Annotated in this window: 48 protein-coding genes and 1 other annotated feature (2 of these 49 running past the window's edge); of the genes, 7 read left to right on the top strand and 41 right to left on the bottom strand. The window is 47.2% G+C overall.

Annotated features, from left to right (window positions below):
• The 4 genes from NSQ38_RS14340 to NSQ38_RS14325 form a co-directional block, all read right to left on the bottom strand.
• Positions 1-1,182: the 5' portion of an NfeD family protein gene (locus NSQ38_RS14340; protein ID WP_339790537.1), read on the bottom strand. It extends 141 nt beyond the left edge of the window; the window shows 1,182 of its 1,323 coding nt (coding positions 1-1,182); its start codon is at positions 1,180-1,182; the stop codon falls past the left edge of the window.
• Positions 1,183-1,464: 282 nt separating this feature from the next.
• Positions 1,465-1,908, bottom strand: coding sequence for a GatB/YqeY domain-containing protein (locus tag NSQ38_RS14335; protein WP_017687237.1), 444 nt, complete (start codon positions 1,906-1,908; stop codon positions 1,465-1,467).
• A 15-nt stretch (positions 1,909-1,923) separates the two neighbouring features.
• Positions 1,924-2,097, bottom strand: a complete 174-nt coding sequence (gene rpsU / locus NSQ38_RS14330; RefSeq protein WP_005547957.1) for a 30S ribosomal protein S21 — start codon at positions 2,095-2,097, stop codon at positions 1,924-1,926.
• A gap of 232 nt (positions 2,098-2,329) precedes the next feature.
• Positions 2,330-2,689, bottom strand: coding sequence for a histidine triad nucleotide-binding protein (locus NSQ38_RS14325; protein ID WP_024628477.1), 360 nt, complete (start codon positions 2,687-2,689; stop codon positions 2,330-2,332).
• 247 nt (positions 2,690-2,936) lie between these two features.
• Between NSQ38_RS14325 and NSQ38_RS14320 the strand changes: the two genes are divergently transcribed.
• Positions 2,937-3,860, top strand: coding sequence for a cysteine synthase family protein (locus NSQ38_RS14320; RefSeq protein WP_339790162.1), 924 nt, complete (start codon positions 2,937-2,939; stop codon positions 3,858-3,860).
• A 1-nt stretch (position 3,861) separates the two neighbouring features.
• Positions 3,862-4,995, top strand: a complete 1,134-nt coding sequence (locus tag NSQ38_RS14315; RefSeq protein WP_339790159.1) for a bifunctional cystathionine gamma-lyase/homocysteine desulfhydrase — start codon at positions 3,862-3,864, stop codon at positions 4,993-4,995.
• A 782-nt stretch (positions 4,996-5,777) separates the two neighbouring features.
• On the opposite strand, the gene NSQ38_RS14310 is transcribed toward NSQ38_RS14315, so the two are convergent.
• The 6 genes from NSQ38_RS14310 to NSQ38_RS14285 form a co-directional block, all read right to left on the bottom strand.
• A complete protein-coding gene (locus NSQ38_RS14310) occupies positions 5,778-6,122 on the bottom strand; it encodes a hypothetical protein (RefSeq protein ID WP_036674796.1) in 345 nt (114 codons plus the stop codon).
• Positions 6,123-6,711: 589 nt separating this feature from the next.
• Positions 6,712-10,131: an SMC family ATPase gene (locus NSQ38_RS14305; RefSeq protein ID WP_339790156.1), complete on the bottom strand. Its 3,420-nt coding sequence runs from the start codon at positions 10,129-10,131 to the stop codon at positions 6,712-6,714.
• The gene (locus NSQ38_RS14300; RefSeq protein WP_339790153.1) at positions 10,128-11,312 is read right to left on the bottom strand and encodes an exonuclease SbcCD subunit D; all 1,185 of its coding nucleotides are present in this window, start codon (positions 11,310-11,312) and stop codon (positions 10,128-10,130) included. Before NSQ38_RS14300 ends, NSQ38_RS14305 begins: the two co-directional genes overlap by 4 nt.
• A gap of 59 nt (positions 11,313-11,371) precedes the next feature.
• Positions 11,372-15,799, bottom strand: coding sequence for a helicase-exonuclease AddAB subunit AddA (gene addA / locus NSQ38_RS14295; RefSeq protein WP_339790151.1), 4,428 nt, complete (start codon positions 15,797-15,799; stop codon positions 11,372-11,374).
• Positions 15,796-19,299 (bottom strand): helicase-exonuclease AddAB subunit AddB, encoded by a 3,504-nt coding sequence (gene addB, locus NSQ38_RS14290; RefSeq protein ID WP_339790148.1) that lies wholly within the window; start codon positions 19,297-19,299, stop codon positions 15,796-15,798. Before addB ends, addA begins: the two co-directional genes overlap by 4 nt.
• A 226-nt stretch (positions 19,300-19,525) precedes the next feature.
• The gene (locus NSQ38_RS14285; RefSeq protein ID WP_339790145.1) at positions 19,526-20,902 is read right to left on the bottom strand and encodes a class I SAM-dependent rRNA methyltransferase; all 1,377 of its coding nucleotides are present in this window, start codon (positions 20,900-20,902) and stop codon (positions 19,526-19,528) included.
• A gap of 556 nt (positions 20,903-21,458) precedes the next feature.
• Between NSQ38_RS14285 and NSQ38_RS14280 the strand changes: the two genes are divergently transcribed.
• A complete protein-coding gene (locus NSQ38_RS14280; protein WP_315937168.1) occupies positions 21,459-22,460 on the top strand; it encodes a Na/Pi symporter in 1,002 nt (333 codons plus the stop codon).
• Between the two features lie 56 nt (positions 22,461-22,516).
• On the opposite strand, the gene NSQ38_RS14275 is transcribed toward NSQ38_RS14280, so the two are convergent.
• The 18 genes from NSQ38_RS14275 to gpr all read right to left on the bottom strand — a co-directional run bounded on the left by NSQ38_RS14275 (position 22,517) and on the right by gpr (position 40,535).
• Positions 22,517-22,951 (bottom strand): NUDIX domain-containing protein, encoded by a 435-nt coding sequence (locus NSQ38_RS14275; RefSeq protein WP_339790142.1) that lies wholly within the window; start codon positions 22,949-22,951, stop codon positions 22,517-22,519.
• A gap of 113 nt (positions 22,952-23,064) precedes the next feature.
• The gene (mtaB, locus tag NSQ38_RS14270) at positions 23,065-24,411 is read right to left on the bottom strand and encodes a tRNA (N(6)-L-threonylcarbamoyladenosine(37)-C(2))-methylthiotransferase MtaB (RefSeq protein ID WP_289389895.1); all 1,347 of its coding nucleotides are present in this window, start codon (positions 24,409-24,411) and stop codon (positions 23,065-23,067) included.
• Positions 24,412-24,413: 2 nt separating this feature from the next.
• On the bottom strand, positions 24,414-25,178 hold the full coding sequence (locus NSQ38_RS14265) for an RsmE family RNA methyltransferase (RefSeq protein WP_339790139.1): 765 nt from the start codon (positions 25,176-25,178) through the stop codon (positions 24,414-24,416).
• Positions 25,179-25,316: 138 nt separating this feature from the next.
• Positions 25,317-25,997: a site-2 protease family protein gene (locus tag NSQ38_RS14260; RefSeq protein WP_074095894.1), complete on the bottom strand. Its 681-nt coding sequence runs from the start codon at positions 25,995-25,997 to the stop codon at positions 25,317-25,319.
• A gap of 3 nt (positions 25,998-26,000) precedes the next feature.
• Positions 26,001-26,966 carry a 50S ribosomal protein L11 methyltransferase gene (gene prmA / locus NSQ38_RS14255; protein ID WP_338588004.1) on the bottom strand — a complete coding sequence of 322 codons (966 nt, stop codon included), beginning with the start codon at positions 26,964-26,966 and terminating at the stop codon, positions 26,001-26,003.
• Positions 26,967-27,156: 190 nt separating this feature from the next.
• Positions 27,157-27,549: a hypothetical protein gene (locus NSQ38_RS14250; protein ID WP_339790136.1), complete on the bottom strand. Its 393-nt coding sequence runs from the start codon at positions 27,547-27,549 to the stop codon at positions 27,157-27,159.
• Positions 27,542-27,721 carry a YfhD family protein gene (locus NSQ38_RS14245; protein ID WP_017687220.1) on the bottom strand — a complete coding sequence of 60 codons (180 nt, stop codon included), beginning with the start codon at positions 27,719-27,721 and terminating at the stop codon, positions 27,542-27,544. The genes NSQ38_RS14250 and NSQ38_RS14245 overlap by 8 nt, the downstream gene beginning before the upstream one ends.
• 280 nt (positions 27,722-28,001) lie before the next feature.
• The gene (locus NSQ38_RS14240; protein ID WP_338588005.1) at positions 28,002-28,370 is read right to left on the bottom strand and encodes a hypothetical protein; all 369 of its coding nucleotides are present in this window, start codon (positions 28,368-28,370) and stop codon (positions 28,002-28,004) included.
• Between the two features lie 239 nt (positions 28,371-28,609).
• Positions 28,610-29,734, bottom strand: coding sequence for a molecular chaperone DnaJ (gene dnaJ / locus NSQ38_RS14235; RefSeq protein ID WP_062835521.1), 1,125 nt, complete (start codon positions 29,732-29,734; stop codon positions 28,610-28,612).
• Positions 29,735-29,863: 129 nt separating this feature from the next.
• Positions 29,864-31,708 (bottom strand): molecular chaperone DnaK, encoded by a 1,845-nt coding sequence (dnaK, locus tag NSQ38_RS14230; RefSeq protein WP_091028373.1) that lies wholly within the window; start codon positions 31,706-31,708, stop codon positions 29,864-29,866.
• A 160-nt stretch (positions 31,709-31,868) separates the two neighbouring features.
• A complete protein-coding gene (gene grpE, locus NSQ38_RS14225; RefSeq protein WP_133385571.1) occupies positions 31,869-32,441 on the bottom strand; it encodes a nucleotide exchange factor GrpE in 573 nt (190 codons plus the stop codon).
• A gap of 35 nt (positions 32,442-32,476) precedes the next feature.
• Positions 32,477-33,508: a heat-inducible transcriptional repressor HrcA gene (hrcA, locus tag NSQ38_RS14220; protein WP_338588007.1), complete on the bottom strand. Its 1,032-nt coding sequence runs from the start codon at positions 33,506-33,508 to the stop codon at positions 32,477-32,479.
• 255 nt (positions 33,509-33,763) lie between these two features.
• Positions 33,764-34,234 carry an N-acetyltransferase gene (locus NSQ38_RS14215; protein ID WP_017687214.1) on the bottom strand — a complete coding sequence of 157 codons (471 nt, stop codon included), beginning with the start codon at positions 34,232-34,234 and terminating at the stop codon, positions 33,764-33,766.
• 118 nt (positions 34,235-34,352) lie between these two features.
• Positions 34,353-35,537, bottom strand: coding sequence for a radical SAM family heme chaperone HemW (gene hemW, locus NSQ38_RS14210; RefSeq protein WP_036668565.1), 1,185 nt, complete (start codon positions 35,535-35,537; stop codon positions 34,353-34,355).
• A gap of 182 nt (positions 35,538-35,719) precedes the next feature.
• Positions 35,720-37,534, bottom strand: a complete 1,815-nt coding sequence (gene lepA / locus NSQ38_RS14205) for a translation elongation factor 4 (protein WP_076211672.1) — start codon at positions 37,532-37,534, stop codon at positions 35,720-35,722.
• 145 nt (positions 37,535-37,679) lie between these two features.
• Complete coding sequence (locus NSQ38_RS14200) at positions 37,680-38,039, bottom strand: hypothetical protein (RefSeq protein ID WP_338588008.1); 360 nt, start codon at positions 38,037-38,039, stop codon at positions 37,680-37,682.
• A gap of 53 nt (positions 38,040-38,092) precedes the next feature.
• Complete coding sequence (locus tag NSQ38_RS14195; RefSeq protein ID WP_315372316.1) at positions 38,093-39,388, bottom strand: stage II sporulation protein P; 1,296 nt, start codon at positions 39,386-39,388, stop codon at positions 38,093-38,095.
• A 145-nt stretch (positions 39,389-39,533) separates the two neighbouring features.
• The gene (gpr, locus tag NSQ38_RS14190; RefSeq protein WP_036615103.1) at positions 39,534-40,535 is read right to left on the bottom strand and encodes a GPR endopeptidase; all 1,002 of its coding nucleotides are present in this window, start codon (positions 40,533-40,535) and stop codon (positions 39,534-39,536) included.
• A gap of 175 nt (positions 40,536-40,710) precedes the next feature.
• Here gpr and rpsT point away from each other — a divergent pair, with 175 nt between their 5' ends.
• Positions 40,711-40,983, top strand: a complete 273-nt coding sequence (rpsT, locus tag NSQ38_RS14185) for a 30S ribosomal protein S20 (RefSeq protein ID WP_024628504.1) — start codon at positions 40,711-40,713, stop codon at positions 40,981-40,983.
• Positions 40,984-41,171: 188 nt separating this feature from the next.
• On the opposite strand, the gene holA is transcribed toward rpsT, so the two are convergent.
• From holA to NSQ38_RS14170, 3 genes are all read right to left on the bottom strand, one after another.
• A complete protein-coding gene (holA, locus tag NSQ38_RS14180; RefSeq protein ID WP_339790133.1) occupies positions 41,172-42,188 on the bottom strand; it encodes a DNA polymerase III subunit delta in 1,017 nt (338 codons plus the stop codon).
• A gap of 259 nt (positions 42,189-42,447) precedes the next feature.
• On the bottom strand, positions 42,448-43,725 hold the full coding sequence (locus NSQ38_RS14175; protein WP_339790130.1) for a zf-HC2 domain-containing protein: 1,278 nt from the start codon (positions 43,723-43,725) through the stop codon (positions 42,448-42,450).
• Positions 43,722-44,270 carry a sigma-70 family RNA polymerase sigma factor gene (locus NSQ38_RS14170; protein WP_017687205.1) on the bottom strand — a complete coding sequence of 183 codons (549 nt, stop codon included), beginning with the start codon at positions 44,268-44,270 and terminating at the stop codon, positions 43,722-43,724. The genes NSQ38_RS14175 and NSQ38_RS14170 overlap by 4 nt, the downstream gene beginning before the upstream one ends.
• Positions 44,271-44,621: 351 nt before the next feature.
• On the opposite strand from NSQ38_RS14170, the gene NSQ38_RS14165 reads away from it, so the two are divergent.
• On the top strand, positions 44,622-44,924 hold the full coding sequence (locus NSQ38_RS14165) for a hypothetical protein (protein WP_062835531.1): 303 nt from the start codon (positions 44,622-44,624) through the stop codon (positions 44,922-44,924).
• A 130-nt stretch (positions 44,925-45,054) separates the two neighbouring features.
• Here NSQ38_RS14165 and NSQ38_RS14160 read toward each other — a convergent pair whose 3' ends face one another.
• The 4 genes from NSQ38_RS14160 to NSQ38_RS14145 form a co-directional block, all read right to left on the bottom strand.
• Positions 45,055-45,468: a hypothetical protein gene (locus NSQ38_RS14160; protein WP_339790127.1), complete on the bottom strand. Its 414-nt coding sequence runs from the start codon at positions 45,466-45,468 to the stop codon at positions 45,055-45,057.
• Between the two features lie 11 nt (positions 45,469-45,479).
• Positions 45,480-45,743, bottom strand: coding sequence for a hypothetical protein (locus tag NSQ38_RS14155; RefSeq protein ID WP_339790124.1), 264 nt, complete (start codon positions 45,741-45,743; stop codon positions 45,480-45,482).
• A gap of 152 nt (positions 45,744-45,895) precedes the next feature.
• A complete protein-coding gene (locus tag NSQ38_RS14150) occupies positions 45,896-46,288 on the bottom strand; it encodes a hypothetical protein (RefSeq protein WP_339790122.1) in 393 nt (130 codons plus the stop codon).
• A complete protein-coding gene (locus tag NSQ38_RS14145; protein WP_339790120.1) occupies positions 46,285-46,527 on the bottom strand; it encodes a hypothetical protein in 243 nt (80 codons plus the stop codon). The genes NSQ38_RS14150 and NSQ38_RS14145 overlap by 4 nt, the downstream gene beginning before the upstream one ends.
• Before the next feature lie 689 nt (positions 46,528-47,216).
• Here NSQ38_RS14145 and NSQ38_RS14140 point away from each other — a divergent pair.
• Entirely contained in the window at positions 47,217-47,672 is a 456-nt protein-coding gene (locus NSQ38_RS14140; RefSeq protein ID WP_338588017.1) for a hypothetical protein, read from the top strand.
• Positions 47,673-47,683: 11 nt separating this feature from the next.
• On the opposite strand, the gene NSQ38_RS14135 is transcribed toward NSQ38_RS14140, so the two are convergent.
• The 3 genes from NSQ38_RS14135 to NSQ38_RS14125 form a co-directional block, all read right to left on the bottom strand.
• On the bottom strand, positions 47,684-50,557 hold the full coding sequence (locus NSQ38_RS14135) for a ComEC/Rec2 family competence protein (RefSeq protein ID WP_339790119.1): 2,874 nt from the start codon (positions 50,555-50,557) through the stop codon (positions 47,684-47,686).
• Positions 50,558-50,658: 101 nt separating this feature from the next.
• Positions 50,659-51,177 carry a cytidine/deoxycytidylate deaminase family protein gene (locus NSQ38_RS14130; RefSeq protein ID WP_017687196.1) on the bottom strand — a complete coding sequence of 173 codons (519 nt, stop codon included), beginning with the start codon at positions 51,175-51,177 and terminating at the stop codon, positions 50,659-50,661.
• Positions 51,178-51,216: 39 nt separating this feature from the next.
• Positions 51,217-51,852 carry a helix-hairpin-helix domain-containing protein gene (locus tag NSQ38_RS14125; protein WP_339790116.1) on the bottom strand — a complete coding sequence of 212 codons (636 nt, stop codon included), beginning with the start codon at positions 51,850-51,852 and terminating at the stop codon, positions 51,217-51,219.
• A gap of 186 nt (positions 51,853-52,038) precedes the next feature.
• Between NSQ38_RS14125 and comER the strand changes: the two genes are divergently transcribed.
• Positions 52,039-52,884 (top strand): late competence protein ComER, encoded by an 846-nt coding sequence (gene comER, locus NSQ38_RS14120; protein WP_315937187.1) that lies wholly within the window; start codon positions 52,039-52,041, stop codon positions 52,882-52,884.
• On the opposite strand, the gene leuS is transcribed toward comER, so the two are convergent.
• From leuS to NSQ38_RS14105, 3 genes are all read right to left on the bottom strand, one after another.
• Entirely contained in the window at positions 52,865-55,309 is a 2,445-nt protein-coding gene (leuS, locus tag NSQ38_RS14115; protein WP_074095915.1) for a leucine--tRNA ligase, read from the bottom strand. The two genes, comER and leuS, sit on opposite strands and share 20 nt — an antisense overlap.
• 80 nt (positions 55,310-55,389) lie before the next feature.
• Positions 55,390-55,658, bottom strand: a binding site (T-box leader).
• A gap of 112 nt (positions 55,659-55,770) precedes the next feature.
• Entirely contained in the window at positions 55,771-56,727 is a 957-nt protein-coding gene (locus tag NSQ38_RS14110) for an aminoglycoside phosphotransferase family protein (RefSeq protein WP_339790114.1), read from the bottom strand.
• A gap of 226 nt (positions 56,728-56,953) precedes the next feature.
• Positions 56,954-57,671, bottom strand: partial view of a class I SAM-dependent methyltransferase gene (locus NSQ38_RS14105; protein WP_339790111.1) — the 3' portion only. The gene runs 53 nt beyond the window's last position; only the last 718 of its 771 coding nucleotides appear in the window; the start codon falls outside the window, past its right edge; it ends in the stop codon at positions 56,954-56,956.

The raw sequence follows: 57,671 nt of genomic DNA, 5'->3' as shown, positions 1-57,671 counted from the left end.
AAGTGGTGTCAGACTGATTCCTTGCAGACCAACCAGCTCTTTGCGTTCTGTGGCTGATGAATAACCCCGATCCGCAGACATGCTGTCACTCAATATGAACCGATTCCATATCCCTCGATCCTTAAAGATAATTGAGATGATCGCAATGACTACCAATGCTGCTCCAAAAGCGATACCCAGAGATACAAATGCATCACTCGTATCATAAGCGGCCCTTACAACACCGGCCACAAGCGCAATTGATCCCAAAATTCCCAGAATACCAAAGCTCGGAATAAACATCTCCAGAATCATCATGATGAGTCCGACGGTAAATAGCACCCATGTCTCTGCTCCGGCAAATCCCGCAATGTAATTACCCGAGAAATACAACACGAAACACACGATACCTACAATACCAGGAACTCCAAAACCAGGAACAATCAATTCAATGATCACACCCGCGATTCCGAGGAACAATAACACAGTCATGACAACCGGATTGGTAAGAAAAGAGGAGATATTCTCCGCTGTTGTTCGTTCTACCTTAAATACGTCATCCTGACTGTAACCTGCCCAAGCTGCCGCTTCTTCCGGTGTGTTGCTGATGTGGTCGGCATAACCAACTTTCAGCGCTTCTTCAGCCGAGAGAGCAATAATTTCACCTTTTTGCTTGGTTTTATTAATCTCTGGCATTTCAACAACGATGTTAACATCCGTCATTCCAGCTGCAATCTTGCCATCACGACCACTGATTTCTGCCGCTCCCTGCATTTTGCTTTTCCAGAATGCAACAAGCTTTGGATCATCAACATGTTTACCCGTACTGTCCACCATTGCTGCCGCACCAATCATACTGCCTGGTGACATTACGATCTTATCTGCATTCAGAGCCAGAAAACTCCCGGCTGAAGCAGCATCTCCACGAACAAATGCAACAGTCTCAATCGGACTGTTCTTGATCAGGGTACCCAATGCTTCTGCAGTGTCGACACGGCCTCCCGGCGTATTGATATCAAGAACGATCAGGCCAGCATTCATCTCTTCTGCTTGTTTGAACCCGCGTTCCATAAACTTGCCAAGTCCCTGCTCGATTGGTTTATCAACCGGAATAATATATACGGCGCCACTCTTCTCAGCTGCATGCGCTGACGGTGATCCAATCCAGACAGGAAGCAACAGCGTCAGCAGCATTAAGAGCATCAATGGCCCCGTAAGCTTCTTCCGGCGCTTTCCCTTCACAATAGTCCCCCCTTTTCCATTAATGTTATACTGTCCAGCTTATGGTATTTATTACGTGCAATGCAACATTTCGTTTCAAAATCTTAAAATTATATTTGAAAACTCGATCAATTGCAAGAATAAAAATCCATAATAATATATATTAACCATTAAAAAGAAATTTCATCATCCCAAGGACATCATGTCTTCTGGTAAATGGAAAAAACACCTCCTGACAAGTCAGAAGGTGTTTATTGATTTGCTTTATTGCAGAAATTGTTGAACTGCTTGATTTACCAGTTTGCCGTCCGCTTTGCCTTTAACTTTCGGCATAAGGGCCGCCATGACTTTCCCCATCTCGGCTTTCGAAGAAGCACCGGTTTCCTGGATGGTCTGCTGTACAATAACTTTAATTTCTTCTTCGGTAAGCTGTGTGGGAAGGTACTGGATGAGTACTTCAATTTCCGCTTTTGCATTTGCCGCGAGATCTTCACGGCCCGCTTTGTCAAATTCTTGGAGGGCATCTTTGCGCTGTTTGATTTCACGACTCAGGATATCAAGCACTTCGTTGTCATCCAAATCTCTTTTCAAATCTATTTCAAGATTCTTGATCGTCGAACGAATCAACCGAATGTTGGAGAGTCTGAACTTGTCCTTACTCTTCATCGCTTGCTTCATATCTTCGTTCAATCGTTCGCTAAGATTCATGTAATTAAAATCCTCCTAAAACTTTCTCTTACGAGCAGCCTCGGACTTTTTCTTGCGCTTTACGCTTGGCTTCTCATAATGCTTACGTTTCTTCACCTCAGCCAATACGCCATCTTTAGCGATGGAGCGTTTAAAACGACGAAGTGCAGCATCAATAGTCTCGTTTTTGCGAACTTTAGTTTCAGACACCAGTTTTCCCTCCCTCCGACCAGACCGTCCAAGAGCAATAACACGGTTCATCATCTTACATTATAGGCGAAAGATAATAAAGGTGTCAACCTCAATGTAATGATCACTTATTTGAATCCATTTTATAACTCAAAGGTATTATGAAATGGATTCATTATATAAGCATTTGGTCACACATTCATGGATTTAATGCATATGACTAAATCCTCAATAGTAGTACCCATCAGCTCGTTTATTTGTGAGAATCGGACAGACTTGTCAACACGCCAAGTCTGGTACCACCCAACAAGTGGTAATGCAGATGATGAACGGTTTGTTCCCCATCCTTACCACAATTGTTGATTAATCGATATCCTGTTTCCTCCACGCCAAGACGCTTCGCCGCTTCTTGAGCAGCCAGATGAATCTCGCCGATCAATGGCAGATCTTCTGCAGTAACTTCATTCATGGAAGCAATATGTTTCTTCGGAATGACAAGAACATGTGTCGGTGCAGCGGGCTGGATGTCATGAAAAACGATAACATGGTCATTCTCCAGTACTTTATTGGAGGGAATGCTGCCCTCTACAATTTTGCAAAATAAGCAATCCATAGTTCATACCCTCCTTTGTATTCCAGTGTATGTATTCCCCTCTATCATACTAAAAGTAAAAACCCACGTCCAATCTCTAGACACACAACCAGGTATTCTAGGTCAACTCTCCATCTATCATCGAGCCGAACACTATACAACATTGGATGTATACCAAGCCATTTTATCGAAATATGGTTTTATCACGCACTTTTCCCAATTAAACAAATATGTATGGTTAATGACACACAAAAGGAGATTGGTTAATTTGACCGTTTATCAACATGTACAGGAACTTATAGGTAATACACCTTTGCTTGAATTAACTCGTTATCCATTACCGGAAGGAATCCGCCTGTTCGCCAAACTGGAATTCATGAATCCCGGAGGAAGTGTGAAAGACCGGATCGGCAAGTTTTTATTGGAGAAGGCCTTGGCAAGAGGAGATGTTAAGCCAGGTGGAACAGTGATTGAAGCTACCGCAGGCAACACAGGAATTGGTCTTGCAATGGCGGCTGTAGGCCTAAATTTAAAGGTCATTTTCACGGTACCTCAGAAGTTCAGCGTTGAGAAGCAGCAGTTGATGAAAGCCCTTGGTGCTACGGTCGTCAACACACCCACATCCGAAGGAATCACTGGTGCCATACGCAAGGCGGAATCGCTGGCGAAAGAAATACCGGGTTCGTATATTCCAGGTCAGTTCTCCAATGCGGATAACCCACTCGCACATTATGAACATCTGGGCCCTGAGATTTGGCGTGATCTGAACGGGCAGGTGGATGTATATATCGCCGGAGCCGGGTCTGGCGGAACTTTCATGGGAGTGTCTCGCTATTTGAAGGAGCAAAACCCGTTAATTAAAACATGTATCGTAGAACCCGAAGGTTCGATTCTCGCAGGAGGTCCATCGGGACCACATCGCACAGAAGGAATAGGGGTCGAAACGTTATCTTCTTTTATGGATGTGAGTTACTTTGATGCCATTCATACGATCTCAGATGAAGATGCCTTTGAGCGGGTCAAGGATCTAGCCTTGTTGGAAGGCTTACTGGTAGGAAGTTCCTCAGGTGCAGCTATGCAAGCCTCATTAAACGAAGCTGTTCACGCACCTCCCGGAAGTAACATCGTCGTTATTTTCCCGGATAGCAGCGAACGATATTTAAGCCAAAATATCTATAATGGAGGGCAATGAAATGAGACCAAAAACCAAGCTGATTCATGCAGGTATTGTTGGTGATCCACACACTGGAGCAGTGAGTGTACCGATCTATCAAGTAAGCACGTATGAGCAGGAATCGGTTGGCGTACACAAAGGATACGAGTATTCACGTACAGGCAACCCTACCCGTCATGCGTTGGAAGAAGTCATTAAAGAGCTGGAGGATGGCGTTCGAGGTTTTGCTTTTAGTTCGGGCATGGCTGCAATTCACGCTGTACTGTCTCTGTTGAAAACTGGAGATCACGTCATTCTGACGGATGACGTATACGGCGGGACTTACCGCATTTTCACCAAGGTGCTAAATCGTCTAGGGATCGAGTCTACCTTTGTAGATACCACCTCACTACAAGCAATGGAGCAGGCTTTGCAATCCAATACAAAGGCCATTTATGTAGAAACACCTACCAATCCGTTACTCAAGGTCACCGATATTGCTGCTGTAGCGAAGTGGTCGAAACAACATGAATTGCTGTTCATCGTGGATAACACGTTTAGTACGCCTTATTGGCAGACCCCGCTGGCTCTGGGGGCAGATATTGTGCTGCATTCTGCAACAAAATATATCGGTGGTCATAGTGATGTCGTGGCAGGACTTGCGGTTGTTAACAGCGAGCAACTTGGAGAAGATCTTCATTTTATCCAAAATGCAATCGGCGCAGTCCTGGGACCCATGGATTCCTGGTTGTTAATGCGAGGTCTTAAAACATTGGGATTGCGGATGGAAGCGCAGGAACGCAATACAGAGCAGCTTGTGACATTTTTGAATCAGCATCCAACAGTGAGCAAAGTTTATTATCCCGGGTTGCCCGACCATCCGCAGCACAAGCTCGCTTCCACGCAAGCGAGAGGATATGGCGGCATGGTTTCCTTTGATGTAGGCAGTGCTGAAAAAGTAGATGACGTGTTAAGCAAAGTTCGTTATTTCACATTGGCTGAAAGTCTGGGCGCGGTGGAAAGTTTAATCTCTGTACCTGCCCGAATGACACATGCTTCCATTCCGTATGAACGGCGGCAAGAATTGGGGATCACGGATGGTTTGATTCGTATCTCCGTTGGGATCGAGGATGTTGAGGATTTACTTGAGGATTTGAAATCTGCATTAGGTTAAGGGCATTTTAAAGTCCGTGCTGGCTGATACTCGTGAATGGGTAGTCGAAGATTTTCTAAGGAACACAGGAAGTCTTATTTGATGTTCAGGCCCTCATTGGAAATTATAAGGAACAACAGGCACGTTATTTCCCAAAATAACCTCAAAAAATGCTGAAAACGGCTCTTTATACGGTTATAACGTGTCTCAGATTCCTTAAAATTTTGGCGGGCGCTTCAAAACCTTGAATAAGATGCCTCAGATTCGTCAGCGCTCGCACACCATGCTCCGCTCCTTTAACCGTGGGCAAGAGAACAGCAGCGATTCCACCCTAAGCGAAGATTTTTATCGGGATAAAGAATTAAAGCTTTATGTCTTGATCGTTTGCTCGCACTTAGGAACGTTCTCACATATTCAGGATGTGGTATGGATGTGGTATGCCTCTGCTGCGACACGTTTAGACCTGCTTCTGCTTTCAGCAAGGTTTGAATACAAGCTATATACTATCTGTTCATCCTCAACCTTACACTAATTAGGCTCAAAAAAAGGTCATGCCTTACAGAAGTTCGCTTCTGCACAGGCATGACCTTTTTGGATGTTCGTATGTTGCCAGTTGTATTGCAATGACTGTTGCGATACATCAGGCTGAGACTCTGTATGTGATAAGACCTCTCTGTTTCATGCTGTACGGTACCATGAATGAAACATCCATCCTCAGCTAGTTATTTTTCGAGGATTTTCATAGGATGCCCATAGGGTACATAAGAATGTGTCACTTGCAGTTATGACTGTTTTTTCTAATTTCAATAGTACGGTAAAAGAGTTAACGCTGTAAGCGCAAATAACGGGAGCACCAGTCGGTTAAAACGTCTGCGGCCATAACCATAATACGGATAAGGAGTAGGGTACCCGTATCCTGGGTAAAATCCGCGAGTATGACCTATCGGATAGTTTGCTCCCGGCATTGCATTTGGAGCCCAGTTCGCATGATTCACCATGGCTTCCGGTCCAACGGGAACAGCCAGGTAGATCATTTCGTCATCCACATTTTCCATAATGCCATCGTAGTGCATACCGTCATTCATCTGTACACATACATAACGGTGCATGTGTTCCTTGCATATTTTCTTCGCTTCCACTTTTTCCACTTGCCAACGCCTCCCTGATTCTGCTCTTGATCACCTTTTCATGGTATTCAGAACTGGGCGAATTGACACTACTGACGAGAAAACACAAAAAAAGAAGCACCCCGTGAGCGGCTTCCTTGGAAGTCTGCTGCGCGGACATCTATTCAGGAAACGTCCTGATCAGATGTCCGCCGGGGTACTTAAATAAAGTTTGTCGGCTTAACTGTAGTATAACAGCGGGATGAACCTGTATCTGTGATGTAACTCACTCCGCTAAGTTATAAAAGCAAGAAAAGAAATATTTTTACAAAAATGATATTCCGTAATAGTGCGTGTTTAAAAAGGGCGGTTTTCAGTACCAAAAAGACGGGATAAAGCTAGAAATGGAGTAGCGGAGCATAGATAGAGCTACGTGAGCAACTGCAATGTTTCCGAAGGAAAAAACCTCCGTAAGCCCCTACTTCTTTCAGCTGAATTCCATATTCGATGTTGATGATGCCGCCAGGCACCATTCGTAATCAAAAGCGGACTTTTTGAACAACCTCTAATATTCATTTTGCTTGGACTATTAGAGGCGCTTCTATGATCTATATTGCTTACACATTGCCCTCTACAGGGTCTCCAAGACCACACGTGAGCCGTTTCCGGCCTCACCTGCCGGAATCACCACAAGTTTGCGCGGCAAGCGTGCACGCAGTTCAGGCACGTGACTGATTACACCAACAGCCAATCGGTCGTCATGCAATTTTTCCAGAGACGTAATGACGGTATCCAACAGTTCAGGGTCAAGAGTACCAAACCCTTCATCCAGGAAGAAGAATTGAAGTGGGTACTGACCTCGCAGCTGAATCTGGGCCGACAGTGCCAAGGCCAGTGACAACGAAGTCAAAAATGTCTCGCCACCTGACAACGTTGATACCGGTCGTTTGACTCCCCCGTTGGCATCATCACAGATTACAAAACCACCACCGGAATCCACCTCCAGTGAATAACGCTGTTTGGTCAGAAAGCGCAGACGCTGAGATGCCGCATGGCTAACCTGCATCAGTTGTTCTTCGGCAATATACTCAACAAAAGCATTACCTCTGAACGCGGATTGCAGTTTGCTGAGCAGTTCGCCTTGACGGCTTACCTCCACCCGCTTGTTCTCAAGTTCGGTCCAGCGAACATGTCGCTGCTCCACATCCTCCAGATCACGTTCTGCACGTGCTTTAGCACGAAGGGCAGCCTCGTCCTCAATTCGGACCTGCTGCAAACGTTCGGTGCAGGCTAACCACTGTTCCTCCGATACGACAGCTCCAGCCAGCTTTTGTTCCAATTCACGCAACTGGGATGCCAGTTCACGCTCACGTTCACGGTGCTGCTGGATCTCCCCTGCCAGTCGCTCTGCTTCCTGGGAAGGAATCGCCGCGGATACAACAGCATCATCCGAGTCAAACGGGGATTGTTCCAGCAATTGCTTCCACCGTTCCTGTGCCTGCTGCAGATGTTCTGTGGCCGAGGCGGCTGCCTGCTGAGCCATAACGTCTTTCTTGGCTGATTCCTGCTTCAGCGTGTCCGCTTCTTTGAAGCGTTGTGCCAAGTCTGTAGCTGCTTTCCGCAGTCCATCCAGACGAGCCTGAGCCGCAGCAATCAGATCCTCTACCCGCTGCTCCCCTACCCACTGGCGTAAACGTTCTTCCTTCTCGGCCAGCTGTTTGCTATTGCCCTGCCACTCCGTTTGCCACTGAATCAGTTGTTTATCCAATTCAACCAGCTTCTGCTGGAGAGATTGGATGATCTGGTCTTTTTCCTCAAGGAACGTCACGCTTTTGTTCAGACGTTCCTTGATGTCTTCGGCGCGCGCATCGCGCTCCTGCATCGCCTGATAGAGGGCCTTGGCCTCCTCCTGTGCGATGCCCGGCAGTTCCGCGGCCCAGCGGCTCTGCAAGGCAGCCGCTGTGGCCTCGCTTTCGGCCAGCTTGCGCTCCGCCTGGGCGAGCCCGGCACGGCCGGCCTCTTGCGCAGCTGCCGCTTCCATGCGGCGCTGCTGCGCGCCTACAGCCGCCTGCTGCAACGCGGCGGCTTCGGCCTGGAGCGGCGCTGCTGCGGCAGCCAGCGCCTGCGCGGCTTCGCGCAGCGCAGCGGCACGCGATGCCCAGCCTGCCGGGGAGCGCCCGTATTCGGGCGACCCGGCGGTCTCGGGCTCCGCTGCCGCAGGCGCGGCCTCGGCTGCGGCCGGAGCTTCGCCGGCCGCAGCGCCAAGCTGCGTCAGCAGGCTGCGACGTTCGTGCAGCTGCTGGCGCAGCCCAAAGCGCAGCTCCTGCAGCTCCGCGTGCAGGCTGCGCAGCAGTTCCAGGTCCGCGTCGCCTGCGTGCGGACCTTCTCCCGGCGGCGCAGCCGGGAGCGGGTGATGCGGCGAGCCGCACACCGGGCATGGCTCGCCGTCACGCAGCTCGGCTCGCAAGGCGGAGGACAGCCGGTGCAGCTCCTGCTCACGCATCGTGCCACGCAGCTGTTCCTCCGCAAGGGCCAGCATGCTTTGTTCGCGGCTAATATCCTGCTCACAGGCAAGCAAGGCCTCAAGACCTGCTGACGCCTGTTCTACCAGATGCTGACGCTGATCACTCAGGCGTTTTTCTTCCTCAGCCGCCGCCTTCAGCTTGTTGGCTCCCTGTTCTGCCGACTGCTTATAGGCTTGCATGTCAGCCTTATTTTGCTGCAACTGCTCCGCGGCAGTATCCACACGATGTTTCAGTTCAAGCGCAGCTTGAAGTTGCCTGCGTTCCTCTGACTTCACTTCATTTGGCTTGAGGCTCTCCTGTAGTTCCTCACGCCGTTTGCGTCCGCGCTGTTGCAGCTCCTTTTCTTTCTCAAGCTGCTGTCCCAGCGCAGTCTGTTCGCCCTGCCCCTGTTCCAGCAGCTGCGTGAGGCGCGAGCAATCGGCCTGAAGCCCGTCCCGTTCTCGTTGCAGCTCTTTTGCTTGTTCGAGTTGCTCCAGGCGCAGCAAAAGTTTCGGTTCTTCCTCCGTCATTTGCTTGCGTGCCGTCTCGGCCTTATCCGCTTCCTGAACAGCCAGACGCTCATGTTCCAGTGCTTGCTGATGAGCTGTCTCGGCGGTATCCTGCCGCTGCTTCTGTGTAGCTGCGGCATCTCGAACCGTCTGCAACGCAGGCAGTATTGTATCTGCCGCAACGGATTGTTTCAGCCGTTGTTCGCCTGCCTCTATCTGTGGTTCCAGTGCTTTCAGCTTCTGCTGTTCATCCGTCCTGGCCTGCCGTTCGTTACTTAACTCACGAATTTTGCCCAGTTGTTCAGCTTCCTTCGCAGCTTCATCCAGCGCTTTGCGGGACAATTCAGACTGCTGAACAGCGGTTTGAAGAAGACGTTTCGTTTCTTCCAGCGTCTCCTTGCTGGCATTGCCCAGTCCCTGTTGCTCCGCAGCAAGAGATTGGTGAACCATATCATTATCCTTGACCCGCCGGCTTAATTTGATAGCCAACTGGTCCCCATACTTCTCCAGATGGAATAATCTTTGCAACATCTGGCGACGTTCACTGCCTTTGAGTGACAAAAACTCGGCAAACTTTCCTTGCGGAAGCACCACTGCCCGTGTAAAATCATCCATCTTCAAACCGATCACATCTTCAACACAACGATTCACATCTGCCAATTTGTCGGCAAGTACCTGTTCTTCGCCATTAACAGTCTCTATGAATTTGCTGATCGTGTTACTCACCGACACTTCATTATTTCGTTTGAAACGTCGTTCTACCCTGAACCTTCGAGTGCCTTCCGCCGACATCAGTTCAAATGTAAAAGCAACCGACAACGAATCCTCTGCATGATTCATAATGCCTTGCGTCCCGTTCACAGCGCGTTCCACTTTTCCGTACATGGCGAGTGTGATGGCATCGAGCAAGGAAGATTTACCACTACCCGTTGGACCGAAAATACCGAATAGCCCCGTCTCTGTCAGCACGGTAAAATCAATCTCCTGCATCTCCCGATAACTTTGCAGTCCGGCAACTTTTAATAGAATCGGCTTCATCTTTCCTCAACCTCCTCACGCACACCCGGCTCATCTTCATCGACAAGTTCCAGGAAAAGCTGTACCAGACTGTCTTCCGGTTGTGCGCCACCGGTCTGACGCTGATAGAATTTACGGAACAGTTCATGTACAGGTAACTCGGATCGTTGCTCCAAAAGTCCTGCTGCAGCCATCTCGGGATACACCGGGCGAATATGGATGATACCTTCATGTGATTTTCGCAGCTGCTGAATCTCCTTCAGAGACATCGCCTCGTCCAGCCACACTTCCATGTCGATAAAAGCCTGCGGATCACGTCCCTCATCCAGCCAGCGATATACTTCTGCCAGACCACCACGCGCCTGCCAACGCACAAGCGGACGCCCGGATGTTAACAAAACTTCCTCTACCTGTGCTGCTCCACCCGGTGCCAGATCAACCATCGTGACAGACTTGCTCTGCCCTGCTTCGGAGAAGCTGTAGGCCAGGGGAGAACCGCTATATCGAATCACACCGTCTCCTTTGACAGCCTGTGCACGATGAAGATGTCCGAGCGCCGTGTATTGCGCACCAATCGATAAAGACGAAGGGTCTACCGTGTAGGCCCCACCGATCTGAATCGGACGTTCCGAATCACTCTCAAGTCCGCCGAGCACATAGATATGGCTCATGGCCAAGTTCACGGTATCCGGGCGAAAAGAAGCTGCCAGACGCTGCATTAACATGCCCACACGGTGACTGTATGCCTGACGAAGCACATTCTCGTCCCCATCCGTTGTCAGCAATTCATTCAATCTGGCTTCAGAAGGATAAGGTAATGCGGCAATCTGTGCAATTTCTCCGGTTCGCTTTGCATGAATGGTTACCGCTTCTGAAGTAGGCATCCCTACGAGTGTGATGCCCTGTCTGTTCACAAGTGGAGTTACAGAAGCTACACGTTCTGGTTGATCATGATTTCCTGCAATCACCACAAGAGGTCTTCCATGCTCCGTCAGACGCGCTGCCGCTTCATAAAAAAGCTGTTCCGCCGCTGCGGGAGGATTCACCGAATCATACACATCTCCGGCCATCAATATGGCATCCGCCTGCTGCTCATCAGCCACCCTGACGAGTTCATCAACAAAATCTTCCTGTTCACGCAGTCGGCTTCGTCCTTCCAACGTTTTTCCCAAATGCCAGTCCCCTGTATGCAAAATACGCATCGTCCGTTCCACCCCTCTCCCATATGAAATCTATGGTTTTAAATTCCGATCCAGTTCTTTTACAATTTCACTGCATGTCCACCATCAAAAAAGTACAGCCATTTCCGGTCAACTTTCCGACCTAATATATCTTCAATGGCCCGTCCATACAGATCCAGCTGGAAGCGATAATTTTTGGTGAGTTCATCCAAACCACCACGATGCTCCAACACCCGATCCGTCTTGTAATCAAGCAAGACAAGCTCGCCGTCCACCTGATAGAGACAATCGATAATCCCCTGTACAAGCACAGTTTCATTTTCAATCGTTGCCTGCATTTTGCTATCTTCTTTTAGCATCTGTGTATCTGAGCCCGCCGCCCGTTCATGTATCCATTCCACTGGAGACTGATGTGCCGGAAGTCCATACACAAACGGAATTTCCCGTTTCACCCACGCTGCACGCAATAATTCTTTTCCTGGTTCTGTATTGAAAAATCCGGCCAGTTCTTCAGGTTCGATAGCCGCAGCATGATGGGGCAGTAAAATCTGAAGCTTAATCAACCGCTCAATCGTCTGATCAATAAGCTGTGAATCAACAGATGATCCATCTATAGGAAGATGCTGCATCAACGTATGATACACGTTCCCCCGTTCTGCCCCTGTCAACTGCGTTGCCTCCATGAATTTGGGACGACGCAGATGCAGTTTGAAAGACGTACCTGCAGATCCCGCATCCGGAAGGTTCACCGTACGGTTTGAATCTGACCCTAACCCAGCCTCATGCTTGATAGAATCACTGGATGCATCACGATGAGCATGGCTTGTTTCATCCTTGATGTTATTGATTCCTGAGGTGTTATAATCCAATAATTTCTCGGACTTCTCCCCCAGTTCCTCCATCACCTCTACGGACTGGATGTCCTGCATCGCAAGTAACGTTTTCAACTCCGTGACAGATGTACTGGCTGCTACTTGAGTTGCTGCTTCATAGGGATACGTCCATGAAAGGCGTTGATCAACCTCGTTGATCAGCCGTGTCTCCTCTTGTTGAAGAGCTACTGTAGGTACACCTTCATCTCCAATGTTTTGGTTAGCCGTGACTTGTGCACTCTTCGTCAGCTCTTCTACTGTTGAGGATGGAACCAACTTCACAGGCTGAACCGCTTTTAGTGCAGCAATTCGTTCTTTCCGTACCTCAGTCATCCCGTCTTCTTCTCCGAGTGTCTGATCCACCACATGATCACGGGATACCTGATCGGCGGAAATAATAGAAATCGCCCAGCGTGATTGATCATCTGCAAGACAGGCTGAGAACGAATCATTGCTTCCAGCAAGTTCACGCAGAACAGCCGCATCTGGATGTCTCATCAGGGATGGTCCAATCCAGTCCAGGTAACTCCGTCCAGCAGCCAGTAAATAGTCTGGCAATGCCAATTCAGGGCTGTCCTTGACCTGAGACCACGCGAGCGCTTTTTTCGCGGCATCTTTTACGGTACCCAGAAGAATCATTTTCTCTTTGGGACGGGTCAACGCAACATACAGCACACGCATCTCTTCAGCAAGCAATTCAAATTGCGCACGACGACGAATCGCCAGATTGGCTAATGTAGGATAGGCAACCCGGTTCTCACGATCCACAAACCTCGGACCAAATCCCAGTTCCTTATGCATTAGAAACGGTGCGTTCAAGTCCTGTTGATTAAACATCTTGGATATGCCACCGACAAAGACAATTGGAAACTCCAAACCCTTACTCCGATGAATGGTCATGATACGTACGGCGTTGTCCTGCTCACCAGAACTACTTGCTACAGTCCCAAGGTCTCCCCCGTTTTCCCGTAGTCTGGAAACATAGGTCAGGAAACGGAACAAGCCACGATTTGCAGTTGATTCCTCATATTGTCGTGCGCGATCGTACAATGCCTTAAGATTACTTTGACGTTGCAGTCCTCCTGGAAGACCACCAACCCAGTCCAAATAACCAGTTTCCCGATACATACGCCAGATCAGTTCACTTAAACTGCCTTGTCTTGCCTCAAGTCTCCACTGCTGCAATTGACGCATAAAGCGAATTAACTTTTGCTGTAACTCCGAGCCTGAGATCTCCGTTATGCTCAGATCCTCACTTGCATGTCCCGCAACACCAGCATCTTGCATTCCATCTGTATGCACTTTATGCACATCGAATTCATAGACATCATCCAGGATCTCTGCCTCGACTAAAGCTGCTGTCTCCCGCTGTCCCTGTTCCATCTCTGACCAGGCTTCCGGCCACTGTAACTGGACGATATTGGTATCAGGATGATTATCCTGCCGGGATTGTTGTACGGCATTAGTGGAAGAATCGCTCCACTCTCCAGCAGCCGATATAACCGCATCATAAAATGACTGTCTTTTGTCACCAAGCCGAATCTGTGCCAGTTCCTCTTCATCCAGTCCGACAATCGGGGAACGAAGCACGGAAGCAAGCGGAATATCCTGCCTTGGATTATCAACAAGCTGAAGCAGAGACATCATGATTTCCACTTCTGTAGCCTGAAAATAGCCCTTGCTCTGTTCTCCTCCAGCAGGAATTCCCTGCTGTCTGAATTCCTCAATCATGAGCGGAGCCCACATCAAGGTCGAACGCAGCAAGATGACCATGTCACCGTAACGTGCCGGGCGCATCGTTTGCAGGGCTTTGTCATATACATGGAGGGCAGGTTTGTCCGTATCCCCAACCATCTCACGAATACGCCTTGCGATCGCCCTTGCTTCCAACTGGGCTGTTTCAAGTTCGGCACTCTCCAGTTCTGCGGAGACCGATACATCCCCATTCTCATCCGTGCTCTCTGTCAGATCAGGACCACCACCCTGACGATCGATCAGCATGAGTTCAGGTGTATACGCCTCATCACCAAGTGTTTCTGACGGGAACGTAGCCCCATATGCCAGCTGAGCTCGTTCATCGTAAGCAATCTCTGCCACACCTTCGTTCATGAGTTGCCGGAATATCATATTGACCGAATGCACGACTTCCGCACGACTGCGGAAATTCCGCGCAAGATCAATACGTTGACCTGTACGACTCAGATGATTTCCCACCATTCCGTCCTCACGTGTGCTCGCTCCATATTGGCGATACTTGTTCATAAACAGACCTGGCTCGGCCAACCGGAAACGGTAGATACTCTGTTTGACATCACCGACCATGAATCGGTTACCCGGGTTTTCTCTGGAGATCAGCTTGACGATATCTTCTTGAACCGTATTGGTGTCCTGATATTCATCAAGCAACACTTCATCAAATCGCGAACGGTACTCCATAGCCGCATCGGAAGGCATCGACAGTTCAGGCGTTGAATCCTCATGTCGTAAAATGTGCAGACAGTAATGCTCCAGATCACTGAAGTCAACTTGCCCACGTTCCTGTTTGGCCTGTCGATAACGTTCTCCAAATGTACTAACCAACCTTGACAACTCCTGCATGAGTGGTGCCGCCTGCTCCAGCTCCTGCCAGAACGAAAACGCAGTTCTTCCGAACAGTGAGCCTTTCAGGTCAGTAACTGCCTTTTTTGCAGCCTCCCGAAGTTCCTTCACCTGATCCTGTAAAGCCGGGTCCGTCTGATCTTTTTTGCAGGGTTTCAGTTTGCCAAATGCAGCGGGTTGAAACACTTCAGGCAACCTCTCCCATGGCATAACCTGGACCGCAGACAATAGCTCTTCTACCATCACCAGGTCTTCTTTTAACGTATCTGCATAAGGTGCCGGACCTTCAGGCTGCATGGAAATATGGATGCCTTGACGAAGCAGTCCTGCTGCACCACTTAAAGCAAGAGCCGCATCACGCAAAATACTCTGAACCCATGCTGAATGTCCAAGCGCCTCTACACTTTCCACCTGAAAAGCGGATGCCATCTCGGAGAGCCAATGATCCGGCCAGGAATGACTGCGGGAGAAATCATATAATCGTTGCACCAGTCGATGCATGGCATCATCGTTTCGTTCTCCACTGAACCAGTCCACCAATTCACGGAATGTACTCCCTTCATCTTCTTCGCCGTACTTTTCCTCAAAGAGTTCTTCGAGCAGTTCCTGTCGCATGATTTCCGCTTCATTTTCATTCAGGATACGGAAAGCCGGGTTCAACGGAATTTGCTGATAGTACCGCCGAATGACTTCCATACAGAATGAATGCAATGTTGTGATAGATGCTCGCCCAAGCAGCGACAGCTGCTTACGCAAATGTTCTTCCCCAGGCTGTTCTTCAAGCGCACGTTCCAGCGCTTCCCGAATCCGTTGTTTCATCTCGGCGGCGGCGGCTTTGGTAAACGTCGCTACAAGCAAACGATCCACACTGAACCCTTGGGAGGGATCTGCGATCTTGCGAATAATACGTTCGACCAATACAGCTGTCTTGCCCGATCCGGCCGCAGCGGCAACCAGAATATCTTCTCCGCTTTCCGAGATGGCACTCCACTGGTCATCACTCCAGAAGCTTCCTTCCGGTTTTGGCATATTCGTCATGATGTTTCCCCTCCCTTGGTGTGAGATAACATATCCCATATTTGCTGTTTGCCCGGTTTGGACAACAGATTGTATTCATTTCCTTCTATATTCTCATCAAACTGACATACAGGCTTATACGGACAGAATGTGCACGCCACTTCCTGCTGAATACGATAAGGCTCAATGGCTACATCTCCATCCGTAATTCGGGTTCCAATCTCACGGATATTACTGCGAACCGAAGCAAGCAGCGTATCCCATTGCTCTGGTGTGGCTACAGCGGCACTGCTATAAAAGCTTCCGTCCGCCTTAAGGGCAACTGGAATAATAGCTGAATACCCCTTATCCAGGGTGTTGTCCATTTGAGCGATTGCGTCCCGATCCGCCAGCAGCAAACCTTTCATTTTGAACCGTTTCAGCAGTTCTTGTCCTGCCTGCTCTGATGTCATGCCGTTTGCCGATTGCAACAGCGGGTTATGCACATGGAAATACAACGTTCCTCCCGGCATGGCCGTTTCTCCAAGCCATTCCTCGGCAGCACTAAGCAGCACCTCCAGATAGGTGAGCATCTGCAACGACAGACCATAATACACTTCATGAAGCTTGAGGTCCGTTTGGCTTGATTTATAGTCAATGACACGCAGGAGCAGACCATTCTCTCCTTCTGCCACATCCACACGGTCAATACGACCCACGATCTCCATCACACAGCCGTTCTCCAGTTCAAAACGGAGTGGGGGCAGCGGTTTATCCGGTCCAAAATCAAGCTCCAGCCCAATCGGTTCAAAACTTCCACGTCTGGACTGTTCCCCGAGAATAACGGATGCCCGGCTAACAATGTCCTTCAATTTGCGGAAAATATAACCATATCGCTTGGTGCTGAGCAAAATCTCCCCTTGCAGCTGTGGTGCAATCTGCTCCACGGTTTGCTCGGCTTCCTGGCGGCATTGGTCTGGAGTCAAGCTGCCCCAACTACGATTTTCTTCACGCAACCGCATAGCCAGCTGGCTTAGTGCAGCATGAAAAAGTTGTCCGATATCAGGAGCCTGCAAGCGGTACAATTGCCGTTCTTTGAGGCGCAGCCCGTGTGAAGCAAAATGGGAGAACGGACAAGCAACGAACCGCTCCATACGCGAGACACTCGTCCTTACCTCTGTGCCATACAGTCTGCGACTGGTGGCTGTCCGTAGTGGCATTGCCCGATTACGATAAAAGACCGATCCCATCAACCGCTCCAGCTGAGGTCTGCTTGTCTCCCGAGATACATGCCAATTGTAGACCGCCCACCACATTTCAGGGATGTCTTCTCCGCGGCGCCATTTGCGCAATTGTCCAATGAGCGTAGACAGACTCTGTCCTGGATGGGTGACATAGGACCAATGTGCTTCTTCCGAGTTCGCAATCGGCGGTTGAGCGAGCAATGGCTGTTCTTGTAAACCAAACATCTTCCGTACATGGCGGACAATCTCGGAAGGAAGCAGTGTTTTCCCCTCATCATCAGCAACCGGGTAACTCAGCCATAACTGACTGCTTGCGGCTGTAAGTGCCGTATAGATTAGAAAACGTTCATCCAGCATCTGCCTTGTTGCACCTGGTCCAAGCGCCACACCTCTTTCCGTCAGCAACGATCTTTCCAGCTCTGTTAATACACCATCATCCTGAGGTACGGCGGGCAACTCACCATCAACTGCACCAAGGATAAATACATATTTGATGTCCTGGAGACGTGTACGGTCCATCGAACCAACCAATACCTGATCCAGTGCTGGTGGTACCAGACCCAGTTTCAGTTCGGTCAATCCGGTCTCAATCATCCCGGCAAACAGCGTGATATCCAGCCGTTCATTCCCCATCATATCTACCATCTGATCCAATAAATCCAGGACAGCTCCCCACATCTGCCGATGTTCTCTCGACCGTTCGGGGTCACCCTGAGCCTTAGCTTCAGCAGACATATGTTCCAACTTCCAGGGGATTTCGGCATCTTCCAGCAGTCTGTATAATGCCTCGCATTGAGCTTTGGCTGTCTTTGCCTTTTTCATCCGTTTCTCAAAAACACCCAAGGAATCTGTAATGACCGTTCGGCAGCTCTCCATTAAAGAAAGCATTTGGTCCCGTCCTCGACTACGGCCATCCTGACCGTTGTCTTCCAGCGAAAGACTTGGTACATACTTCCACGGTTTGCCGTCAGTCCAGCGATACCCATGAATACCACAAGCCAGTACATAATTCTCAAGCTGGTCCATATCTTCACGGGTGATGGAACCATCACGCGGAAGCAACAGATCCGTTTTCACACAGCGAAATACATCCTCGTAACGCCAGTGGCGCCGAACAATATCAAGTGCGGAACGGATAAACTCAGATAATGGATGATGAAGTTCATTTCTTCTACGGTCCAGAAAGACGGGTACGCCATAATCCCTAAATAACGGTTCAGCTATATCAGCGTAGGTATCCAACTGACGAACAAGTACCGCCATATCCCGATAACGCGCACCTTCGTTTTGCGCCAGGCGCCGCATCTCACGCAGTGCTCCCTCCATCTCAGCTCGACGGTTCTCCGCTGCAACCAGTCGGATTCCGGAATCACGGCCATCACTTTTCCACCGAATTCGGCGGTCGAAACCAGCCTCCAGATGAGCAAGTCCCGGACGATCCTTGTATCTTGGTGGAATCTCTGAATCTAGCACGGTTATATCACTCGGTACACCTAGTTCTTCTGCCATTCCTTTGAGACGTGCGTAGGCACTCGCCGTGGGATAAAACAGTTCCAGTTCTCCAGGCAGAGCCCCGTGATCATAAGGACGATCCAATGTCAGTGCAATTGTCACGGAAGACGACTGCAACATTAGCCGACCGATCACACTCATCTCCTGTGGCGTGAATCCCTGAAAACCATCAATCCAGATCTGGGCATCCTGCAGCAATGCACTTTCCGACAAACGATCTGTCAGCTCGGTCAACGTATCTTCATCATCAATATATAAATTGGTCAGTTCCTGTTCATAGTCACGATATATCAGATTCAAGTCATGCAACTTGTCCTCCAGAATTGGCGAAGTGGACGAGGTATTCCCTCCAGACAGCCCTTCTTCCAGCAATGATGGATCAACTTCATAACGTTTAAATTCACTATATAAGTCATTTAATTCGCCTATAAAACCCAGCTGGCTGCCGGATGCACCAAACAGCTTCAATTCTTCCTTACGGCGCTGGATGACTTTGTAGAGCAGCATCTTTTTGCCTTCGGCTCCGATTGGAATACGAGCAGAACCGCCTGCTTCCTGCATTATACGATAGGCTAAACGGCGAAAGCCGAGCACTTCTGCACGCATGGTACCTTTAATTGCTCCAGAAGACACCAATGCCTGCTCTGTCCGAAAAGAACTCTGTTCGGGAACGAGTAAAATTAAAGGTTTACCTTGCGGTTCTTGTTGAAGCAGGGATGTAATTTCCCGGGTAATCAGCGAGCTTTTACCGCTGCCTGCCCGGCCAATAACAAAACGAACGGACATGTCTAATCCTCCAAACCACACGTACAAGATTTTAATTCCCAGTATAACATATCTGACTTGGTTCGGAACATACGTTTGCCACTATCCGGTAAAACCGGAGATCATCTCCGTTAACACGGCAAAAAGCCCGCAGCTGTTCACACTGGGGACTTTTGACCGAAAGTATCATTTATTTAAAACTCACTTTACCTCACGAGAGATCAAAAAAAAAATGAAACAGACTCTTCTAATTCTTTTTACTGCGTACTTCGAAAATAGCAAATTTCAGGTAATGTCCTTCATCCACGCCCAAAATTTGCGGGTGATCCTTACCGGCTGCTTTCCAGTCGATCAGACGAAGCACTTTGCCTGCATCTTCCGCTGCATCGGCAATCGTATCTAGGAAGAGATCTGGACGCATGTGATACGAACAGCTGGCTGTTACCAAATATCCGCCCTCATTAACCAGTTTCATTCCTTGCAGGTTGATATCTTTATATCCACGGCATGCACCTTTAACTGCTGATTTCGTTTTGGCAAATGCAGGAGGATCGAGGATGACGACATCAAATGTTTTACCGCCAGCTGCCAGCGCTTTGGATGTATCCACTTTCTGTTCGCCTGCACGTGCACGTGCGGTACGTTCATCCAGTCCTTTCACTTGTTCACGCAAGTACTGGAATGCATCAGCAACTACAAATTCGACCCGGTCGGTGAAACCGTTCAGCTCCACATTTGTTCGTGCACTCTCAATGGCATGCTCCGAAATATCAAGACAAGTCACTTTTTTGGCTCCATACTTGCAAGCATTTAACGTGAAGCTGCCTGTGTGTGAGAAGCACTCCAGTACAGTGGCACCATCCCAATAAGGGAATGTAACTACCTTACCGCTTTTATTCATAGGCAAGAGCTGCTCTGTGCCGTCCTGCTCAGTCGTTTGGAGTGTAATTCCACTCTTGTAGCCCCAACCCTTCATGAGCGGTTCGATCGCTGCACGATTCTCACGTTGGTCGAAGAAGTAACCTGTCTTCTGTCCTTCTACGATGTCCACTTTAATGAGTAGTCCATTCTCTGTAACGGTGACATGTCGCGGGCAATCTCCGTACAGTGGACCTTTGGTCTGCTCCAAACCTTCCAGTTCACGAATCGAGACATCGCTGCGCTCATATATGCCTTCTGGCTGCATTACTTCAATGAGTGCCTGTACGATGGCTTCACGGCAACGATCCATGCCAAGTGTAAGCAACTGTACAACGAGGATACTGCCGAATCGATCAACGATCAATCCTGGCAGAAAATCAGCTTCCCCATAAACGAGACGGTACGCCTCGCCATCCTGGATAAAACGTTCCCGATGACGCAAGCAATCACGGAAACGTGCTGCAAAGAACGCCGTATCCATCTGTTCGGACTCCAAGGGTTGATAAGCTACAACCCTTACCGTGATCTGGGATGCGGGATTGTAATATCCTGTCGCCAGATAGCGACCTTGATGATTCAATACATTGACCAGATCTCCCGGCTCCGGGTTTCCATCAACAGAGGCAATTTCATTGTTAAATATCCATGGATGTGCATGTTCAAGCCGCTTTTTGCGACTGCGTTCGAGTGTAACTGATGGCAAGGTAGATCCACTTCTTTCATAGTTAGTTGAAAAGATAGGTTTGGTGCGGCGCGTAGGTGGCGTTTCGGTTACGAATCGATCTTCCGATCGCTGTTGTCTCCAGATTTTTTTGATTCCCTTTTTTAAAGGGAAAATCCGGAGGCAAAGGCGCACGCTTCGCTTCTTCAGATTCGATTTCGTCCCCTCCACTACGTTTGCACGAATCACCGTATCTTTCGAATTGGGGTGCAGCAATTGAGAGCAATCGGCGCTAAGGTGTTACTTTGAGCGCTGTATGAGTGGCGTTCCGGGTTCGAATCGATCTTTCGATCGCTGTTGTCTCCAGATTTTTTTTAATCCCCTTTCTTAAAAGGGAAAATCCGGAGACAAAGGCGAGCGCTTCGCTTCTTCAGATTCGATTTTGTCCCCTCCACTACGTTTGCACGAATCACCGTATCTTTCGAATTAGGGGACGGAAATTAGGTCGCTTCCCTCTGAATTCCTTTAGGCTTGTCATGGTTGTCTTTTCTTACTCATAGGATGAGTTAAGGAACCGGACGGAAGGAATGATATTTCTATGTTTAGAGATGTGATATTGCCCCTACTCTATGGGCTTATTATCTTTTTTGGTGGCATGAAGCTGATGGAGACGGCCTTGCAGCGCATGGCAGGGCCCATGTTGGCAGGTTGGCTCAATCGCGCCACCTCTGCTCCATGGAAAGGCATGGCCTTCAGTGCAGGTGCAACGGCCTTGTTACAGAGCAGTACTGCGGTCACCGTGCTCACCATTGGACTGGCTAATGCCAGATTAATTACCTATGGACGCACACTCGGCATCATCCTCGGTACCAACATCGGGACATGTCTGACGACGGAGCTGGTGGGATTACAGATCGGACGTGCTTCCCTGCCGCTGCTTGTCCTGTCGCTTACGGGCTGGGCCATGTTTGTTGTCCTTGGTGAACGCAATCTGGCCGCTCCTGAACGCACGCGCCGGACACTGTTTAACATCCAGTACAGCTTCCTCGCAGCTGCGGGATTTGCACTTGTTATGACAGGCATTCAGGTAATGCAATCCATTGCCTTACCCTTGCGGAGCATGGGCGTATTTCAATGGTTTCTCGACCGCTCGGCCGACAGCTTGTGGTGGGGCTTCCTGGCAGGTGCCTGTCTGACAGCGCTCATTCACAGCAGCGCAGCTGTCATTAGCATGGCGATTACGCTCGCAGCCACAGGGGTACTGCCTGTGGAGATCGGCATCGCCATTGTGATCGGGTCCAACGTGGGGACCTGCATCACTGCCGTGATCGCTGCCGCGGGCGGAGCATCCGCAGGCAAATTTGTCGCAGCCTCCCATGTTGTATTAAACATTGCGGGAGCGCTGCTGTTTATGCCGCTGATCGGCCAGCTGCATGCAGCTTCGGCCTGGCTGTCAGCGGACAACGGGGCACAGATTGCGCATGCCCAGACCCTTTTTAACATCACCAGTTCACTGCTTGCTTTACCGTTCTGTTACTTGCCAATCTGGCACAAAAAACCACCGGTCCACGCCCCAGCGGCGAAGTCACCCGTGGCTTGATGATCTGCCTATCAGACCCACAGAACGCGCGGGTAACTGACTCGAACAATAATGCGTTATACGTTAATGCCTAACTTGTTCAGGGCTACACGCAAGATATCATCGTTATTATCATATCCGTTCTGCTGCTGTCTGGACCATGCTTCTTCTGGAGCATACCAATCCACACCCTTAATTTCTTCAATCTGAGGCTGTAGATCACCACTCTCGGCTTCAACGAGATAATAATGAACTTCCTTGTCCACCGGGCCAAAATCTGCATGTTGGTACGTATAAGCAATGATATCAACCGGCTCTACAATGCGACCCACCATACCTGTCTCTTCCAAAATCTCGCGCAGTGCCGTCTGTTCGATTGTTTCTCCCTCTTCCATTTTGCCCTTGGCGAGAGTTGTTTTACCATAACGATCTACGATAAGCTGAATTTGAAGACGTCCGTCTTCCCCTGTTCTATAAACAACTCCGCCTGCTGAAATTTCTTTTTTGTTCATCGTGCTCTCCCCCATCAACTTCGATATCTTTATCTTATTTTTTGCAAAAGAAGGACCTCATCTCCCCGGGTAAGCTCCCCAAGGAAATGAAATCCTTGTTTCTGACGCCTCGATCACATCGCGGCGGACTTAAGATTCTCTTCCAACACACGTACCAGCGTAGCCTGACTCTCGTTGACGCCAGCTTCAACCACTTTGACCCGGCACACTTTACCGACCATATCCATGGTTCCGTCAAAGACCAGTTGAATGTAGTTGTCGCTATAACCGTGCAGCTTGCCACTTCCCTCGCGGCCCTTGGCTTCACCTTCGGGAATAACATCCAGTACCTGTCCAACAAACTGCTTAGCGTACTCCAGCTGCATCTGCTCGGACAAATCAATCAGTTCATGCACACGTGCATTTTTGACTTCTTCGTCCACCTGATCTTCCATCCGTGCTGCTGGTGTACCCGTACGCTTGGAATAAGGGAATACGTGCATTTCGGAAAAACCGATCTTACGCATCAACTCATAGCCATTACGGTACATCTCATCCGTCTCACCTGGAAATCCAACAATGATGTCTGTTGTAATCGCTACATCCGGCATTGCTTCCCGAATGCGAAGCATTTTGTTGTAAAACTCTTCTGTCGTATACTTACGGCGCATACGTTTCAACACCGTATCATCACCCGCTTGCAGCGGAATATGGAAGTGACGAACAAGTTTGTCCGAACGTTTGATCACGTCGAGCATGCGGTCATCGATCTGACTGGCTTCAATCGAGCTGATTCGAATACGCTCCAAACCTTCTACCTTATCCAAATCCCACAGCAGGTCGGTCAGATCATAGTTTTCCATGTCATCGCCATACCCACCTGTATGAATACCGGTCAGAACAATCTCCTTGTATCCGGCGTGTACGAGTTGATGAGCCTGTTGAATAATGCTGTTCGCCTCACGGCTGCGCGAGAGACCACGAGACCATGGAATAATGCAGAATGTACAGAAGTTATTGCATCCATCCTGGATTTTCAGAAATGCGCGGGTACGGTCAGCAAAATCCGGTACGTCCATTTCTTCAAACACACGGGTTTTCATAATATTACGCACCGCATTAACCGGTTGACGCGACTCCTGAATTTCATTAACATATGGCAAAATCTTGTCACGGTCTTGTGTACCGATAACCAGATCCACCCCTGGGATGTCCAGAATCTCTGCCGGAGAAGTCTGCGCGTAGCAGCCTGTAACGGCCACAATCGCCTCCGGGTTGCGCCGAATGGCACGACGAATAATTTGACGGCTCTTTTTGTCGCCGGTATTGGTTACTGTACAAGTATTAATCAAGTATACATCCGCTGTCTGTTCATCAAAGTCCACTTGATCGTAACCTTCGTTTTTGAACAATTGCCAAATCGCCTCTGTATCATAGAAATTAACTTTGCAGCCTAAGGTGTAAAACGCCACGGATGGCATAATTACATTCCTCCCATTTCTCCGGATTCATATAGCACGCAAGTTAGTGCTGCCATTCCAGCTGTCTCAGCACGCAAAATGCGTTTGCCCAGTCCAACAGATACAGCACCTGCCTCATCAGCCTCTGCCGTCTCCTTCTCAGAAAATCCACCTTCCGGTCCAACCACGATCAAAACTTCTACACTTGCATCAGGTGCAAGCTGCTCTACAAACGGTTTCAGTGCATCTCTCAGCTGTTTACCGTTTTCTTTCTCATAACAATAACATACCAGGCTATAGCCCTCAAAAGAAGATAACAGCCCTTTCCAGGAAAGCGGCTGCTCGACAGATGGAATACGATTCCGGTGACTCTGTTCGGCAGCTTCCTTGGCGATTTTCCGCCACCGCTCTAACCGTTTGCCTTCTTTCTTGGCATCATATTGCACAATCGTACGTTCTGACAGGAAGGGTACAAATGATACCGCCCCAATCTCAGTACATCTCTGGATGACTGTTTCCATCTTGTCGCCCTTGGGCAAACTCTGTGCCACGGTTACACGAATCCGTGCTTCATGGTCCATCTCGAGAGGTTCGACAATATTGGCTGTCACTTGGCCAACTTCAATAGTCTCAATTTCCACGAGTGCTTCTCTGGAGTTTCCGTCACTGACAATCAGTTTATCTCCAGGTTTACCACGCATGACCTTGCCGATATGGCGTGCATCATCACCTGTGATGATCACAGCGTGTTCACTAAACTGTTCTGCAGATACAAAATATCGCTGCATTAGTCAATCCACCCATTCTGTCCTGTTATGACTGGAATTCACCCCGCCTGATGACAGGCGTGAATCCAATCGCCACAGATGATCATACAACTTTTACGTGTTTCTGACCAGTATATCAGCCCAAAACACGCTACGCTTTTAGCGATATAATTCAATAACCAGCTTTGCCAGATCCACATACATCGTTTGCGCAAACTCATACAAAGGTTGAATCGTCACATTTTGCAACGGAGGTATAACAAGAATCAATAAGAAGATAAAAATGGACCATTGCTCCACCCCTTGCAGCTTGCGGCTGATTGAAGGTGGCACTACATCTTCCAGAATCCGATAACCATCAAGCGGGGGCAACGGAATCAAGTTAAACAGGAACAGGAAAAAGTTGGTTAAGTTAAAAATAGCGAAAAACGTTGTGATTGCTGTCAGCAACCGCTCATTATCAATGCCGCCGAGTGCTCCCGAACCAACCAGTGAAGCATAGATGATTGTACCGATGATCGCGAGCAACAGATTGCTCAGAGGCCCTGCTGCGGATACGATGATGCCCATCAATCTAGGTTTGTCGAAGTTAGCACGATTAACCGGAACTGGACGTGCCCAACCAAAGCCGGCAATAATGAGCAACAGCACACCAAACAAGTCAAAGTGTACAACCGGATTCAGCGTGACCCGACCCAACAGCTTGGCTGTCGGATCACCGAATTTGTTGGCAAAATACGCATGCGAGAATTCATGCACCGTAAATGCGATCAGGATGGTCAGCAGGAAAAACGGAAGCTGATCGATCGGATAACGAAAGAACGAATTCCAAAAGTCCATACGTTACCCCTTTCTGGCTACAAACGCCAGCCAATCCTCATCACGGTGGATCGCACTCACTTCAAACCCGGAGGCTACCAGTGCATCATGTACAACCTGCTCTTTGTTTTTCCAAATTCCGGATACAATATAGGTCCCACCAGACTCAAGCGCATTATAAACATCGTCTACGAACAACAAAATGATCTCAGCCAGAATGTTCGCCACGACAACCTTAACTGGCAGTTGCACACCAAGCGCAGGGTCCTGACTCCCGAGGACGGACAACAGATCACTCTCTTTAACCGTAATTTGTTGCTCCAGCCCGTTCAGTTCCACATTCTCCCTGGCACTGATTACCGCAACCGGATCAAGATCAAGCGCCAGTACATGTTTTGCACCAAGTTTTATCGCTCCTATAGCCAAAATCCCAGAACCTGTACCTACGTCAATAACTTCCTCGCCGCCCTGAACAACCGTTTCCAGTGTACGCAAGCAGAGGGAGGTCGTTGGATGTGTTCCTGTACCAAAAGCCATGCCTGGGTCAAGCTCAATAATTTTCTCATCCGGACTTTCTGGTGTATACTCTTCCCACGTTGGTTTAATGGTCAGACGCTCCGATACACGTACTGGCTTGAAATATTGTTTCCAGGCTGTTGCCCAGTCATTTTCATCCACTGTACGCGTCTCATAACGAACCTCACCTGTATCAATTCCAAATTCAGAGAGTTCCTCGATTCTCGGATTAACTTCTGACTGTAGTGCAACCATATCCGTACCTTCGGAGAAGTACCCTTTGATGACCGCAAAGCCTTCCGGAATATCATTCAAAGGAACGTCGTATAACTCACCATATGTTGTGTCCCGTTTTTTATTTAAAGTACCGGACTCTTCAATCGAAACCCCTCCAGCACCCGCTTCATGTAAAAAATTCGAAATCATCTCCACAGCTTCTTCTGTGGTATGTATTGTTAGTTCATGCCATAACATACTTGGTTTTTCCTCCTCATTTTTCAAACATCCCAACTATTGTACTACACAAGCTAGCCAGAGCACAAAGCCGCATCAGTAAAAGAAAAACAAAACAGGATATCCGCAGCCTGACTGCTCGAATATCCTGTCATCTATTCATCCATATCTGTTTCGTTTACTTCAGTATTTTGCATAATTCGAATCTCACTTAACAAAAACGCCCACCATTCTGTGTGATCATCTCTGCGGCTTGCGGGAGCGAATCGTTGGATACGGACACGGTCAGCAAAATTTCTTGTTTTAGCCTGTTTGCCGAGACCTCTTTGGGTGTATCATACACCTGACCATTGGACAACATTTCTGTTTCATCACTGATCAAGGCGAGTACATTCAGTTCGCCACTAAATCCTCCAACGACGGCTGTAGGAGAATTATCTGAGCTCGTAACATCGTGTGAGTCCAATGCAGACGCTTCATTGCCAAGGCTCTCGATACTCAATTGGTTCGGGTGCAACAATTCCAGGGCTCTGCGTGCAGACTCCGCCTCAGTCCAGCTTGTAAAAACAGCTTCGAGGGTCACCGCCGAGCGATCTTCAGTCATGCAGCTCCCGTCCCTGACGTCGATCAGCCGCTTCACTGCGGCGTAGTGCTTCGATATCTTCATGATCCGCAGCTTCAGCGCTGAATTCCACGTCCTCATTTTTCGCGGATTGCATACGTTTCATCTTTTCCGTTTTGGTTAAAATCTTGCCTGGACGTTCATGCTCTGCCATTGTAATGCTCCTCCTTCAAATTGTATAAGTTCAACTAAATCGTATTTACACTGACACTCCGATGACAGAACAACCTTCCGATCGCTGTTATCCCCAGATTTTTTTTAATTCCCTTCTTCAAAGGGAAAATCCGGGGATAGCGTATGCTTCCGAAGTAGCTTTCTTGCGAAAGCTTTTAGGCGAACGCTTCGCTTCTTCAGGTTTTTTCTGTCCTCTCCGTTATTGTGTAAATGTTTAGATTGAATCTTATATTGCTGGTCTAAATATATATTTCTTGAAACTAGATCAATCCACCGGCTTGTTCGATAATAGACATAGCACGGTGATGTACCGATTCATCTACGATGACGGTTAGTAATACATCCCTTCCTGTAGGTCCACCCTGTCCACCATCACTCATGCCGCTTGCAGAAGGGTCCGCCGCAGCCATGATTCCAGCACTGGCATTCGTTTGCATCGAATCGGGCACCCATGATGAAAAACTGCCGGAAACGCCCGGCTTGTAGGAAGCCCCGCTTGGTCCTACACCCGCATATCGGCTGAATCGATTAATTGACAGGTCCTCCACTCGCAATGCCTCCAGTTTTTTGGCTGCCCCTTGAGCCTGTTCCGGGCTGTGAAAGTACGCCAAAATATTTTTCTCGGTCATCCGCTTCACCTGCTTCCCTAATTTCTCGCATATCAGCTATGCATATCATTCTCGCCATGCTATCTTTCCGCAAGTTCGCTCAGAATATACCGAAATGCTCCCACAAATTGCTGTCGTTCTTCGTAGCATAAATCCATGGATTTCACAAAAAACACTGAACCACTAAAAAGGCGCACAAAAAAGGACACCCCGCGGTAAAAACCGCTATGGTGTCCTGTTGGGCTTGCTTTATTTTATTCTCAGTCGCCGCGGAAGGCGCGTTTCACTCTATCAAAGAAAGATTGTTCATGCTCATGTGTTTGCTCTCCATCCAGCGCAGCGATTTGGCGAAGCAGATCTTTCTGCTCGTCATTCAGCTTGCTAGGTGTAACCACAACCACTTTCACATGCTGATCCCCTTGCCCCATACCGCGCAGGCGTGGTACACCTTTGCCTTTGAGGCGGAAATACGTTCCCGTTTGTGTACCAGCTGGTACTTTCAACTTCACTTTTTCAGTCAACGTTGGGATTTCAACTTCATCTCCCAGAGCTGCCTGTGCAAAGGTAAGTGGGATTTCGCAATAAATATCGTCACCTTCACGCTCGAAGAAATCATGTGATTTCACGCGAATGACAATATACAGATCTCCCGCTGGTCCGCCACGCAGGCCTCCCTCGCCCTCACCTGTCATACGCAGTTGCGCGCCATCATCTACACCCGCTGGAATGCGGACATGGATTTTGCGTTGCTTGCGGACTTTACCGCTACCACTGCACGTTGTACATTTTTCTTTGATAATTTGGCCCGAACCACTACAGTTCGAACATGCACGGCGATTAACCATACGACCAAACGGTGTATTTTGCACGACTTCCTGCTGACCGCTACCTTGGCAGACCGAGCAGGTTTCCGGTTTCGTTCCAGGTTTGGCACCTGAGCCATGACAGGTATCACAGCCTTCTGTACGCGGAATCGTAATATCGGTTTCTTTACCAAATACAGCTTCCTTGAACTCAATCGTCATCGTATACTGCAGGTCATTCCCCCGTTGCGGAGCATTTGGATCACGTCGTCCACCGCCACCGCCGCCAAAGAACATGTCGAAGATGTCGCCAAATCCGCCGCCGCCAAAATCACCGCCACCACCGAATCCACCTTGATTCGGATCGACATGACCATATTGATCATATTGTGCACGCTTCTGACCGTCACTCACTACGTCGTAAGCTTCTTTAACTTCTTTAAATTTAGCTTCCGCATCAGCAGCCTTGTTTACGTCAGGGTGATACTGACGGGCAAGCTTACGGTAAGCCTTTTTAATCTCATCGTCGTTAGCCGTTTTACTAACGCCAAGCACCTCATAATAATCACGCTTTTCAGCCACTCTTCCACCCCCATATCATTCACCATATCGCACATCGTGACAAAAGGAAAGCCAAAGCGCGGGAGCCCCGGCTATGACTTTCCCTCTAATTCGAACGTCACCGATGTTTAATTCGCGTAGAACTACGAATTAGTTTTGTTTTTTATCTTCATCCACAACTTCGTAATCAGCGTCTACGACGTTGTCACGTTTAGCGGAACCTTGTTGCTCTTCAGCACCTTGCGCTTCTTGCTCTTGCGCCTGAGCTTGCTCATACAGTTTCACGGACAGTTGTTGAACGATCTCTGTCAGTTCTTCTGTAGCAGCTTTGATATCTTCCAGGTTGTCGGAAGCCAGCACGCCTTGCAGTTTTTCTTTGGCAGCATTTGCTTTTTCAACTTCGCCAGCATCTGCTTTTTCGCCAAGATCTTTGATCGTTTTGTCAACAGAGTAGATCAATTGATCTGCACTGTTTTTCGCTTCAACGAGTTCTCTGCGTTTTTTATCTTCTTCAGCGTGCAACTCAGCATCTTTCATCATTTGCTCAACTTCAGCATCGCTCAAACCGCTGGAAGAAGTGATTGTGATTTTTTGAGTTTTGTTAGTACCTTTATCTGTTGCAGATACGTTAACGATACCGTTGGCATCAATATCGAAGCTAACTTCGATCTGCGGAACGCCACGTGGAGCTGGTGGAATATCACCCAACATGAAACGTCCAAGCGATTTGTTACCTGCTGCCATCTCACGCTCACCTTGCAGAACATGAATCTCAACGCTTGGTTGATTGTCTGCATAAGTGGAGAATACTTGAGATTTGCTTGTAGGGATCGTTGTGTTACGCTCGATCATTTTAGTGAATACGCCACCTGCTGTTTCGATACCCAGGGACAGTGGAGTTACGTCAAGCAATACAACGTCTTTCACGTCACCTGTCAGTACGCCCGCTTGTACAGCAGCACCCAACGCTACAACTTCATCCGGGTTAACGCCTTTGTGAGGCTCTTTACCCGTCAGTTTTTTGATTGCTTCTTGAACTGCAGGAATACGTGTGGAACCACCAACCAATACGATCTTGTCGATATCGTTAGCTGTCATACCCGCATCGCTCAATGCACGACGAGTCGGTTCAAGCGTACGCTCAACCAGACCTGCAGAGATTTCTTCAAATTTCGCACGGCTCAGGTTCAACTCCAAATGCTGAGGAACGCCATCAGCAACCGTGATGAACGGCAAGGAGATCGTTGTAGTCAATACGCCGGAAAGTTCTTTTTTCGCTTTTTCCGCTGCATCTTTCAAACGTTGAACCGCTGCTTTATCTTTACTCAAGTCAATGCCTTGATCTTTTTTGAATTCACTTACGAGATAATCAATGATTACTTGGTCGAAGTCATCCCCGCCCAGTTGGTTGTCCCCGCTCGTTGCTTTAACTTCGAAGAAGCCGTCACCCAGTTCAAGAATGGATACGTCGAACGTACCGCCACCCAGGTCATATACCAGAATCGTTTGGTCTTCGGATTTCTCCATACCGTATGCCAAAGCTGCTGCTGTAGGCTCGTTGACGATACGCAGAACTTCCAAACCTGCAATTTTACCCGCATCTTTAGTCGCTTGACGCTGACTGTCATTGAAGTAAGCTGGTACAGTGATAACTGCTTGAGTTACCGTTTGACCCAGATAAGCTTCAGCATCAGTTTTCAATTTTTGCAGGATGATTGCAGAGATCTCTTGTGCAGAGTAGTCTTTGCCATCGATTGTTTCCTTGTGGGAAGTACCCATGTGACGTTTGATCGACATGATCGTACGATCCGGATTGGTGATCGCTTGACGTTTTGCAGTTTCACCAACAACACGCTCTCCATCTTTTTTGAAACCAACTACGGATGGAGTTGTACGTGCGCCCTCCGGATTTGGAATTACGACAGCCTCGCCGCCTTCCATTACTGCTACGCATGAGTTTGTTGTTCCTAAGTCAATACCAATTACTTTGCTCATCCGAAAATTTCCTCCTCAACAATTTAAAATGAATGGGTCTGATCTGACCCTTATTTAGATGTTCATGTTGCTAATCGTGCTCTATGTGTACAAACCTTTATATTAAACTTCGCCCACATTGTTCAACCACGGAGCCAACTCATTCCTTCCTATAAGGAAATTATGAGCTGACTTTTACCATAGCTGGACGAAGCACTTTATCTTTCAGCATGTAGCCTTTTTGGACTTCCTCAACAACGATACCTTCTTCGTACTCGTCGCTCTCCACTTGCATAATTGCTTGGTGGAATTCAGGATTGAACGGTTGTCCTACCGATTCCATAGCCGTCAGACCTTCATTATTCATCACGGTTTCCAATTGACGGAAAATCATTTGGATGCCTTTTGAGAAAGATTCGACCTCTGCTCCTTCCGGTACAGTAGCCATGGCGCGCTCGAAGTTATCAATAACCGGTACCAGTTCGGTGACCAGCTTCATCGAAGCGTATTTAGCCAATTCTTCTTTTTCCTTCTGCGTACGACGACGGAAGTTATCAAAATCAGCCTGTGCACGGACATAACGCTGCTGTTGCTCCTCAGCTTCTGCCTTCAGACGCGCAAGCTCATCCTGCTCCTGACCAGCCATCTCTTCAGCTTGTGCTTCTGCAGCGCCAGCTTCATTAATAGGCTCCTGCTCAGCTGCTGTTACCTCTTGTTCTTCTGTAAATGATTGCTCCTCTTTCAAGATGTTCACCTCCTTATACGAATGAAATGGTTCATTCCCGAATCTTATTTGAAACGATGTGTCAGCATCGTCGTCAAGTCACGGGATAGTGTATTTAAAATATGAATGACACGTGCATAATCCATCCGCGTGGGTCCTAAAATACCGATCGAACCCAATGCCTCACCGTCCAATGAATAGGAGGCTGTAATCAGGCTGCAGTTGGCAAAGGCTTCATGATCATTTTCAGTGCCGATTCGCACTTGAATACCAGATCCACCCGGCACGGGCATCATCAATTTCATGAGTGTTGGTGTCTCTTCCAGCAGGTCAAGAATATCTTTTACCTTTTCGATATCTTTAAACTCCGGTTGAGTCAACATGTTGGTGGCACCACTGAGGAACAGACGATTATCATGTTCGTTGTCAAAGGCACTGTTCAGCACCTGCATAACTTCCTCATAACGTGTAATATGCCGTTCCATCTCTTGCCCAAGTTCGGTATAAAGACGGGATTTCAATTTGTAGATTGGTACGCCCACAAGTTTGGTATTTAACAAACGAACCACATTTTCCATCTCGGCTACCGAGATTTCTGGTGGAATCTGGACCGTCTTGTTCTCCACCTGACCTGTATTGGTCACAATGATTGCCACAGCTTCACTTTCATTCAACGGAAGCAATTGGAAGTGACGTAGGGACGTATGGAATACTTCCGGTCCAAGCAGGATCGAAGTATAATTCGTCATATGTGACAAAATATTGGATGCATGCTGAATAACTTGCTCCATGACGTTCAACTTTTCAGCGAAGAACGACTTCAGATCATCCAACTCCTGAGGCTCCACCTGATTCCAGGGAACCAAATGATCGACATAATATCGATAGCCTTTATGGGATGGAATGCGTCCAGCCGATGTATGCGGCTGTTCCAGAAAGCCCATATCTTCGAGATCCGCCATTTCATTACGGATCGTCGCCGGACTGTATCCAACATCTCCCCTTTTGGAAATGCTCCGGGACCCTACGGGCTCAGCTGAACGGATATAGTCATCCACTATAGCGTTCAGAATCATTCGTTGACGCTCTGTTAACATGGTGAGTATTCCCTCCTTCTGACTGTACTGTCCCATGTCGTTAGCACTCCGGTTAGATGAGTGCTAAGCGGTAATACAAAAATACCAAACTGACGTGAACATTGTCAAGTGAGTTTGATGAGTGGGCTCATCTATTTATAGTATAGACCAATGTCAACGAGTCCTAACAACTTTATTGTACATACTTTAAAGTAAAAAAGGACTGCATGTAGGGCAGAGGCTGACTCGGCTCGATTCATGCAGTCCATTCAGTTATTAGGCTGAAACGTTAAGCTCTTTCAATACAGCGATCTCATCACAACAATCCTGCTTGCTGCAATGAACACAGTCGGTCCATACTTTCTCGGGGAAAATCTCCTTTTCCACCACGGCAAAGCCGTTTTTGAGGAAAAAGGACACTTCATATGTCAACGCCATAACCTTAGGAATCTGTTGTTTCTCCGCTTCTTCTACCAGTCGGTCCAGCAATCGGGAGCCAATACCGAGCCCTTTGTGCCCTTCCGAGATACCGAGTGATCTGACTTCTACCAGATCATTCCCCAGACGACAAAGCGATCCGCAACCCACCACTTCACCATCAACTTCGGCTACAACAAAGTGCTCCAGCTGTCGGTGCAGTATTTCCCGTGATCGCGGAAGCATGATCCCACGCTCTGCATAGCCCTTAATCATTTCATACAGTGGTTCAACATCTTCCGGCACGGCTTTTCTGCATATTACCGACATCCTGCTCTCCTCCTATTACCAAGCTTTCCAGAGGAAAGCTGACTTCGTAGTTGTTAAATTAACACGCTCTGTAAAATCAATATGAATAAATATACAACAGAGCGTATAGAATTTCAAGCTATGAATTCAGCGATATGGACCCGATAAACTCCGCAAAAACGTCATTTCCGAACAGGATACCCTGCTCGCTCAGTCGGAAGCCGTCTGCCGTCCGCTCAAGCAGCCCTGCGTTTAACATTTTGCCCAAAGGCTTTGCAAACACTTCTTCCATGGACTCTCCGAACTGTTCGCTAAAACGTGAGGCCGAAGCCCCCTCCAACATTCTCAGTCCAACCATCAGATAATCTTCCATGGCCTCAGGGCGAGCAATCTCAAAATGATCCAGACGAGGCAGTCCTGCACGCGAAGCTTCAACATAAGGATTTATACCTTTAATATTCATATGCCGTTCGCGGCCTACATATCCATGCGCACCTGCACCCAGACCATAGTAGTCCTCATTACGCCAGTAGGTAATATTGTGACGACTCTCAAAGCCCGGCTTGGCAAAGTTACTGATCTCGTATTGTCCATAGCCTGCTTCTTTCATACGTCTCATTAATAGAAGATACATCTCCAGCTCGTCATCTTCATGAGGAAGTGGCAACTGGTTCTTCTGATACAGTGTATGGAAAAGTGTATTCTCTTCCACTTTCAGGCTGTAGATGGAGTAATGCGGCAGATCCAGTTCCAGCGCTTTGTCGATACTCTCATTCAACATTTCAACAGTCTGGTTCGGCAAACCAAACATCAGGTCAATGGACAGGTTATTCAATCCCGCTTTTCGAGCATTCTCCAAACTGCGATATACATCATCCGTATTATGAATACGGCCAATGCCTGTCAGCAGATCATTCTGAAACGCCTGCACGCCAAAGCTGACACGGTTGACGCCGCCTTCTTTCATCGCAGCAAGCTTCTCCGCATCCGTGGTTCCCGGGTTGGCTTCCATCGAAAATTCAATATCGTCCGCCCAATTTGGGAAATACGTCTTCACGGAACGAAGAAATACTGCCATCTCATCCGGTTTCAGAGCTGTTGGCGTACCCCCACCTACAAATATGGTCTTGATCTCACCCGGTGGATTGGCCTTAACTGTATGTTCCATCTCCCGTTCCAGCGCTTCGAGATATTGCATCACGGGCTGATCTTTCAGAACGTAGGAGTTAAAGTCGCAATAAAAACATTTATTCGTGCAAAAGGGAATGTGAAGATACACCGCTTGGGGCGCACCTGTCTTCCGGCTGTGTGCTGCCAATGTCATGGCAAGTCCCCCTCTATTTGAAAAAAGGAAAGCCATCCGGCTTCCCTTTCAGCTTAGTTATTTAATATTCTGTGTTGTACCAATTCAATTTCGATACACACACTCTGTGATGTACCCGAAATTGAATTCTCCTAATCTAGTTTGAATACTCACATTCTGTGACGTATTTCAAATTAGATTATTTAATCATCAATTTTCAGTACCGCCATGAATGCCTCTTGTGGCACCTCAACGTTACCAACCTGCTTCATCCGCTTCTTACCTTCTTTCTGCTTCTCAAGCAGTTTCCGTTTCCGCGAGATGTCACCACCATAACACTTGGCAAGTACGTTTTTACGCATTGCTTTTACCGTCTCACGAGCAACAACTTTGGTACCTACAGATGCCTGAATTGGCACCTCGAACATTTGCCGTGGAATCAGCTCGCGCAGTTTCTCACAGACAATGCGTCCGCGGTTATAAGCACGGTCACGGTGAACGATGAAGGACAGAGCATCCACCTGTTCGCCATTGAGTACAATATCCATTTTTGCCAGATTGGACTGACGGTAACCGGACAACTCATAATCCAGAGATGCATATCCTTTGGTACCGGATTTCAACTGGTCGAAGAAGTCATATACAATCTCGGACAACGGAATCTCATAGGTAATGGTAACCCGGGTTGTGTCCAAATATTCCATATTTACATATTCACCCCGTTTATTCTGACACAGCTCCATAATGGTACCTACATAATCATTCGGCACGATAATATCTGCCTTGACGTATGGTTCCTCGACGTAATCAATCCGTCCCACCTCAGGATAGTTGGATGGGTTGTCGATTTTCATCACTTCACCATTCGTTAAGGTGACGTGATAGATTACACTTGGTGCCGTTGTGATCAACGGAATGTTAAACTCCCGCTCGATCCGCTCCTGGATAACGTCCATGTGAAGCAGCCCAAGGAATCCGCAACGGAATCCAAAACCGAGTGCACTGGATGTTTCCGGTTCAAAGCTCAGAGACGCATCGTTCAACTGCAATTTCTCCAACGCTTCACGCAGATCAACATAGTCCGATGTTTCGATCGGATAGAGACCACAATACACCATTGGGTTAATTTTACGATAACCCGGCAAAGGTTCCGGTGTTGGATTTTTAGCATCTGTCACCGTATCCCCGACTTGTGTATCGCCAACATGCCGGATACCTGCAACGATAAATCCAACATCCCCGACGTTCAGCTCGTCCACGATGGTCATACGAGGTTTGAACGCTCCAACTTCAATGACTTCAAATGATTTACCTGTTGCCATCATTTTGATTTTGGAACCGGATTTGATTTTGCCATCAACAACACGCACATATACGATTACACCTTTGTACGGGTCATAGTGCGAGTCAAAGATCAGCGCTTTCAAAGGCTGGTCAGGATCACCAGTTGGAGCCGGAACACTTTTCACCACTTGCTCCAAAATTTCTTTGATTCCGATTCCTGATTTGGCCGAAGCCAAGACCGCATTACTTGTGTCCAAACCAATAACATCTTCCACTTCCTGCTTCACCCGTTCAGGATCAGCGCTCGGAAGGTCAATTTTGTTGATAACTGGTAAAATTTCAAGGTTGTTATCCAATGCCAGATACACGTTGGCAAGTGTTTGGGCTTCGATTCCCTGAGCCGCATCCACAACCAGCAGAGCACCTTCACATGCAGCAAGACTGCGTGATACTTCATATGTGAAGTCTACGTGTCCCGGTGTATCAATCAGATTCAATAAATACTCTTCACCATCATCCGCTTTGTAAGTCAAGGCTACTGCTTGTAGCTTGATCGTTATTCCACGTTCGCGTTCAAGGTCCATCTTATCCAGAACCTGTTCCTGCATTTCACGTGACGTGAGCGCACCTGTGTGCTCCAAGATCCGGTCCGCAAGTGTTGATTTGCCGTGATCTATATGTGCAATGATAGAAAAGTTACGAATTTTACGTTGTCTTGCCCGAATGTCAGTCATTCCTTACCCCCAGAAACAGCCTAGTGTCAATCACTTCATTATAACAGTTGAAGCACAGTGCATCAATCCCGTGTTGTCTCAACTTTATAATAAAGTGTGATCATACACTCCTAGAGGTAATATTGTACCTTTAATCCATGGTATTTTATTCAGCAACGCCACTAAAAAGAGAGACCACCCATTTGATGCCACTGTGTGAGAGATTTTGCAATAGTCCAGCCGTTTTGTCTGCCAACACATCGACCGGAGCTTTACTCTGATCTGCCCCAAGCACTTGGCTTGGTGACTGAACAGGTACAAACGTTGGTTCTTTGATCTCCTTCTGGACAGGTGCAGTTGGAACAGATTCGGTAACCGATGAAGTTGGCTCAGTTGTCACCACGGTTGACGTGCCTCCTGATGGATTGCCCATATGAAAGTTGCTGCCAGCCAGCTGCATTCCGAACAGAACACCCAGCAACATTAATACAGCCATGGATAACAGTCTTTTACCGAATCTGGACATATGCTTTGCCTCCTGTCACTCTACTATTTTTATCTTCTTTACATATATAATTCCTATCCACCCTGCGACGAGGTTTCCGCACTGGCTTTGTCCACCTTCTGATCTTCCCAATACACTTGGGCAATCATGTCTGCTAGAATCTTCGATGTCCGTTGTAACTCAGCTCCTGTGTTGTCTATGCCGCCAATCTCAATCAAAATGCTGTTGGGTGAAAGGGTTTGATTATACTCTCCATTGTTGGCTCCTCCGCCATCCTTGCCCCACACACCACGGGATACCCCAGGATACTTCGCTTCCAGTTTCTTATGAATTTTCGCTGCAAAGGCTTCATTCTGCCGCCAATTTGGATTTTCATGTCCAATAATGAAATACACTTTGGCATAGCCCAAGTCATTAATTGTTGTTGTTGTTTTGCCATGACGCTGTGAATCACGATGAATGTCTATGAGATACGTCAGATCATCATTTTGAGCGAGTGCCGCTTTTACCGTTTGACGGGAGTATTTATAGGAATAGTTCCAGTTGTAGTCCTTAACTTTAGTGGGGTAATCATCCTTGGCGTGTTCTACGCCGATTCCCAGCTTCTCCAGACTGTCTGAGAGGTAGGTTCCCACTTGAAACACATTGCCTGTTGATTTGCCTGTTGATGGATTATCACTTTTCGTACCTAGCAGTGGATTGTAGCCTTCCCTTGGATGGGAATGATAGATAAGAATTGACTTTTTGCCTGTTGTCGGTGAGCCTGAATTGTCTTTCTCACCATTCTTCGCTGGGGGGTCCTCTTTACCTTCTCCATCTCCAGGCTCACTCGACTCAGGTGGATCCGTATTGTCCTGGCCTGGTGGAATATGCAGCTCACTACCGGGTTTTCCTCCACCTGCAGAAGCCGTATCCGTAAGACCGGGACCGGGCTGATAATCTTCGGGAGCCTCGGCTTTTTCGTTACCAGATCCAGGACGGAGCAGAACAGGTTGGTTGGAACCCATGCCCGGCATTTCTCTCGCAATCAGGCTCTTCGGATCTTGAGGATTTACATTCGTTAGTAATTGGAAAACAAAAGAGGTGAGATTCTCACCGGATATCGCAGAGGTCTGTTCCTTCTGGGTGAGATGGGGCATCTCCATACCGAGCATATCGACAAAAAAGCGGCTTGATACGGCACTCGCAAATCCTTTCATGGAAGAAACGGGTGAATTATTCAAGCGTTTCTCTGCCATCCCCCCCAGACCCAGTACGACAAAAAACAAGGCAGATATGATCATAAGCAACAACAACGTACGGCCCATGGCCAGCACGTGCAGACATCTTTTTTTCCACTTCCCAATATTCCAGGCCAATATCTTATTCATTCTGCTGTCTCCTTCCCTGCTGGACAACTCTTATACTTCAACTCTATGAGCCCGCCCAATTTGATAGAACAGGAAAATGAAAGATTCCAAAAACAAAAAAAGAAAGTCCGATAGATTCGGACCTTCTTCTCAGCAGTTTTAAGTTTTAATGTGTATAAGCAGCTACGTTATCCGGATTCACGGCATCATGGAGTGCGGCGTTAAGTCCTGTAGCGATAACATTGGCAATTCCCTCAATAAACTCATCGATTTCCTTTGGGGTAACAATGAGGTCATGACCCAGTGGCTCCAGTACCTCTTTCACCAGACTCAAGCGATCTTGCTCACCGATGTCGTCCAGCATACCCATGATCTGTTTGGTCTGATCCGTTTCCTGGCGGAAGTGTGAGCGCATCATCTCAATCACATTGTTCACAATGGTGGACGCATAACATACGGTTGGTACTCCGATGGCGATGCAAGGCACACCTAATATTTCACGAGTCAGGCCACGCCGTTTATTTCCAATACCGGAACCCGGGTGGATACCAATATCCGCTACCTGAATGGTTGTATTTACACGTTCCAGAGAACGGGAGGCCAGCGCATCAATCGCAATAATCGCATCTGGCTTGGTCCGATCTACAATCCCCTGTACGATGTCACTGGATTCAATGCCCGTTGTACCTAACACGCCGGGAGCAATCGCGCTGACTTCCCGATACCCTGGCGCAACCTGATCTGGCACCAATTCGAAATACTGACGCGTCACCATCAGATTTTCCACAACAAGTGGACCGAGTGAATCCGGGGTGACATTTAAGTTGCCCAAGCCAACAATCAAGACCTTGGATGTTTTGTTAATTCCGGCCTTAACCATAAAATCTTCCATTTCACGTGTGAACTCGGCAGCAACTCGCTCCTGTAACTCGGTATCACCATTCCGTAGTGAAGGTACTTCCAAGGTGACATAGTGACCTTTCACCCGACCAATAGCCGTGGCTGCTTCTTCAGTCAGGACATCAATACGTGTAATCGTAATGCCCTCTTTTTTCTCTACATCTTCCTGTAGTCCGGGAATCGTCTGTTTCTGTCCACCTTGCGCCATTTCCTTGGAGTCGATCGCCAAATCGGTACGAACTGTATAGTTTTGCAAATCCAGTGTCATTCTGTCCCTGCCTCCCTTACCGCATTTGAGCATATTGTGTGGGAAAAAGGGTTTCTTTATACAGCATGTCGAACATCGTAGGAATATCTGTTGCATTTTACATGCTAGCGTGATAGAATATTTTAAGTTGTGAAACGTTTGTATTCATGCAAATGCCTTACAGGAGGTGAATGTAATGCCAAACATCAAATCCGCTGTTAAACGCGTAAAAACGAGCGACAAGCGCCGCGCACTCAACGCTTCCCAGAAGTCTGCACTCCGTACAGCTGTTAAAGCTGCTGATGCTGCTCTGGTAAGTAACGAAGTTGATACTGCAAAAGCTGCGATTCAAGCTGCTTCCAAAAAGCTGGACAAGGCTGTAACTAAAGGTCTGGTTCATAAAAATGCTGCAGCACGCAAAAAGTCTCGCTTGGCGAAAAAACTGAACGCTCTTTCCGCACAAGCGTAAGAAGCGTTACTTATACGATCCAATGGAAAAATCCTGAACAGCATAGGCTTTCAGGATTTTTTAGTATCTGATTCGATAAGTATAAGACAAAGATAAAGCGACCTTTATTCCGATGATTTAACGATCATGGAGCAAAGGTCGCTTTGTTTGGTTATCATACTATTATTCTATCAGGTTTACGTATTCATTCACGCACCAAGTCTCAATAAGAACAGCTCCAGACCAAGTACTTTATCCACTGCACCTGTTTTCATCTGGTAATCAAGTTCGCTGAGGTGACTCAGAATCATTCTCAGACGTTCCGGCTGAAATTTACGAGCTTGCTCACCTGCAATCTTAACAGCATACGGATGAAGACCAAGCTGACTGGCAATCTGCTGTTGGGAGTAACTTTGTTGGCCCAACTCTTTCACCTGGATCATGATCCGAAACTGACGAGCGATTAAAGCGGCAATTTTAATCGGTTCTTCCCGCTGCTTCAGCAACTCATAGAAAAGAGCCAACGCTTTCTCCAGTCGCAAATTAGCGAGTTCTTCGACCAGCGAGAATACATTCTGCTCTGTACTACGGGCAACCAGTGACTCGATATCAGCACGCTTGATTGTCCCCCCATTACCAGCAAACAAACATAACTTGTCTACTTCAGCAGACAGGGTCTGAAGACCTGTTCCTGCATAGCTGATCAACGTTTCCGCCGCTCCCGTCTCCAAGGAAACATCCCGCTGCTTCGCCAGTTTCGCTATCCAACTCAACAGCTCATCTCCACTAAGTGGAGCAAAAGCAAGAACTACTGCCTGTTTCTTAACAGCCTTCACCAGTTTCTTACGCTCATCCAGCTTATCCCCTTGGGCCAGGAAAACAATCGTACTGTAATCTGCCGGATTTTCCATATATGTAAGCAGACGATCAACCTGATGTTCAATCTTGGATTCTTTACCTGCGGTGAACAGGCTCGCGTCCCTTACAATAATTAATTTGCGCGGAACCAGAAAAGGTACGGTCTCTGCTTCTTCAATAACGACCTCCACAGCCGTTTCAGACAAATCATATGGAATAATCGCAAAATCACGATGTTCTTCTTCAATAACCTGTTCTTTTAACATATCCGTAAATTGCTGTATCTGATACTTTTCCGTTCCATACAGCACATAGATCGGAGCCGGTTCTCCACTACGTATTGCCTTTGTTGCACTTTTTACATCCATTCACGGTGCCTCCTTATCCCTCTTATCCTACCAGAAAAAGTGCAAGACAACAAAGGGACCTTACATCCAGTTTACGGATGAAGGTCCCCTGTCCTACATCTATATAAACGCAGACACCAGCAGTTCTAGAAAAAGCCGGTGCGCGGTCATACGACGTCAGTTGTTTGAACTGAGATAGGACGTTTTGTTAATTCCACTATATGCTTGTCATACTGAAAATGTTCTTTCGTTTGGAGGAGCGCACTCCCCATTTTTTAAATTATTTCGCAGGAGCTCCACTTGGAACGGCAGGTACATTAAACGAGTTCTTCGCCGTTGTTCCGTCCTTGTCCGTCTCGTAATTAAATAGGGTACCATCCTTGGACCAACTCGCTGACTTCAGTGTCCCCTCTATACTGCGTTGTTCAACCAAATTCAGAACATCCGGTTCATTGGCAGGTTTGGAGTATATGCTGAGTTGATCACCAATAAGCATAACTACATAGGAGCCGTCAGGTGACTTCCATTCTTTTGGTGCTGCCGTTGTAGTCATTCCCTGATCCGGTCCTGCTGCGAAACCTTTGTTTCCTCCAGATGCGTCTGTACCTGCACCGGAATCAGGAGCAGAACTGCCTTCTACCGGAGCATCTTCATTGGTATTTGGTACGATTGTCTGAGAAGTGAATGAATCTCCATTTTCTGTTTCTGTTACTCCATTCTCTTCCCCATCTGCAGAAGATTTGGGAGCATCTCCTGATTCTTGATTTCTCTTCTCAGAATCTTGGTTCTGAACCTGACTCTGCTGATTATCGGTCGAAGGAGTTTTAGACGAATTATCCTGAGTTCCTTTATTCCGAGCAGGTGTTGATTCGGTAGCCGGTTGTTGAGGTTCCGGATCTGATTGAACTTCAGGCTCCTGTACCTTATCTCCACCGTTCTCTTCAGGCAAGGTTTCTACGCCTTGGTTGTCTGGTTCAGTCGGTGAAACATTCGATTGATCCACAAACACATCGTTGCTGCTTGGTTGGGATGAAGTGGCAGGATCAGAATGTTCAATACTCTTGCTTAATGGATTCTCATCCACATTGCCACTCTCTTGAGAAGCCCCAGAGCTCATCAGCATGGAATCGGCATTCTCGATCTGTTCAGGATTATATCCCCAGATGGCAAATCCCAATACAACTGCCGCAGCCGCTGCACCCATGGACATACGTCCTGCCATCGAGTTAAGCCATTTTTGCTTCGTTTTCCGCTCACTTGAACGTTGTAAATTCTCAAATGCAGCGGGGACAGGATTCATTTCCTGTATGGTGCTACTTTGTTCCTTCCGCGCTTCGTCAATGGCATCAAGCTGTGGCATAATCGCATCAACCAGACTAAATTTCGGGCTTACTTGCGGTAATTCTTCCAGTTCTCTGGAAAGAGCTCTGAGTAAACTAAAATTTTCGGCGCACTCCGGACACTTTGCCACATGCTGTAGCATCTGCGCGGTTTCCGCCTCGCCCAGATCATGATCCAGATAGCGGTGCATCCATTCCACCACCTCTTCGCATTTCATCCTGTCACACCACCTTTCTGATATTCCTGTAGTAGATTCTGTAATTGCTGTCTGGCTCTAAATAAATAAGATTTCACCGTATTCAACGGAAGATCGAGACAATCCGCAATTTCATTGTAGGATAAGTCCTGCAAATATCTTAGAACAATAACGGTACGATGATGCTCGGGAAGCTTGTTGATCGCATCCTGAATGTCTTGGGCCACATATGTAGACATGACCTCGTACTCCACATCCTGATTATCCTGAAAAACCATGTCATGTTCGTCAATGGAGACGGACGGTTTGGTTCTTCTGAATTTATCAATACAGATGTTCGTGACGATGCGTTGTACCCATGTTTTGAATTGGGCCTTTTCTTCGTATGAATTGATTTTGGTGTAAATTCGGATCAACGCTTCCTGAGCAGCATCCAAAGCGTCCTGTTCATTATTTAGAATGTAATATGCGGTCCGATAGACATGTTGTTCAATCTCCCGCAATAGGGTAATTAGAGCGTCGCGATCGCCCGATTGAGCGGCTCTGATGAGTTCCGGCTCTACCACAAAGGATCCCCCTCTCCCTGCAACCTTACAGACGTGATCATCAATAAAATTGTTGCAAAGTTAAGTATTTTTTTAATTTGCCATAACAAAATAACGGCGTATGTATTAGGGCCGCTGAAATCTTCTCTTAGAATAACAGAAATTGCATAACGAGTCACCAAACGTATCCAAAAGGGATTCCATTACTTACACGACTCAATTCAAATGCAATGGCATACATTATAGCTAAGCACTTTTTTGGTTCTGAAAATAAAAAAAGTCGAAATTTGTCCAAATTTAAGCTATTTTTAATGCAATTTTCATGAAAATGGTGTATTGTAAATTTACATTCATAAACACGAGGTGATGAGCATGCCAGCTCTAGCGAAAATTCAAGCTTTAAAAGAACAAATGCCCAAAGAATACCAAAGCATTTCCCATTTTGTGGAACATGCATTGGAGTCCATTGATACTCTGGTCGAGGAACATCGGAAGTACGTAGCTGCACAGGCATTATACGGCGATAAAATCGTTGGATCGGAAGAACGCTTGTACAGAGAAACCGTACTTGATGTCAGAGCACAACTATTGATGACTCTTGAGAAAACGGTAGAAGATCTGTTGCATAAGGGAGATAAACACTGGAACAAACACTTTAAGGATGGCGTAGAGTAGTTATTATATTTCTTCTACATTTTGAAAAATGGCCCGTTTTCCGATATTCTCCCTCCTGGAGGGTAACGGAAAGCGGGCTTTTTTTGTGCTGTGACTTACAATCAAATGAAGTGATTAATTGGTATATTCATCAGTAAATCGCCATCAGTTTGCCATTGAGAAACCCTAAAGCTACTTCTCCAGCAATGATTTTATTCCAAGTGGACTTGGACCAATTGTTTTTCTTATACGGATCAGAAGAGAAGAATTGGTTGGAATCGGCAAGCATCTCCGTCACACTGGAAGGTGCACCTCCTGCGTAGGCAGAAACGGTTTTTCCTTTTGCATTACGGAAGATAATAGAGTAACTTCGATCACCGTATTTAATCTTCTCAATTTTGATATCTGATATGGTCACTTTACTGAAACGTTGCCCTAAACTCGTATCACTGTTGATCCAGTAGGACTTGCCAATGAAGCGAGCAAGATTCCCCAGCTCTTTTTTCTTGATCAGTGCAAGTGTGTCCTTCGATTCCACCAGAATAGAAGAATTTCCAACCAGCACCTTGGCCTGCTTTAGCTCAGCATCCCATATACATTTCCATCCAACAATGTGGCGCCTGTTAACTTTTGCTGTGAATCAACGTTCAGTTGAAGACTTGAAGCCAAACCTCCTATCTTCAACGTCACTTTGGTTGTTACCATGCCCGTAACCTCTAGTTTGCATCCTGCCTGAATCTGTGCAACTTGGGGCTGCTCCACTATAAGTTCTTCAGGCAAAGGTGAACGTTTGTTCTTGAAACCATTACTATAATTCTCCTGAACGGTAAGGGTGATCATATCCCCAATAAAACTTCCTTGGAAGATGCCGTAAGTGTCACTTGATTTAACCCGGGAGCTGATAGAGGAGTTAACTTTCCATTATCATATGTAGCCCATGATCCATCTTGTAACTATGTATATAGCTCATCCAGATTAGGCGCACACACCATCTACGATACGTTACTTAAACCAGGCAGTTGCTCGCCCTTATATTTGGCAGTTCGATCATAGCTCCAGACGGTTCCATCCTGTTTCACCGTGAGCAGCTTATGCGTACCCCACCACCAAATCAAAGATTGCACATTATTCGCAACCGTGATGTAGTCATCCTCATACAGCATACTTACAATCACTACCGAGCCATCATTTTTCAGCACAGCTGCGTAAACACCATTCGTTGCAATTGCTTTACCATCAGGTACATTTCCAGCTTTACGTATTTTGTTGTATTTGTCATAATATATCTCCTGATGAAGATAATGCGCTATAAGAAGAATCGCTTCCAGTACTACTCCAATAAGAATCCGCATCGATAATCGATTCCAAAACCTTAGCCTGATCATCCACTTGTGGCCCCTTTAGACCAAAGTGTACCATCGTCCAGCAAATAGTCATTTCGGTCAAGAACTGAAGTGATGGAATTACCCGACCCAGATGATGCAAAAGCGGAGGACTGTCCTGCGATCAAACCGATAACTAAAAGTCCAATGCATAGGGCTATCGCTTTTCTAATCCATTTCACTCTAAACTTCTGAGTTGCATTTCTGTTCTTTTTACTTTGCGACATTTCTACAAGTTCCATTTTCTTGATCCCTCATTATTATGTATAGTGCTACGATCCCTAAGTATCTCTATCCCTCCTCTAAGGTGGGACTAACTATTATTTAGTAAAAAATCATAATCCTGCAACAAAAACCACCTACCAATAATAAAACCCCAACTCAAACCATATTTTTACACGAAATTAACGATTAACATACAAATACTTCTATTCAATATTCTAGAATGAAACATATAAACGTACATCCGCAACAAAATTTAAATTCAATATAGGGAGATTAAATGAATCTAAAAATCTTTTTCAAATACTTCCTGGGATTCTTTTTACTCTGTAGTGTGTTACTTTTTGCATTTAATATGATAATAGGGCATAAAAGTTGGGATCAAATCGATCACATACTTAACTTATTCAGCGCAACTATAATTAGCTTGGTAGTTGGCATCTCAAAGGCAAGAGAGTAATTTGTTTTTAGTCGATTCCACTAAATGACAATCGAATAAAGTGCATCACAATTGGAAATGTCACCACCATGCAATTCAAAAAGAAGTCGTTCGCAGCGGAACGACTTTTTTCTGTTATTGGTCAACCAAGTACTACTTTCTCAATGTCCCTCACTCATTCTTTCTCAGCCTGTATATGCTAAAATATAGTAACTCCCCAAGTCTATCAGTTGTTTAATATAGTTATTCAAGATGGAGGTCAATATTTAAATGACAAACACCCATAGAATCAATAGGCCGCGCGGAAAAATACTTGCAGCTGTATTAACTGCAATTTTCATTTCACTTGCAATGGGGATATATCACTATGTCCCTATAGATGAAAGATTGGAAAATACTTACTATTATTCATTCGGGTATAAATTTGCAGTTGGATTATTGATTAACCTCGCTATTTTACTTTTCTTAATTATGCCACTTTCCATATTGGTGGATGGATTACTTTTATACAGAAAAAAAGATAATACGTATATAAGATTGCTCGTTGCTATTGCCGCATATGTTCTATTAGGCTTCACAGGTGGGATCATCTACTCGATATTTACACTTAACTTCAATACTTTTTCTGCTCAAACTCTCTACATCATTGTAGGTTCTCTTGTCTTTTTAACCTTCCAATTGGTATTAGATCGGCGTTTTTTCATTTTTCATCACACCGATAAATAGGTTGCGTGCCGTCACTCAACTCCAAACAACTTGTACCGAATATCAATCTTCCCATCTTTCACTCTCATCTGGACCTCACCCATCTGATCCGTCCGATAAATCTCTGACCCGATAGCCTCCAAACGTTCCATCACTCCCGGATTGGGATGCCCATATGTATTGTTAACTCCAGCAGATATCACAGCGGTTTTGGCATTCCAGTATTGGAGCCAGGCTTCGGTTGATGACGTTTTACTACCATGATGAGCAACCTTTAGAACGTCAATGGAGACAGACGCCACCGCTGAAGCATCATTTGAATCAACCTGCAACGGTCGTGTAAGTATCCTTTGTACAACTCCCTCTGTAACTCCAATATCTGCACCTTTCTGTTCAAACTGAGCAGCCAACGAGCCATCCTGAATCATATAGAGCATTTCCTGCTCGGCTGCTGCATCCATGTCTCCGGTGAACAACATGGAAGCCCCCGCCATTTCCAGCAAAAAGACAACGGAATCATGATTCTGATGTTCAGATACAGGTAAACTGCCCGATACATTTACATCCATATGTGCCAGATCCGGAGCTATAAAATGTAAAAATGTCTCTTTATCAGCCTTATAGGACATGCCCTGCCGAATGGCGTACAGAGGAATTTCCCGTTCCATGGCTGTGTCCAGTAACTTATCAAAGTTATCCTTACCGCTGGTCGTTCCATTAAACATGAAACGTTTAACCGGAATCTGTTCCAGCACAGCCTGAAGTCCTCCAGCATGATCCTGGTCAGCGTGTGTTACAATGACCGCGTCCAGTTGATGGATACCTCTCTTTTTCAACAGAGGAACAACCACCTTGGCTCCAACCTCATACGGATCACGCCTTGTTTTCCACGATTGCTCGGTGTTCCCAAAGTTAACCGTTCCTCCGCCATCCACCAAAATATGTTTACCTTTCGGGGTTGTAATCAACGTACTATCTCCTTGTCCAATATCCAAAAACTGTACGATGCCGGTTCCAGCAGGCTGGGGAGTCTGATATGCCCACCATAATCCAGCAATAAAGCTGAGCGCAAGCAACCCGCACAACCATTGCTGAACTTTACTCATTCGTTCATTCGAATAATAACCTGCACCTCGTGCGGTAAATGCACTTGTATACTCCGGCCAGGCAATACTGGCTCCTAATGTCGTTAATGAAGTTTCTTTTCCACCTACATGGTTCTTACCTTGATACTGTGCCACGGTAGACATCGAAGAACGAATGCCCATATTCCCCATTGAAACTGAAGGTTGTCGCCTCACAAGAGGTGCCGTATCCTCCTCAATTAACATTGTTTCTCGCTGCTCACCATTGCCACGATGCATCAGGTAGAGTAAGGCATACAACACGGTATAATATGCAGCAATCCACAAGAGGGAAGGTGTTGGCCAGATCAACACAAAACCTGGCAGGCTGTTCATCCACTCCACGCTTACAAACGTCAGTTGATTCAGTTGAATCGCGACCCACGCGAGAGGTTTTGCCAAGGGAACCCATATAAATGATAACAGCATGGCGACCGTCCCTAGAGGTAATACAATAGCACTGATCAACGAAACCAGCAGAAAGTTAGCCACAAATGAAAGTAATGAGAACTGATTGAAATAGAGAATAGTTACTGGAAACGAAATCAGCTGAGCGGTCACCGTTACGGATGCTGTTGCAGCCAGAGATTTCGGCCAGCTACTGAACAGTCGATTAATCAGCGGCATGTAGATCATCAAACCTGCGGTCACAAGAAAGGATAACTGGAAGCTCACGCTTAGCAAAAAGTACGGGTCCCACCACATCATCAGCAACGCTGCTGCACTGATCATCTGAAGGCCATCTCTGGCGAGACCGCGACGTGCCATATACAACCCAATCATGGACATAATCCCTGCTCGAATGACTGAAGGTGAACCACCTGATAACAGTACATAAGCTGGCACCAGGATCAGAACAATCGTGAGTGCCGTCTCTCTGGTAAGTCTTAGCCAGGATAGAATAAGGAGAAGGGAAGCGACATATACAGCGACATGGGTCCCGGAGATTGCCAGGATATGCGTTAAACCCAATTGTGAAAACTGACCATAGGTACCTGGATCGATATCAGTAGCCATCCCGATAATAAGACCCTTCATATATCCTGCATGAGGCTCTGGAAATAAATGCTCAACCGCCGAGCCCAACGTATGCCTTGCCCAATCCGTCCATCGTAGTACGTTAAATTGTCCAAGCCCCTCAGGAGGCGTAGCTGTTACCGATCCGGCTCCCTTCACTTTGAACAACCAATGGATATGCAAGGTTCGCAAATAACTGCGATAACCAAACCCGCCAAAGTTCCTGGCTTCGCCAGGAAGGGCAAAAGAACCATTAAGCGTGATTGTATCGCCCCTCTTCCAGCCCGCTGCTACCTGTTGTTCTTCTTCCTCCAACAGTCTGACTTGTACCATTAATTGTTCATCTATTTGGAATGCAGATGCTGCTGCGAGATCTGTATCTGCTGATGAATCCGATATGGGCAATATGGAAGACATCTGCATCTTAAAATCAGCCCGATCTCCATCAATACGTACATCTGACACAAGCTCACCCTGAATTTCGGCTACCAGACCGTCTAACTCTCTAGTAGCGATATGGGTAGTCTCAGGCAGACGGCTATGATTGCGTGCGTCATTCCATTCCCAATGTGCAGCACCCCCAATAAAGGCGGTGAGCAAAAATAAAATGGACCATCCACGAACATCCATGAAACGAAGTAGAAGTGGCAGACACACCAGCGCTCCAATCATCCCCCAGATTAACGTCCAGCCTGTTAACGCGCATGCCATCCCGCTACCGCATAACCAGCAAATCGTAAAACTTAACAACGGTCTGCCTTTCATTTGTCTCCCTCCTTCATGTCACACGTTAAACGCAGAAAAACCCCCGGAAAGCCCATTCAGGCTTGCCGGAGGTTCTCCCTCGCATATTCGACCCTATCATATTAATTGCTCACAGTCATCATCGTTTCCCGCGGGGGCTGGTAATTCTCCAGTCTGCGGAACGTTATGCCTTTCTGTTCCATCATATTTGTAACCTTGCCGGTATCTTTAGGATAAGAACGATGAAACACGATTTCTGTAATCCCGCTATTCGCCAGCATATTGGCACATGTCCAGCACGGTTCGTCGGTCACATACACGGACGAACCTTCGCGGTCGATTCGATCTGTGAATAAAAGCAAATTTTGCTCCGCATGAATTGTACGAATGCATCGTTGCTTTTTCACCATTTCTTCTTGCCCATCGGTTACGACCAACTCATACTCTTCCGATATCATGCAACCTGCTTCAGAACAATCCGGGACGCCGGTGGGTGCACCATTATAGGCTGTTCCCAGCAGTTTCTTCCCTTGAACAAGAACGGCACCCACATGACGACGCGAACAGCGGGAACGGGTGGAAACCATATACGCGATGTCCATAAAATACGTATCCCAGTCCTTGCGTACCTCTGTACTCATGCTGTTTTCCTCCCGCTTAACACAATTTATATTTTAATATTACCGGATCTGCACATACGGCGCCATCTTCTCCAGCATCTTCATACCGATTCCTTTGACCTTTGTCAAATCACTAACTTTGGCAAAAGGACCATGTGCATTCCGGTAGTCCACAATGGCTTGAGCTTTCTTCTCCCCAATTCCGGGAAGCTCTGTAAGCTTGGAGACAGGTGCGGTATTCACATCAATCTTGCCATTATCGCTAGCTTCCTCAGGAACTACAGGTGGATTACTGTTCGAGCCCGTCTTGGAAGTAACCGAAGGATTCGAATTCGTAACCTGCACAACCGGTTCAGTCGAAATAGCAGTATCTGATGGATTATCGTTCGTCTGACTTGTAGTTTGAACTCCCGAATCACCATCAACTGAAGCGCTCGCAAGCTCTTTAGACTTATCTGCCTTTGCATCATTCCCAGTCTGCATCTCACTTGCATCCGTTCCCGAAGATGTCCCTGGTTTGCCCTGAACCGAAGTAGCCGACTGTACAGCAGGAAGTTCCTGCTCTATCGTCGGCTTCTCGGTGCCGAGCTGCAAGGGTTCCCAGCCACTAGGTGGTTGTTCACTTTTGCCCGACCATAATATGAGTATACTTCCAACCACCGCAGCAGCAATGGTCATTCCTTTGTTCCATCTCATTTCTTCCACACCTCTCCCTGAATTCAAAATCATTCATTTCGAACACGGGCGGTGCTTCCGAACCGTTGAACTTCCCTGATGAAACAAGTTGTGCATTTTTCATGTCATGTGAAACAGGTCCTCACGCATAGAATAGAGGGAATGAACTGCGCCAGTACCGTAAAGCATGAAAGGAGGCCTGAAACAATGAAGGTTGGATTTATCGGAACCGGCAGCATGGGCAGCCTGCTGATCTATGCCCTGATCCAATCGGGTGCACTCGAGCCCCGGCAGATCGCCGCAAGCAATCGAACCCCGTCCAAAGTACGACAGTTATCCCTCCGTTACCCCGGTCTGCATGAATCCCAGAGCAATCGGGAAACGGTGATCCGAAGTAATATTATCTTCCTGTGCGTGAAGCCGCTTGAATTCAAACATGTCATTGACGACATCCTGCCTGTCGTGAATCCCAATCATATAATTGTCTCGATCACCAGTCCCGTGCAGCTGCGCCATCTGGAATCTTCACTTCCTTGCAAAGTCTCCAAGGTTATTCCCAGCGTCACACACCAGGTTGGCAGCGGCGCGTCCCTGTGTATACACGGCGAACGAATGACCAGTGAAGACCGCGCTGTGTTGGAAAGTCTGCTCAGTCATATCGGTAGGCCGTACCAAGTGGATGAAGCCTGTACACGAATCACATCCGACTTCTCCAGCTGCGGACCTGCATTCATATCGTTCTTTTTGGAACAGTGGATCGAAAGTGCGGTGAAGCTGACAGGCATCAAAAGGGCAGATGCCTGCGCTCTGGCTGGCGAAATGCTCCTGGGAACAGGCAAGCTGCTCACCGAAGGAGGATTCACACCGCAAGAGCTTCAAGCTCGTGTCGCTGTACCTGGCGGTATTACCGCTCAGGCACTTGCACTGCTGAAGGTTAGTCTCGACGGTGTTTTCGACAGCCTAATCCACACGACACATGACAAATATGATGAAGATTTGGTAAAGCTGGATGAACTATTCCGAGCCGGTGAGATTAACCGGCAACAATATTAACGAGTTTGCCTGGAACGGCAATGACCTTGCGAATGGTCTTGCCTTCCAGCGCCTGCTTAACAGGTGCCAGCTCCATCGTAAAGTCCTGCATACCCTGTGCATCCAGATCCTTCGCGATCGTAGCACGAGTTACAATTTTACCATTTACCTGAACAACGATTTCTACTTCCGCATCCACTGTCATGGACTCATCATATTCAGGCCAAGCCACGTAAGAGATCCCACCTTCGTGACCCAAACGGCTCCACAGTTCTTCCGCCATATGCGGTGCCAGTGGTGACAACAGCTGCACAAATTTCTCCATCGCTTCACGAGGCAGTGTGTCCGCTTTGTATGCATCGTTGATGAAAATCATCAGCTGGCTGATGGATGTGTTGAAGCGCAGATGTTCCAGATCTTCCGTAACTTTTTTGATCGTTTTGTGAGCAGTCCGTTTGAACTCATCCGTTCCACCGTCCACCGTAATCTTGTCATTGATGGCTCCTGTGTCTTCGTTAATGAAGAGACGCCATACACGTGACAGGAAGCGGTGCATGCCTTCAACCCCGTTTGCATTCCACGGTTTTGTCGCTTCCAATGGTCCCATGAACATCTCGTACAGACGCAATGTATCTGCACCGAATTCATTGACGATTTCATCCGGGTTAATAACATTACCACGGGATTTACTCATTTTCTCATTATTGGTACCCAGGATCATACCTTGGTTCACCAGTTTGTGGAAAGGCTCTTTAGTCTCCACAACACCCAGATCATACAGCACTTTGTGCCAGAAACGAGCGTACAGCAAGTGAAGTACGGCGTGCTCTGCTCCGCCAATGTACAGATCAACTGGCAGCCACTGCTGCTGTTTCTCCTTGGAGATCAGTTCCTTGTCATTGTGCGGATCGATAAAGCGCAGGTAATACCAGCAGCTACCCGCCCATTGTGGCATGGTGTTGGTCTCACGACGTGCCTTCATTCCCGTTTCAGGATCTACCGTATTCACCCACTCCGTAACATTCGCCAGTGGTGATTCTCCAGTACCCGAAGGTTTGATCTGGTCGATATCAGGCAGCAGCAGTGGAAGTTGATCCTCAGGTACTGTCTTCATCGTTCCGTCTTCCAGATGCAGAATCGGGATTGGCTCACCCCAGTAGCGCTGACGGCTGAACAGCCAATCACGCAGACGGTAGGTTACTTTCCCTTGTCCTTTGCCGTTCTCTTCCAGCCAAGCAATCATCTTGGCAACCGCTTCTTCATTGTTCAGTCCGTTCAGGAAATCGGAATTCACATGCGCGCCATCACCGGAATATGCCTCTTGTGTAACGTCTCCACCTTGAATAACCTCAATGATATCCAGACCGAACTGCTTCGCAAATTCCCAGTCACGTGCATCATGACCCGGAACAGCCATAACCGCACCCGTACCGTAACCTGCAAGAACGTAATCAGCAATCCAGATAGGCAGTTTTGCACCATTAACGGGATTGATTGCATAAGCCCCAGTGAATACACCTGTTTTGTCTTTGGCCAAATCTGTACGTTCCAGATCACTCTTACGAGAAGCCTGCTCCTGATAAGCCTGAATCGCTTCACGTTGGTCATCGGTTGTAATTGCTTCTACCAATTCATGTTCCGGAGCAAGTACTGCAAAGCTCGCACCGAACAATGTGTCCGCACGGGTAGTGAAAACCTTAATAACTTCCTCGCGACCTTCAATGGCAAATACCACTTCTGCACCTGTTGATTTACCGATCCAGTTACGTTGCATATCCTTGATGCTTTCAGACCAATCCAGCTCTTCCAGGTCTTCCAACAGACGCTCTGCATACTCGGTAATTCTCAGGACCCACTGACGCATCGGTTTACGTACTACCGGATGTCCACCACGTTCACTCTTGCCATCAATAACCTCTTCATTAGCCAGTACCGTTCCAAGCGCTTCGCACCAGTTAACTGCGACTTCATCCACATAAGCGAGGCCCTTATTGTACAACTGGATAAAGATCCATTGTGTCCATTTATAATACTCAGGGTCCGTTGTGCTGATCTCACGATCCCAGTCATAGGAGAAACCGAGCGATTTGATCTGGCGACGGAAATTGTCGATATTACGGAATGTAATATCTCGTGGATGTTCACCTGTATCCAGTGCATGCTGCTCAGCAGGCAGACCGAAAGCATCCCAACCCATTGGGTGCAATACGTTGTAACCGCGCATGCGTTTGTAACGGGAAACGATATCCGTTGCCGTATATCCTTCCGGGTGACCTACGTGCAGACCTGAACCGGATGGATACGGGAACATATCCAGTGCATAAAATTTCGGCTTAGCAGGGTCCTCACCCGTTTTAAATGTTTTATTTGCATCCCAGTATTGCTGCCAACTTTTTTCCATGACTTGTGGCTGATAGCCGTGTTTCGGCTGGTTATTCTCACTCATCTATTGTTCCTCCTTCAGGTTATTCGCATTTTAATTTTAATTGCAACAAAAAAACCTCAGCATCCCGTAGCGTTTGCAGCGCTAGGGACGAGAGGTTGAATTCCCGTGGTACCACCCTAGTTAGCGGACGAACGTGCTTCGTCATCCACTCCCTTTGGACCTGTAACGGCGGTTAACCGATGCGGATTTCCATTCCTGATCCATGCTTTATACAAGCAAGTTGAACAGAATGGTGTAATCACCGCATTTCTCCAAGGCGAGTTCGCAAATTACTGTCAACCGGCTTGCACCAACCGCCGGCTCTCTGTTATGTACAGGAATTACTACTAATCCTTATCATCGAAATATGTATACAATATCGGGACCATTATATAAAAAAGCACGCCCAAAGTCAATATTACACGTGATAATCACCCTTTTAAGCCACAGGGTTCGTACCGTTCAATAACACTCGTTTCTGTTCAAGATAAACGAAAACGCTCGATGCCTTCCTCCAGGTTATGAATGGTCCAATTCACATGTTCCTGATTATCATATTGACGATAAGCGCACTCTATGCGCAGCACCAGATCAAAGTACAAGTCATACAGACTTCTTCTTTTCAGCTCACTTTCAGTTGTAATCGCATGCCCATACCCTTTCACAAAACCAGGTGTATAGTTAAAATGACTAAAATAATGCTCCATCAGAGGGTCTGCCCACAGTGAACGTTCAAAATCAATCAACGCTGTGATGTGACCTTTGTCTACTAGAACATTGCCATCCCACAGATCCCAACTGACCAGAACAGGTTCTTTTACATCGTCCAGCACATCCGATTTTTCTTCAATCAAACGTCTCAACTCAGAGTAATCGATCGAAAATGTAATTCCGGCTTCTTCACCATCGGTAAGAATGTCATCCATCAAATTCATAAATGCTTCTTTCCATGTGGAATAACGCTGTTTTTGCTCCGAGAAATATCCAAACTGCTCGCCCTTGATTTCATTAATTCGACGATTGTAACGCCCCAGTTGTTGTTCAATGGCTTCCTGCTCTTCCGCAGTATACTGATCCTTGACCTGATTATAGGGTGTTCCGGACATGTACTCCATGATAAAATAACGGGCTGAAGCCATAGTTAACGAATCATCATACACCAGTACTTGAGGTACGGGAACATCCTGCAGCTCGCTGATGAGACGCAGTGCCTCAACCTCAGCAATCATCAGATCCTGTTCACAGCGCATCAGATTTGTCGAAGCCGACGGTGCAATTTTGAGTACCACTCGCTGTGCGTCACTGAGTGTAATGAGATATGCATGATTGGCCCAGCCATCCACCATTTCCTTGTACTCCTGTATACTTGCAGAGAAATGCTGCTCTATTATGGCATTCAACTGTTCTGACGAAAGTCTTGTTTTATATGTACTTTCCACTTCTACACCTCACCTCAACATTTGATTTATTTCCTCAGAAAACGCTTTCTATCCGACTATTATCGCCTCCTTTACTTTAACTGGCAATACTTTTTGTCACGTCGATATATCTTTTCTTGCATTCCTTTACCCTATTTAAGACTATCGCTACTCATTCTCCATGGAAAATCAAACAAAAAAACTGCCCTTATGCAACATACATAAGGACAGTTCTCATTATTCGCTCTTACTTCACAGCCACGTAGAACAAGCGCTGTGCGCTGTCTCCGGCCTCTTTCCATTCAAAATCCGCATATACCTTCACGTCTCTAAAGCCTGCCTTGGACAACTCCAGCTTCATCCAGTCCGGATTATATGCACGCTGGACATGAACTTCTTCAAAGCGCTGGTACATATCCTTGTTACCATTATCCACACGCGAAAAAATACTGAGATGATGCTCAATCTCACAGCGATCCTGATCCAGATCACAAGTCCAAATATACGACACGGAGCGCTCATCCAGTACAAAAGGCTGCTCTTCATCATAACGAATAAGGGTATTAGGATGATGCACATCAAACAGGAACGTTCCACCAGGCTTCAGCATTTCGTATGTCCGCTGGAAAGTACGAACGACATCTTCTTGTTCAAGCAAATAATTGACACAATCACAGAAAGATATCACCGAATCCACAGGTTCCGGAACTCGCCATTCCCGCATATCCTGCTGCACCCAACGGACACTGCCCTCTCGATACAAGCGATGACCCTGAGGCGTAGCCTCCATCTTACTGCGTGCAACCGACAGCATATCTGCTGAGAGGTCAATGCCTGTAACTTCGAAACCGGAGTTCACGAGCGGGATCGTAATGGAGCCCGTTCCACAGCCCAGTTCGGCTACACTTTTGGGCATTCCATGCTTTTCCCATGCTGTTCTTGCAAACCTTATCCAGTCCGGATAA

Source organism: Paenibacillus sp. FSL R7-0313, assembly GCF_037969885.1.
Classification (GTDB): domain Bacteria; phylum Bacillota; class Bacilli; order Paenibacillales; family Paenibacillaceae; genus Paenibacillus.
The sequence above is the reverse complement of the archived record's forward strand: the minus strand, read 5'-3'. Positions and strand labels throughout refer to the sequence as shown.

Coding starts and splice junctions, on each gene's coding strand:
- NSQ38_RS14175 (WP_339790130.1), bottom strand. CDS start 43,725: ATGAAATGCGAAGAGGTGGTGGAATGGATGCACCGCTATCTGGATCAT.
- prmA (WP_338588004.1), bottom strand. CDS start 26,966: ATGTTATGGCATGAACTAACAATACATACCACAGAAGAAGCTGTGGAG.
- hrcA (WP_338588007.1), bottom strand. CDS start 33,508: ATGTTAACAGAGCGTCAACGAATGATTCTGAACGCTATAGTGGATGAC.
- dnaK (WP_091028373.1), bottom strand. CDS start 31,708: ATGAGCAAAGTAATTGGTATTGACTTAGGAACAACAAACTCATGCGTA.
- NSQ38_RS14315 (WP_339790159.1), top strand. CDS start 3,862: ATGAGACCAAAAACCAAGCTGATTCATGCAGGTATTGTTGGTGATCCA.
- mtaB (WP_289389895.1), bottom strand. CDS start 24,411: ATGCCATCCGTGGCGTTTTACACCTTAGGCTGCAAAGTTAATTTCTAT.
- NSQ38_RS14325 (WP_024628477.1), bottom strand. CDS start 2,689: ATGGATTGCTTATTTTGCAAAATTGTAGAGGGCAGCATTCCCTCCAAT.
- holA (WP_339790133.1), bottom strand. CDS start 42,188: ATGGATGTAAAAAGTGCAACAAAGGCAATACGTAGTGGAGAACCGGCT.
- rpsT (WP_024628504.1), top strand. CDS start 40,711: ATGCCAAACATCAAATCCGCTGTTAAACGCGTAAAAACGAGCGACAAG.
- NSQ38_RS14135 (WP_339790119.1), bottom strand. CDS start 50,557: ATGAAAGGCAGACCGTTGTTAAGTTTTACGATTTGCTGGTTATGCGGT.
- NSQ38_RS14215 (WP_017687214.1), bottom strand. CDS start 34,234: ATGTCGGTAATATGCAGAAAAGCCGTGCCGGAAGATGTTGAACCACTG.
- NSQ38_RS14150 (WP_339790122.1), bottom strand. CDS start 46,288: ATGATCAGGCTAAGGTTTTGGAATCGATTATCGATGCGGATTCTTATT.
- leuS (WP_074095915.1), bottom strand. CDS start 55,309: ATGAGTGAGAATAACCAGCCGAAACACGGCTATCAGCCACAAGTCATG.
- NSQ38_RS14195 (WP_315372316.1), bottom strand. CDS start 39,388: ATGAATAAGATATTGGCCTGGAATATTGGGAAGTGGAAAAAAAGATGT.
- addA (WP_339790151.1), bottom strand. CDS start 15,799: ATGACGAATATGCCAAAACCGGAAGGAAGCTTCTGGAGTGATGACCAG.
- NSQ38_RS14140 (WP_338588017.1), top strand. CDS start 47,217: ATGACAAACACCCATAGAATCAATAGGCCGCGCGGAAAAATACTTGCA.
- NSQ38_RS14125 (WP_339790116.1), bottom strand. CDS start 51,852: ATGAGATGGAACAAAGGAATGACCATTGCTGCTGCGGTGGTTGGAAGT.
- lepA (WP_076211672.1), bottom strand. CDS start 37,534: ATGACTGACATTCGGGCAAGACAACGTAAAATTCGTAACTTTTCTATC.
- NSQ38_RS14300 (WP_339790153.1), bottom strand. CDS start 11,312: ATGCGTATTTTGCATACAGGGGACTGGCATTTGGGAAAAACGTTGGAA.
- NSQ38_RS14275 (WP_339790142.1), bottom strand. CDS start 22,951: ATGAACAAAAAAGAAATTTCAGCAGGCGGAGTTGTTTATAGAACAGGG.
- NSQ38_RS14280 (WP_315937168.1), top strand. CDS start 21,459: ATGTTTAGAGATGTGATATTGCCCCTACTCTATGGGCTTATTATCTTT.
- NSQ38_RS14155 (WP_339790124.1), bottom strand. CDS start 45,743: ATGATCACCCTTACCGTTCAGGAGAATTATAGTAATGGTTTCAAGAAC.
- NSQ38_RS14165 (WP_062835531.1), top strand. CDS start 44,622: ATGCCAGCTCTAGCGAAAATTCAAGCTTTAAAAGAACAAATGCCCAAA.
- NSQ38_RS14240 (WP_338588005.1), bottom strand. CDS start 28,370: ATGACCGAGAAAAATATTTTGGCGTACTTTCACAGCCCGGAACAGGCT.
- NSQ38_RS14265 (WP_339790139.1), bottom strand. CDS start 25,178: ATGCAGCGATATTTTGTATCTGCAGAACAGTTTAGTGAACACGCTGTG.
- NSQ38_RS14145 (WP_339790120.1), bottom strand. CDS start 46,527: ATGGAACTTGTAGAAATGTCGCAAAGTAAAAAGAACAGAAATGCAACT.
- comER (WP_315937187.1), top strand. CDS start 52,039: ATGAAGGTTGGATTTATCGGAACCGGCAGCATGGGCAGCCTGCTGATC.
- gpr (WP_036615103.1), bottom strand. CDS start 40,535: ATGACACTGGATTTGCAAAACTATACAGTTCGTACCGATTTGGCGATC.
- NSQ38_RS14260 (WP_074095894.1), bottom strand. CDS start 25,997: ATGGACTTTTGGAATTCGTTCTTTCGTTATCCGATCGATCAGCTTCCG.
- NSQ38_RS14250 (WP_339790136.1), bottom strand. CDS start 27,549: ATGACTGAAGATCGCTCGGCGGTGACCCTCGAAGCTGTTTTTACAAGC.
- NSQ38_RS14130 (WP_017687196.1), bottom strand. CDS start 51,177: ATGAGTACAGAGGTACGCAAGGACTGGGATACGTATTTTATGGACATC.
- NSQ38_RS14305 (WP_339790156.1), bottom strand. CDS start 10,131: ATGAAGCCGATTCTATTAAAAGTTGCCGGACTGCAAAGTTATCGGGAG.
- NSQ38_RS14245 (WP_017687220.1), bottom strand. CDS start 27,721: ATGGCAGAGCATGAACGTCCAGGCAAGATTTTAACCAAAACGGAAAAG.
- NSQ38_RS14200 (WP_338588008.1), bottom strand. CDS start 38,039: ATGTCCAGATTCGGTAAAAGACTGTTATCCATGGCTGTATTAATGTTG.
- NSQ38_RS14335 (WP_017687237.1), bottom strand. CDS start 1,908: ATGAATCTTAGCGAACGATTGAACGAAGATATGAAGCAAGCGATGAAG.
- addB (WP_339790148.1), bottom strand. CDS start 19,299: ATGTCCGTTCGTTTTGTTATTGGCCGGGCAGGCAGCGGTAAAAGCTCG.
- hemW (WP_036668565.1), bottom strand. CDS start 35,537: ATGACATTGGCAGCACACAGCCGGAAGACAGGTGCGCCCCAAGCGGTG.